Source organism: Parendozoicomonas haliclonae (assembly GCF_900174585.1).
Taxonomy (GTDB): Bacteria; Pseudomonadota; Gammaproteobacteria; order Pseudomonadales; family Endozoicomonadaceae; genus Sansalvadorimonas; species Sansalvadorimonas haliclonae.
Genome location: NZ_FWPT01000007.1, coordinates 288,358 through 346,028, shown reverse-complemented (window position 1 = coordinate 346,028; position 57,671 = coordinate 288,358). Strand labels below are relative to the sequence as shown.

Sequence of the window (57,671 nt, the reverse complement as noted above, 5' to 3'; positions counted from 1 at the left end):
CCCGACAGCCGGACTTTCGCCCCGTCTTCACGCAACAGGCAGAGCAAAACCGACCTGTTGTCTATCTTGTCGGTGAGCATGATCAGAAATTCAGATTGCTGGCTGAACAACTGTCAGCGGATGGACTGGTCAGAACCGGGCTTGTGCCCGCGGCCGGCCATAATGCTCACCGTGACAATCCGTCCGGATTTGCCCAGGCACTGCTTGCCGGTGCTCAGGCAAACCGGTTTCTATGATGTTTCAATACTGATTTGACCGATCATGAACAACTCTCCTATTCGTGACGCCTTGAACTGGCAGTGTTTCTCTGAAGGCTATGAGGACATCCTGTACCACAAGGCGGAAGGTATTGCCCGTATCTCCATCAATCGTCCACGCGTGCACAACGCGTTCCGCCCGCTGACCGTGATGGAAATGCAAAAGGCGATGGACGACGCGCGTCGTGACAGCGAAGTCGGCGTTATTATTCTGTGTGGCACCGGTGGTCGTGCTTTCTGTTCCGGTGGTGACCAGAAGGTTCGTGGTGACTCCGGTTACAAGGATGACACCGGTGTACATCACCTGAACGTGTTGGATCTGCAGCGTCAGATTCGTACCTGTCCTAAGCCGGTCGTAGCTATGGTCGCCGGTTACGCCATCGGTGGCGGCCATGTTCTGCATATGATCTGTGACCTGTCTATCGCTGCTGAGAACGCCGTATTCGGCCAGACCGGACCAAAGGTTGGTTCTTTTGATGGCGGCTTTGGTGCCAGCTATATGGCACGTTTGGTTGGCCAGAAGAAGGCTCGGGAAATCTGGTTCCTGTGCCGTCAGTACAATGCCCAGCAGGCGCTGGACATGGGATTGGTGAACACTGTTGTGCCTCTGGAAGAGCTGGAAGAAGTGACTGTGGAGTGGTGTCGTGAGATGCTGCGCAACTCTCCTCTGGCGCTGCGCTGCCTGAAAGCGGCTTTGAATGCTGACTGTGATGGTCAGGTGGGTCTGCAGGAGCTGGCGGGTAATGCGACCATGCTGTTCTACATGACAGAAGAAGGCCAGGAAGGACGCAACGCGTTTGTTGAGAAGCGTGATCCGGACTTCAGCCGTTTCGGCCGCAACCCTTGATAGGCAGTGTTGGCTATGGCGTTTGAAATCGTCCGCTGGTCATTGCCGATTCAAATCAGCCTTCCCGGATGCCCGGAGCATTGCCGGGAAGGTTTGCTGGTTCGCTTTCACACCTCAGACGATGTGGTGGGTTTTGGTGACTGTTGCCCGTTACCGGGCTTCAGCACAGAAACGCTGGCTGAAGCACAGCAGGCATTAATGAGTGCCTGTCGTCGTTTAGCCTCTGATCAGCATTTGGTTGATCGCTGTCGTGAACATGGCGTGGTTGCGACATTGGGCCAGTACCCGTCCTCTGTCTGTTTTGCTCTGGAAAGCGCACTGACACTGAACAGGTCGGTTTCTTCGGTCTCCTTACCTGAATGCCGGTTACTGACGGGTTCGACAGATAGCATTATCCAGCAGGCTCAAAGGCTCGGGTCCCGGGTTTCCGCAGTAAAATTGAAAGTTGGTCGCTGTGCAGCTAATGATGAGCTTGCACTGATTCATACTCTGGATAGTATTCTTGGCCAAGCCGTAAAGCTCAGATTGGATGGTAATCGAGGCTGGAACTTGTCGGAGGCCATCGAATTCACGAAGCAGCTTCCTCTGCATCGTATCGCTTTTCTTGAAGAGCCTTTACGTAACCCTGCAGAGTTGCCGACTTTGTTTGAACACACTGGCTGTCCTGTGGCTTTGGATGAAAGTTTGCAGGCTCGCTTTGGGGGGCATCAACACCTGCCACAGGTTTTTCCCGGTCTGGCGGCACTGGTCGTTAAGCCGACGCTATCTGGCGGCATTCATCGTAGCCGTGAGCTGGCCTGGTTTGCTCACAGTCATGGTCTGGAATTGGTATTGAGTTCCTCTTACGAAAGCAATATCGGCATCGAGACTTTAAGACTCCTGGCGGAAGAGCTGGCACCGGCAACGGCTCCCGGGCTGGACACTCTTTCCGCTTTCTCTGGCTACCTGCTTAAACAGCCTGAAGGTATGCCTTCTCATGCTGTATCCAGCTGGGCTGAACTGACACCTGTCTGGTCTTCATCTGACAGCACCCTGTAACTCATCGATACAACAGCATGACTATCTCTGAATCAATCCAGCCTGAGCATTCAAATTCGGCCTGTTTTCCGCTATCGGATATGGCTGAACGTCACCCTGAAGCTGTTGCGCTGTCATCAGATGAACAGCAATGGACGTTTTTGGAGTTGCAGCAGCGGGTCAATTTCGCTGTTGCAGAGATGGATAAGGCGGGTCTGGAGGTCGGTGATATTGTTATGGCTTGTGGCCGAAACAGTGTCGAGCTGGTGGTGTTGATTCTGGCATGTCTGCGCAGTGGGCGCATTGTGTTGCCGGTGAATCCGGCCTTTCCGGACGATAAGTTGTCCGAGATTGTCGAGCGTATTGGCATTAAGGCTATCTGGTGCGCGGAAGAACAACGGTTACCGCATTATCTGCAGCTAGGCCGAGAGATTGTATCTGGCCAGTGTAGTCAGCTTTCAAAGCAGAGTCCTGTCTGGGATGATGAGCGTATCTGTAATCTGGTGCTGACGTCTGGCAGCAGTGGTGTTCCCAAAGCGGCAGCGCATTGTTTCCGCAATCATCGCGCCAGTGCAGAAGGTTCAGCACACAATATTCCTTTGAATATCGGTGATGGCTGGTTGTTGTCTCTGCCGCTCTTTCATATTGGCGGGCTGGCGACACTGTTTCGCTGTCTGTTATCCGGCGCAACAGTGGTCTTGCCAGATAACCGCTCTGATCTGGCCTCAGCTTTGTACGGACATTCGGTTACTCATCTCTCACTGGTGAACACCCAACTGTATCGTTTGCTCAATACTCCTGAGTTCCACTTTCATAAAACCAGTGTGCGCACGGTTTTGATGGGGGGAGGTTATGTGGCTGCTGATCTGGTTGCAGCCTGCCAGCAGCAGGGAGTCAGAGTGCTGACGTCCTATGGTATGACCGAGATGAGTTCACAGATCTGTACCGGAGAGCCGGTGTTTACCGAGGATGGCGGGGTCAGTTCCGGACAGTGCCTGCCGGGTGCTGAGGTACTGTTGGATGACGATGGTCATGTAATGGTTCGTGGTCGTATGCTCTTCAAGGGTTACTGGCAGGGTGGTTGCCCGGTTTTGCCCTTGAATGCTGATGGCTGGTTCTTCACCGGCGATAAAGGTCGTTGGCTGGAAGAGTTGCCGCCTATGCTGCAGATAGTCGGTCGCGCTGATTTTCAGTTTATTTCCGGAGGGGAGAATATTCAGCCGGAAACCATTGAAAAAGTCATTCTGTCACTGCCCGATATTCAGCAGGCAGTGGTTGTCCCGGTCGACAATGAAGAGTATGGTCAGCGACCCTTGGCATTTGTAGACAGCAGAGGGGATTTTCTCCCGGAACTGTGGCAGCATACGCTGCGCGGCAAGCTGCCTGGCTTTATGATTCCAGATTATTTTCTGGCCTGGCCGGACCCACAGAACGATGCCCAGAACCAGGAGGCACTGTCTAAAGCCGGGATAAAAGCTGGTGAAAGCCTGAAAGTTGATCGCAGGGCTTTTAGCAGACTGGCTACCCGGCTGATATCCGGCCATACGTAATATCCTGGCACCGCTCCCACACGCGGGAGTGCATTTTGTGTCGGCAGTAGGATGAGATATGAGTAATAACATGAACAATAAGAGCGCGGAACTGACCCGAGCCTTTATTGCCTATATGTTGCCATTAGATCTGGCGGCAACAATTTATAAAAAGGTCCGGCGCTTTGATTCTGTGCGTGATGACAGTGATGCTCGCTGGGTGCCTCCCCAGAATTATCATCTGACTTTGCGCTTTTTGGGCCTGTGTTCTGAAACCCAGCTGGAAACCGTCGCAGAACAGCTTGAACAACAGATGACTGATTTTGAGTCATTTGTCTGCATGAGCGGTGGTCTGGAGTTCTTCCCTAATTATAACCATCCGAAAGTGATGTCCCTCAAGATTCACTCCGGTCGTCGTATGGATGATCTGCATCGCGTGTGTGAGCAAATTGCCGTTAACAGTGGTTGTGCTGAAGACAAGCGCCTGTTTCGCCCTCATGTGACCCTGGCCCGTGCCCGGCATTTTGAAATGAGTGAACTGAAAGAGCCGTCCCGCCCTAATATCGTGCCGGTATTTGACCGTCTTCCGGGCTATCGTCTGCAGGTGGGAGAGATTGCGCTGGTTGCCAGTGAGCTAACCTCGGAAGGCTCCCGTTACAAGGTCTTGCGCTCAATACCTTTGCAGCCGATGCGCTAAGGGTAATGTAGTAAATTCGTTTCGGTATTCTCTTGTTTGATTGCGGTCAACAACTCACCTCTGTGGTGTTGGTACAGTTTCGCTCTTGTGATGATCTGTACTGGAGTCAACCATGGAGTTGGTTTGTCCCGCCGGGAGCCTGCCCGCCCTGAAGGCAGCAGTTGATAATGGGGCCGATGCGGTTTATATCGGGTTTCGTGATGATACCAATGCCCGTCACTTCGCTGGTCTGAATTTCAACGAGAAGAAAGCCCACTCCGCGTTGGATTATGCGCGAAGGCACGGTGTGAAAGTGCTGGTGGCAATCAATACCTACCCCCGCCCGGATGGCTGGCAGAGGTGGCAGGCGGCTGTGGATATGGCCGCCGGTCTTGATGCCCATGCAGTTATCGCTGCCGATCCCGGGGTGCTGGCTTACATTCGTGATTCCCACCCTCAGGTTCGGAGGCACTTGTCTGTGCAGGCCTCCGCCACCAATCTGGATGCTCTCAAATTTTACCATGAACGATTTGGCGTAAGCCGGGTGGTGATTCCCCGCGTTCTGTCCATGGCTCAGGTTGCCGCTCTGGCGGAACACAGCCCGGTTGAGCTGGAAGTGTTTGCCTTTGGCAGCCTATGCATCATGGCGGAAGGTCGTTGCTGGCTGTCGTCTTATCTGACCTCGGAATCTCCCAACACTGTCGGAGCCTGCTCTCCGGCCAAATATGTTCGCTGGGAGGAGCATGCGGGCCATCGTGATACGCGCTTGAATGGCGTACTGATCGATCGCTTCCGGGAAGGCGAGAATGCGGGTTATCCCACCTTGTGCAAGGGGCGTTATCAGGTCGGCAACAATACCTTCCATGCCTTGGAAGAGCCAACCAGTCTGAATACACTCAGCATGATTCCCGAGCTGGTCAAAGCTGGTGTGTCGGCCGTTAAGATCGAAGGCCGGCAACGCAGCCCCGCGTATACCGCTGAGGTCACCCGAGTCTGGCGAGAGGCACTGGATCGCTACTCCCGTGATCCTGAAGGTTTTGCTGCGCAGGATAACTGGAATCAGGCCCTTGCGGGTCTTTCAGAAGGGTGCCAGACAACACTGGGCGCCTATCACAGATCCTGGCAGTAAGGGAGCAGACCATGACTTTACAAGAATCAGCCTCCCCGTCTGCTGCTCTGGAAGTAACGCTGGGCCCTTTATTGTACTTCTGGCCGAAAGAGACGGTTCAGAGCTTCTATCGCAAGGTTTGCGACTGGCCGGTTGATCGAGTCTATCTTGGCGAAACGGTGTGCAGTAAAAGGCGTCAAATGTCGCTTGAGGACTGGATGGCCATCGCAGAATCATTGTCTGCGGCGGGTAAAACTGTGGTTCTCTCCACACTGACATTGTTGGAAGCTGCTTCTGATCGATCCATGCTGCGCAAAATATGCAGCCATGGTCAGTATGAAGTGGAAGCTAATGATATGGCCGCAGTGCAGGCCCTGTCTGAGCTGGGCGTGAACTTCACCACCGGCCCGCAGGTCAATATCTATAACGCCCATACGCTTAAGGAGCTGGTGGATGCCGGGCTGAGCCGCTGGGTGCTGCCGCTGGAGTTGGGCGAGGATGATTTCTCTGCGATTCTGGCACAGGCCCGTGAGTTAAATATTGCCGATCGGATCACTACGGAAGTGTTTGTGTGGGGATTGATGCCGCTGGCGGCTTCGGCTCGTTGTTTTACCGCCAGGGCCCATGATCTGCCCAAGGATCAGTGCCGGTTTGTTTGCCTCGATTATCCGGAAGGGCTCCCGGTTTACAGCCAGGAGCAGGATCGGGTTTTTACTCTGAACGGTATTCAAACCCTCTCCGGTCGCTGTCTGGATCTGACGGCGCAGGTAGAGCGTATGGTCGAGCTTGGTATTAAAGCGGTCCGAGTGTCTCCGCAGCCGGAAGGTACTCTTGAGGTGCTGGAAGCGATTCAGGCCCGGCTCAACCATCAGCCTGCTGGTGCTCTCGAACATCCGGCCGGACGTTGCCAAGGCTACTGGTATGGAATGGCCGGTATGATACCGCTGGCGACAGTTTAAAACCTATCACGCGAACCGGCTTACACGCTGTTTCCTATTGATACTTAAAGACCGGGAACCGCTCCTGACACTGTTGTTCTAAGGCATGACATAAGTCCACGAACAAACAGTGGAGTGGTTACCCGATATGCGCACTCTTCCCCGAAATCTTCCAAGACAGCTTGCACTTTCTTTGCTTTCACTGGCCTGCCTGCAGGGCGTGGCGGCTGATGAAGGCTTGCGTGATGATGACTGGTTTGCCAGTCAGCATGGTCCGCTGGTGTCCTGTTCCTCTATTGAAGCCCGTAGCGACGGCACCTTTGTGCTCGACCGGTTCCTGTATGTGCACCCGGATACCCAGCAGGTTGTGCCTGGTGGCAAGAAAGAGCAGCGGGAGCACACCGGCCTGACCGGGCAGATGATCAAAACCGATCGGGATTATCAGTCTCTAACGCCTTTCTTCCATGAGCGTTACCAGCTTGATGGCGGGTATCAGATTCAGGACGGGTTTACCCTGCGTGGTGTGATTCCATGGCAGGCAGATTACAGCGACTGGCAGGCCGGACATTGTGATGGGCTGGCAGGGCTGGCTTTTCAGGCAGAAACCGATTACCTCAATAGAAAACAGTTTGAAGGTGGTAAAGAGTCCTGGTCGTTGAGCGAGCTGAAGAACAGCGAAGCGGAAGTGACTGAGGGTAGCGAAGGTGTGCTGATGGTGCCTGATACCACGCCACTGTTGCTTTTGGCACGACAGCTGCCAGGTAACTACCGACAGGTATACGATCCTCTGTACCAGCGGGGTGCAGCTTCCTTGTTAAGCTATCGCGATTATCGTCCGTACAGCAATGATCATATCCGACCATTGAAGTATACCCTTGGCGGCTCAGCACTGGCGGTGGGAGCCTCTGGAGCGGGGCTGGTGTTGATGGGAGCCGTGTTTAGCCCGATGGTGCTGCCCTGCACCTTGACGGCAGGTTTGATCGGGGTGGCGGCCAGTCTCTGGTATATGTCTGATGGTTTGCAGACTGCCCATTACCGGGCTGGCCTCAAGCATGCGGGCCTGAAGAAAACGGCTGATGAGATGGAGCAGAAACTGGCCAGTTTGCGTGGTAACGAAGACAGCTATCGCATGGCGTTGCGGGATGATTTTGGCTGGGACAGCAAAGAGCATGATCTGAAAATGATCATGCATACCTATCAGGCCAAGCGTCGTCAGCATGAGCAGACTATGAAGTTCCAGGAAGAGCGCCTGTCAGGCTTAAAAGCCGGGTTGGCGGAGCGACAGGCCAAACTGAAACACCGTACGGAGCTGGATCAACAATTCCGTGACCAGGAGCTTGATTTAAGCCAGCAAAGAAAGCTGCTGACTAGTCTGGAGAGCCAGTTGTATCGGAATATAAACCATAAGGCACCGAAAAAAGCTCATGGTTCCGATGAAAAGCCGGTGAGTGCCGATGAGCTGATGCAGAAGTGGGAGACCACCAATTCAACGGTGAATCAGCTGACGCAGGCCCATGACACGCTGCAGAAAGAGCGGGATCAGCTGGATACCTGGCGGCATCTGGATGCAGAGGTGGCTGACCATAATGAGCTGGTGATTGAGGCTGAGAAGGCGCAGCGCAGCCGTCAGCAGACATTTGATCGTGATTATGGGAGACCGCTGGAGCTGCTGGAGAAGCTGCATGCCGTGGCTGATGATATTGAGGAACTCGATCGGCAGGTGAGGAAGCAGGATAAGGCTGTCGAAAAAACGGCTGTTCATGCCCGGTTGATGGCTTTGGTCACTGCCTATGAGTCCTATCAGCGAGCGCCGCGTTATCGCTTTAGCGAAGAGGAAGAGTGATGAAGGGATCGTCAGGCCAAGCGCCTGACGATCGCTTCATTCTGAATTACTGCTGGTTCAGTTTCTGACTGGCCTGATCAAGCTTTTGGATGGCCCACTGTACGACTCCGGGCAGCTGCTCGAAGTCCAGCCCATCCAGCATATTTTTCACCGTCAGTCCCAGTTCAGTGTCGCCTTCAATGGTAATACGACGGTTGAAGAACAGTGTGTCCGGGTCTTCCCGGCGGGCTGCCATGGAAAGGAAATCGGCCGCATTGCCGCCAATGGTGACACCACAGGGGCGAGGGCGCTCAAAGCGGAAGCTTTCATTCTCGACGGTCAGATAGAAATCAAGCTTCATGTCTTTGATATGAAGATGCAGCCACTGACCTTCCATCGCTTCAAAATCACCTTCCTTTAACGGCTCAGCAAAGGCCCGGTTTACGGCAGCAGCCATGGGCTTGTTGCGGGCCATCCAGGGCAGGGTGCGAACCGGTAGCAACAGGCTTGCCAATGGCGGGTGTGGCAGCTGAGTGAGTTTTGCGGCAAGTCCCATAGAGCCTCCTTGTTCAGGTTAACTTCAGGTAGCGGGCCAGTGTTTCCGGCTTAAGGTTGTAGAGTTCGTCCAAAATATTCAGCTGCAGCGTACCCGGGCCACGAGCACTGGTGCTGGCCAGCTCTCCGGCGATTGCCAGAGAGGCCAGACCGGCGGTGGCCGCAATCAGAGCATCGTCCTGCACACCCAGATAAGCACCGGTCAGGGCGGTGGCCGTGCAACCGGTGCCGGTAACGCGCGCCATCATCGGGTGGCCGTTATCAATACGCACCAGACGTTCACCATCGGTGATGATATCGGTTGCCCCGGTGATCGCGATCACGGTGTTATGCTGGCGGGCGGCTTCTTTGGCAAAGTCAGCAACGTCTTCTGTTGCCAGCAGGCTGTCGACGCCACGGGTGGTATTGTCGTTGGCGCCCTGGCTGGAGAATATGGCCTGAATCTCTGCGGCATTACCGCGGACGACGGTCGGCTTGTATTCCAGTAGTAGACGGGAAGTGTCCAGGCGGAAGCGGGTGGCACCGGCACCGACCGGATCCAGTACCCAGGGGCGACCGGTCTGGCAGGCGTGACTGGCAGCACACTTCATGGCCATAACTGTGCGACTGGTCAGGGTACCAATATTGATAACCAGACTGCTGGCGATATCAATCAAGGTGGATGTTTCTTCGGTGGCATCAGACATCAGCGGGGATGCGCCAATCGCCAGCAGGGCGTTGGCTGTGTTGTTCATCACGACCGCATTAGTGATATTGAGTACCAGTGGCGTGGTGTTCTGCAGTCTCAGTAGGCTGTCTTTTAAGGATTCAGTCTGGATCATTGTTGTAAGTCCATTAAGGCCGTTCGGATTGTAGCAGGCTTTTACGGCGGGCATTTGATGTACGTCAGTAGTAGTCGGGATGGTATCTCTTATTGGAACAGGTAAGGAAATGTGTGTTTTTGTTGTGGAAAAAAATGCTGGTAAATGGGTTTTTAGCCAGTGAAATATCTGTGCTCTGCGTGCTTTCCGGCGACAGTTATCGTATTTGCTTAAGGCTGTAAAAATAACGACTGTCTGTATTGTTTGGGTTGAATTTTGCCGTTAAATTAGCGCTGTCGCTGATCTGTGGTCCTGTCCAGGACGTTCTTGAAACGGTCAGTTTCTCTTTGTCCCAGTTTTATTTTCAGAAAAGTTTCGTTTCTGGTGGTTGTCTGCACGCGTTCGAGCCGTGCTGATTCGTAGTTGGTCCTGTTTGTTCGGGGTGGTCAAAATGTCTGCTTCACGTCGCCTAATTGTCGCGGATATGTTTTCTCTGGTTATCTTTTCCTTTTTTGTGAATGGATCCATCGAGTTGTTAAGTGGTCTGACCTTTGCCCAGATGCTGCAATCCCGTGTAACCGCTATTCCGGTGAATATGGTGATTGCCCGCCCTTATGGCCTGTTCCGGGATGCCATTATGCGTTTCGGTGGTGCCGAGAATGGTGGTTTTCTGCGCAAAACGGGCCTGGATATCACCTCCTACATCCTGTTTCAGGTTCCGGTGTATACCCTGATTCTGTTGTCTGCCGGTGTGGCCACAGATGCCATCATGACTGCTGTTGCCGGGCAGATGGTCGGCTTTGTTCTGGCTGCCCGCCCATATGGACTGTGGCTGCAATTCTGTCGCACCCGATTCACCAAAGTCGCTGTTGCTGCATAACGATTAGAGTCATCACAATGCCGATAGTTTTATCGGCATTGTTTCTCTTCCTCTCGTACCTCTTTCATTCCAGAAAAAATCCCGTCCATTGTTGTCTTTGTGAATGTCAGGGTTTTGTAAAGCTGATACAGCTATTTTTGTCTGAATAATAAACAAAGCTCTCTTTTCTCGAATATATATCCCGTATGTCGTATGAAAAACAGAGGAAAATCCTGATGTTGGTGGGTTTTTGTGTCTGTCGATGTTTTGTCGTGGTACTGTCGTAATAGTGCAAAGAATCTGTAAGTGGTTGACTTTCATCAATAAAAGTAGTTTTTTATTGTACAAGGAGAAGCCCCGTACACGATAAATTCTTCTAAAGGCCGCCTGATATGGGCATTACGGGTGGGCTTGATAAGGCCGGTATCCAAACAGCGGTATACAAACAAAAGTCAGGGCAGCAATAACACCAGAAGCTGTTCAGAAGACAACCAAGTACTGATAAAACCGGAATTCAGGGGGAGTGGAGCATGTCATTGCTCTCGGTTGATAAGTTACGCATAGAGTTTCCTTCACGGCACGGTACAGCGGTATCGGTCAAAGATGTTTCCTTTACCCTGGAAAAGGGTGAGATCCTCGGCCTTGTTGGCGAATCCGGTGCCGGTAAATCCACTATCGGTAATGGCATTATCAATCTGCTGAGCGCACCCGGCCGGGTGGCGGGCGGTAAAATTATTCTTGATGGCGAACCTATCCAGGGGCTGGAAGGGGAAGCCATGCGTCAGATTCGCGGAAGCCGGATCGGGTTTATTTTCCAGGATCCGATGACCTCCCTGAATCCACTTCTCACCATTGGCACCCAGCTGATGGAAACCGTAATCGCTACCCGCAATACCGATGAAAACACCGCTCGTGCCCGCGCACTGGAGCTGCTGGATGCTGTTGGTATTCCTGAACCTGAACTGCGTCTGGCTCAGTATCCGCATCAGTTTTCCGGTGGTATGCGTCAGCGGGTAGTTATCGCCATCGCCCTGGCCGGTGATCCGGAACTGATTATTGCTGACGAACCCACCACGGCTCTGGATGTATCGGTTCAGAATCAGGTGCTGGAACTGATCCGCAAGCTCTGCAAGGAGCGTGATGTTGGCTGTATTCTGGTGACCCACGATATGGGCGTGATTGCCAATACTACAGATCGCGTAGCTGTACTCTATCAGGGTGAAATGGTGGAGTGTGGTGACACCATGGATATTCTGGAGCGCCCACAACACCCTTATACCCGCAGTCTGATCAGTGCGGTTCCCCGCTCTGATATCAAACTGCATCGTTTCCCGCAGGTGGATTACATCGAGAAGGCAGACTGTAAGCCTATCGATATCAAGAACCACTGGCTGGGTGTGAAAGAAGACTTTGGTTCCTTTGACCATGACAAGCTGTTGCAGGTCGAGAACCTGAACCTGCGCTTTGTTACCCAGAATGCGTTTCTGGAAAAGAACCGTCGTTATGTTCAGGCCATTGATAATGTCTCTTTCCATGTGAAGGAAGGGGAGACCTTTGGTCTGGTAGGTGAGTCCGGTTCCGGTAAGTCCACCACTGCCCGGGTGATTGCAGGTCTGTATGCACCACAGTCTGGCAATGTGATCTTCGCCGGCCAGAATATGGGGCAGATGTCTGAGAAGCAGCGTCGTCCACTGCGTCGTGAAATCCAGATGGTTTTCCAGAACCCGTACTCCAGCCTGAATGCCCGGATGACGGTCGCGGATATTATTGCCGAGCCGATTCACTTCCACGATCTGGCCGACTCTGCCATGCAGACCCGCCAGATCGTTAATGATTTGCTGGATCATGTGGGCTTGGGTGCGGCTGCGGGCCGTCGTTATCCCCATGAATTCTCCGGTGGTCAGCGTCAGCGTATCTCTATCGCCCGTGCTCTGGCGACCCGTCCCCGTTTTCTGATTTGTGACGAACCGACTTCGGCACTGGACGTTTCTGTTCAGGCACAAATTTTGAACTTGCTCAAAGATCTGCAGGATGAACTGGGTCTGACCATGCTGTTTATCAGTCATGACTTGCCGGTGATTCGCCAGATGTGTGATCGTATTGCAGTCATGAAGCAGGGCGCGATCGTTGAAATCAACGACACAGATACGCTGTTTTCCAATCCTCAGGATCCGTATACCCAGAACCTGATCGATGTGATGCCACATCTGGATCATCTGTCGCGGGAAGGACTGGAGCTGGAAACTGTCGCCTGACATGCTGTAAAACCAACAAAAAGCAGTATCGCAAGACATAACAACGATAACCCATAGGGGACACTGTCAAATGAAAAACAAACTGACCAAGTTGTTTGCCGGCATGGTGCTGGCAGGCGCCATGACCGCGACCGCACAGGCCGCAACCCTGAAGATGGCTCTGGATGCCGACCCGGTTTCCCTGGATCCTCATGAGCAGCTGTCCGGCGGTACCCTGCAGATGTCCCACCTGGTCTTTGACCCGCTGGTACGCTGGAACAAGGATCTGAGCTTCGATGGTCGTCTGGCCGAGAAGTGGGAGCGTGTTGATGAAAACACCATGCGTTTCCACCTGCGCAAAGGCGTGAAGTTCCACTCCGGTAATGAAATGACCGCCGCTGATGTGAAGTGGACCTTCGACCGTCTGCTGACCAGCCCGGATTTCAAGGCTGTCTTCGAGCCATTCTCCGGTATGAACGTGGTTGATGAGTACACCATCGAGCTGGTGACCAAGCGTCCTTACCCTCTGGTGCTGAATGCTGCCAGCTACATCTTCCCGATGGATAGCAAGCACTACTCCGGTATGGACGACAAGGGTCAGGAAAAAGGTCTGCTGAAGAAGCACGCTGATACCTACGCTTCCCGCAATGCCTCCGGTACCGGTCCTTACACCGTTATCGAGCGTCAGCAGGGCGTGAAGATGGTCTATGACCGTTTTGACGGTTACTGGGATGCCAACTCCCCGGGTAACGTTGACCAGATCGTTCTGACTCCGATCAAAGAAGCTCCAACCCGTGTTGCTGCGCTGCTGGCCGGTGATGTGGACTTTATCGCTCCGGTTCCACCAACCGATCACAAGCGTCTGGAAAAGAGTGAAGGCACCGATCTGGTAACCATGTCCGGTACCCGTGTTATCACCTTCCAGCTGAACCAGAACCGTGTTGAGGCGTTCAAGGACAAGCGTGTTCGTCAGGCGATTGCCTATGCCGTTAACAACGAAGGTATCGTTAAGAAGATCATGAAAGGCTTCGCCACCGCAGCCGGTCAGCAGGGCCCGAAAGGCTACGCCGGTTATGTAGAAGATCTGAAGCCACGTTATGACCTGAAAAAGGCCAAGGCTCTGATGGCGGAAGCCGGTTATGAAGATGGTTTCACCATCACCATGATGGCGCCGAACAACCGCTATGTGAACGACGAGAAGATCGCTCAGGCAGTGTCGTCCATGCTGGCCAAGATCAATATCAAGGTTGATCTGAAGACCATGCCTAAGGCGCAGTACTGGCCGGAGTTCGACAAGCGTTCTGCTGACATGATGATGATTGGCTGGCACGCGGACACCGAAGATTCCGCCAACTTCACCGAGTACCTGCTGGCCTGTGCTGACGAAGCCACCGGCTGGGGTCAGTACAACTCCGGTAACTACTGCAACCCTGCCGTCGACAAGCTGGTGAAGGCTGCCGGTAGCGAAACCGATCCGGCCAAGCGTGCGGCCATGCTGCAGGAAGTGGAACAGACCCTGTACGACGATGCTGCCTACATCCCGCTGCACTGGCAGAACCTGGCGTGGGGCGCCAGCAAGAAAGCCGGTATTGAGGAAGTGGTTAACGTGATGGACTTCCCATACCTGGGTGACCTGGTCGTTAAGGAATAACCGTCCGCGGTTGTACGACCTTTTGAATAGTTAAGAGCTGTTGTCCATGGGTCACTGTTTCAGCAGTGGCTCATGGCTTGAAACTGCCAATCTGCATAGCGAAGTCTCTCATGCTTGGATTTTTAGCACGGCGTCTCTTTCAGGCGTTGATAGTGATGTTTGTGATCAGCCTGATCAGCTTTTCCATCCAGGATAATCTGGGGGATCCACTGCGGGAGATGGTCGGCCAATCGGTATCCGAAGCCGAACGTGAACGCCTGCGTGATGAGCTGGGTCTGAATGATCCGTTTTTAACCCAATATGGCCGCTTTATTACCAAAGCCGTACAAGGCGATCTTGGCCAATCCTATTTCTTTAAAGAACCGGCGCTGGACGTGATTATGGCCAAGCTGCCGGCGACGCTGGAGCTGGTGTTTGGTGCCACCTTGCTGATTATCGTGATCTCGATTCCGGCCGGTGTTTACGCAGCGATTCGTCCGAACAGCGTGTTAACCAAAGTGATTCTCGGCTTCAGTATCCTTGGTATCTCGGTGCCGGTGTTCCTGACCGCGATCTTCTGTATCTATCTGTTCTCGATTGAACTGGGCTGGCTGCCGTCCTACGGACGTGGTGATCTGGTGCCGGTATTTGGAGCCTGGGAAAGTGGTTATCTGACCAAAGACGGCCTGTTGCATCTGGTGCTGCCGTGTATCTCTCTGGCCAGTATTATGCTGCCGTTGTTTATCCGCCTGGTTCGTTCCGAGATGGTTGAGGCTTTGAGTACGGAATATGTCCGCTTTGCCAAGGCCAAGGGCCTGAAGAAAGTGCGCATCTACTTCCTGCATGCCCTGAAGAACACCATGCTGCCGGTGATTACCGTTGGCGGTGTCCAGATCGGTACCATGGTTGCCTACACCATTCTGACCGAGACCGTGTTCCAGTGGCCGGGTATGGGCTTCCTGTTCCTGGAAGCTGTGAACCGCGTGGATACCCCATTGATCGTCGCCTACCTGATTGTTGTTGGTGCCATTTTTGTGATTGTGAATACGCTGGTGGATCTGATCTACGGCCTGATTAACCCGACTGTACGTCTGGCAGGAGGTGAAAAATGAGTTCTAACACTCTCGCCCAAGCCGCAGAAACCACGAAGATGCAAAAGTTCTTCAAGTCCAACTTCTGGTACAGCTTCACCCGTGACAAGGTAGCGATTGTCTCGTTCACCATCTTTGTAATACTGGCCGGAGCAGCGCTGCTGGCTCCGGTGATTGCGCCAACCAATCCCTATGATATGGCTGCGATCGATATCATGGACTCCGAACTGCCACCGAGCTGGTCGGAAGAGGGGGACGAACGTTTCCTGTTGGGAACAGACGACCAGGGCCGTGATCTGCTGAGTACCATTCTCTATGGTATGCGTACGTCACTGACCATTGGTCTGTGTGCGGTGATGCTGCAGATGTTCCTCGGTGTGGTGATTGGTCTGAGTTCCGGTTACTTCGGTGGCCGGATGGATAGCTTCCTGATGCGTATGGCAGATATCCAGCTCTCCTTCTCCACCATGATGGTTGCGATTATTGTACTGGCGGTGTTCCAGGCCTCGTTTGGTTCGGAACTCTATAGCAAGCTGGCCATGTTAATGCTGATACTGGTGATCGGTATTGCCGAGTGGCCTCAGTATGCGCGAACCATTCGTGCTTCGGTGCTGGCGGAAAAGAAGAAGGAATACGTTGAAGCTGCGCGGGTAATGGGCTTTGGCAGTGGACGGATTATGTTCCGTCATATTCTGCCGAACTGTCTGTCGCCGATTCTGGTTATCTCCACGGTGCAGATTGCCAACGCCATTATCAGTGAAGCGGCGCTGTCGTTCCTTGGTCTGGGGATGCCGGTGTCACAACCGTCTCTGGGCGCGCTGATCTCCAGTGGCTTTGAATATATCTTCTCCGGCAGCTGGTGGATTACTGTAATCCCGGGCATTGTGCTGGTGGTGCTGGTACTGGTAATGAACCTGCTGGGCGACTGGCTGCGGGATGTGATGAATCCAAAGCTTTATAAAGGCTAAGTTCCTTCATCATTCACCGAAAAGGGAGCCGCAATGGCTCCCTTTTCGTATCTATGTTTTTCTGTGAGTGTCAGAACTGTTTGACCATCTTCACTTCATCAAGCCCCTTGCCAAAACCATCGGGGATGGTTTCATAAGCCTTAAAGCCAAACCGTGAGAACAGGCTCACCATCAACTGGGTGGTATTAATATAAACATCGAACCGCTGCCCATGAGCCAGCATCCGCTTCTCCATCTCACCATAAAACCACTGCGCTACTTTCAATAGACGTCTCGGGCCGATTGAACCGTGCTGAAACATTGCCCAGGCAATGGCATGTTTGTCGCCCTTGGTATAGTGACCGCCACAACCGATGACTTCACCATCCTCCAGTGCCACCAGATAGTTTTCATCGGTGTAGTTATCAAGAAAGTCGATCAGGCCGGGTTCTTCACTCGCATCAAAATATTTGGGGCAGTTGCTGTGAAAGATCCTCAGGATGGCCGCTTTATCATTGTTGGTATAGGGACGTACTTCCATTTCACACTGTTTCTGAATTGACTTTTTTACATTTTAAAGAGCAGGTGTGATCAGGAACAAGGCATCTGTCGCAGAAAGTAACGTCTCTGGTTTGATGTCTTTCAAGTTAGCCAAACTAACCAAATTCCTGCCCCTGCCGTGTGCACACTTCTCCGGGTTGTCCTATCTGAAAGTCATTTGATCAGGGGGATATATGGCCCAGCCTTGCCTACAGAAATCCGGCTCAACATCCAACCTAATTGAAGAGTTGGGTTTTGAGGATGTGGAGACTCAGGATAAGGAATATGTCGAGGTCCACCTCAAGGCCGACAAGCATATTCAGGCTTACTTTCAGGGCCGGACATCCTGGCGGGTTGAACCAAGGCGAGCGTTAAATTTGAAGGAACGTACTCAGCCACCAGGGGGCCAATCTACTCGCCTTATTCATAAACTGACCCGCGCCCTGTCCCGGGATATCAGACATTATCAGGTCTGGCCGTTGCCCGCAGGAACAAGCAGCCCGCTTAAGGATGATAAGGCTGGAAATCTACCGTTAGTGATCACCGATGAGGCGCTGGCTGAAGACTGGAAGGGAGAATTATTGTATAGCCCACGGGATTATGTACTGTTTCGCGAGAGTGGGCCGTCCTCCGCGGATGTGGCCCAGAATATCGAACGAAAGAGCTGTTTTTTGCTCTCCGCTGCGGCCAGCTCTGCGGCTTCTCCGGCTGGCCGGCTGCGATTACAGAGCCTGATGAGTAAGGTTGAAGAGCAGGATCTGGTGGAAGTCACCCTTTACGATGTGATCACAGAATCTCTGGTAAGAGTACAGGTAACCCCTTGGCGTATTCTGACCAGTAATAAATGTGATGTGTTCTCCTGCTCTGGGGATAAGGCACCTTTGTGGCCCATGATTCTGGAGAAAGCCTATTACGGTTTGATGCTCGATCGCCGTCGCCTGCTGACCACCTGTATTGATTCTGCTCATAAGCGCGGTCAGTCCGGTTTGGCCGCACAGCTGCAGGTGCGCCTTGCCATGCTGCCGGGTACCCAGAGTGTGGGACGTAATGGCGGCAATCTGATGAAGGGGGTGGAAGCACTCTCGATTTTCCAGCCTCTGCAGCCCGCGTGGTCTTTGCCGGGTGAGCCTCCCAGAGGCGTACAGTATCTTCTACTCAATGAGCTGGAAGAGAGTGATATGTCGGGGTTTGAATGCGCCCTGCAGCAAAATATCTTCAAGGGGATTCCGGTTGTGCTGGGACGTACCGATACGTTTACAGAAAAACTGAGCATGCTGAAATCCGGCCATCTGACCAATCATGCCTACTCGGTGGTTGGTCTGGGGCACGATCGTGTTACCGGGCAACGGGGCGTGTTCGTGATGGATCCCTATGGATCAAACCGGGACGGTGAAGATAATGGCGTGGTCAGTCAAATTGAGTTTAAAGGTCAGCAGCCCCAGAGCTCATCAGAGGGTAACCATACCGAACAAAGTGTTGGGCTGTCCAAATCCGGAAACAGTGTGTTCTTTGTCCCGCTGGACGAGCTGTCCCAACAGTTTACCCGTCTGGCCGTTGGTGCAGGAGGTATCGATATTCTGAACCGTGGCTGTCATGGCACCGGGGAAACCATCATGGTGTCCTGGGAAAGGCCTGAAGGGAGTACTGGTAAAGGGAGCACTGGTAAAGGGGGCACCGGTAAGAAGGAGGGTTCTCCGCTGTTGCAGTCTCTTGGTGAAGCGTCTTTTGTGGTGGGTAACCCGCAGGCGGTAGAACCGGAGAGCACTTCACCCGATGTGGGTAGAGAGAGCGGGATAACCAATAAAAGCCTGCTGTTTAGCAATACTATGTCATATCCAATGGTGGATATGACATCAGTGGAGACTCACACCCTTAACTCATAAGCGACCCGGAGGTGGGTTTCCCTGGCTCGCTATATGCTGTCAGCTGTTACTGCTCAGGTGGCGATACATGATTTTCTTTTTAGGAGATAGCAGCTCGGCTGCCTGTTGGCTGACATCTTCGGCATGCGCTTTACACAGGTACTTGTTCTGTAAGTCCTTGTCGGATTCCAGCAGTTCATAGGCCAGAAAGAACAGGTCACCGGGAATAAAGTCGCCGTCAGGATCCATAGCCGGTTTTAAGTACACAGTTTTGACTATGTCATAGACGGCTTGGCTGTTCAGTCGCCAGCCCCATTTTCTGGCCGTATCCAGCTTTCTCTGTTCGATGGCCTGCATGGTGATGTCATTCATCGCCTGCGCTTCATCCATGGGTTCTTCCAGTTCTGACTCTGACTCATCGTCGGAATCCGACTCTGATTCACTATCCCGTCGCGGACGTTTAGTGGCCCGACGGGATGGTTCGGGCGCCGGCTCTGGTGAGCGGGTGCCCTGATCCTCAGAAGTGGTATCCATGCCACTGTCATGATCAGTCAGCGGGCTGAAGAAGTCAGTCAGTGTGATCGCATCATTAAAACGGGCCAGGTGGTACTGCATTAAAGTCTGCAGATGAGGATGATTACCTGTGGCCATATTCTTCATCCAGTTAAACAGTACGGTGTCTTCTTCCAGCATCAGACGCAGGAAGTGGTTGAGCGACATTGTCGTTCTACCCTGACTTTGGTACTGGCTGATCATCTGAGTGATCAGGCTATCGAGCTCAACCGCACGGACACGGTCACCCTCAGTATCCAGGAAGATAGGGCGCAGATTGGGCAGGTTTTTACCCAGCTCCCGCAAATCCTGTTTCTTCTTGAGTGTTGGGACAAAGAGCAACTCTTTTGCCTGTTGCTGGGGGGAGGCTTTTGCTGTGGCTTCCAGACGATTCTGCCGAATAAAACTGTCCAGTACACTGTTGGCGCTGGCTTTGCAGTGTTTCTGGGCAAACTCCCGGAAGGCTTTGGAAACCTCGTGATCCCTGGAGTCATCCTTCAGGTTCAGCTTTGAACGAGAAACCTTGGCCGAAATAGGGGTAGGACGGGATGAAGCCAGGCTGCTCACATCAGCTTCTTCCTGATCACTGTCTTCATCATCACTGATTCTTAGAGGCCGTTTTCGAGCCGTGACAGGTTGTGATCGGGTGCGATGGGTCACGATCAGAGGCTTCGTATCTGGCAAATCGACGTCCAGCCCGTTCGCCAGATTGAGCGAGTGTATGCAGTGGTCACGCAGTGCCGCATCAGCAATGGCCAGTGCATAACTGATATAACCGTATTCCGTCTGCCCAAAGCTGACCTGATGGTAAACCCGGTTGCACCAGGCTGCCAGCTCCGGATCATCGCTTTGCAGCTTGTCGGAGAAATATCTATGAGCGGGGATATAGAACCCCTGTTGCCGGCCATCGTCGACCTGGAACTGGTAAACATCGAGCAGGAATGCGTTATAGCGGCAGATCATCTGCCAGTCATACTCACTAATGTGCTTCGAGACATAGCCATCATAGGTTTTTGCCATCAGTGAACCATCTTTCATTTTTTCCTCGTCTGCCAAAGAGACGATGCTCATATAACTGAGAGCAGGGTATTCATCCCGAATAATATCTGCGGCCACCAGGCCTTGTAACTGTCGGTTAGAGGGTGAGCCAATGGGTGATGCCGGGATTTGCTTTCTGGCTGTTGTGGGTTTGATCTGACGCTTGCTGTACCGGCTCTCCCAGACCTTGGCTCGTTCTCTTACGAGCTCGACTCCCGGAAGGCGTCTGGGTTCTATCGGTGTCTGGGTTACCTGGGGAGGATAATTGCTGGCCATAACTGCCCCTGTTGAGTCCGTTTCTATCTCCGTGAGACAACAGCCGTCCGGTAAAATGCCTGACAGTGTGGTCAGGCATGCTAAGCCGGCCTGGTTACTGTTTAGCTAAGGCTGTGGTCAGGTCCGGTAACTGTTTTAACTGCCGTGCCAGACGGCGGCCTTCCGGTTGCAGAATATCTTTCCGTTTCTCGTTGGTGAGATCGAAAAGGTCATCGGGAATATGCTGTTCATGACGATGGAGCTTTTTCCCGAAACTCTTCACCGATTTGATATCACAGGTCACCAGAGCCAAAAGATCACGGGCCATGGTTGGCCATTGGGGGTTGTGGTAATCGGGTTGCATGATTTCCAGCACCCCATGCAGCGTCTCCTGGTTGGCCTGTTGATAGACTTCCTGACAATCAATGGCACCAACCCGATGAATATACTGGAACAGTAGAGCGGCCCGATTACAGGGCTGATCTTCCGGGTAGTTGGCACCGGGCACAGGCACAAACCGTATGCCATCCGTCGTACGGCAGGTTTTACTGGCCCGAGCCATGGACTGGAAGTTACAGGCCTTGCTGCGGCAGGTTTTCAAAAACAGAGTGCTGTATGTGTCACTTTCCCCTTTGAGGGCAGCCTGATCCAACTGAAACCAGATGCTGGTGCCTTTGTTACCCAGCGATTCAACCACCTGCCATCCATGCTTTCGCAAATAGGCGTGTAGTTGTGGGACATTCCATTGCGAGGGTTCACTCTCACCTTCACTTTCAGATGAGCTGCTGTTGAGCAGGGACGAGGGCACGGCTATCCGGTTATTCCGCAGGGCGGTCAACATCCGGGATTTCATCTCTGTGCCCCGGGGCTGGCTGAAATCAATGGTCTGTGCATGCTCTGCACTGACCGGCAGACCACGGACAATATATTGAAGCAGCAGCTCGTCATACATCGGATCGGATGGGTCCAGACCATGGATAGTCAGCATCAGTCGGCTGCCTTCAAAATCACATTCCCGCTGCCCGGCGGTGGCAAACAGAATACGCAGGTTCGCGGTGGTCCAGCTATCGGTTTGAAAAACACCATTGCGGGGAACGGGTATTGGCGTGATGGGATGGCCGTCCTTATGGTCTCGATTCCATTCAGAAACCATCTCCTTCTCACTCATCGTCAATCGGCTACCGTAGCCGGCAACGGCCAGAAAATACCAGTCGCTGGCCGGGTTGAGCAGGTCCAGAACATGACGCTGCAGAATGACTGCACTCATGATGCCAGCCCGAAACAGGCCATACCTGATCAGTGATTCGTGCCAGTGAGTATGGGGCGTTTTTAACTCTGGCCAGGCCGGAACCGGGGTTCGAGCCAGTGCCTGTTCCAGCGGTTGCCAGTTATCGGTAAAGCGGCACCAGTGTACCTGCTGAGTGATCCAGCTGGCATTGGTCTGCTGCCCTTCAAGTAGTCGGGCATACGCTTCGGGCGCGTCATCCTTGAAGCGCAGCCACTGACGATCAGGGTATTTCAGAAAGCACTCTTCCCCGGCAGGAATGGTCTGGGTGGCCCGCACCAGCAGATCATGCTCATTCTCCAGCGGCGGATTGTGCTCCACTTCCATAGGCACCAGCTCGGTGTTGGGAGGGCAGAACACACTGATGCCGTCGTTCATAAAACTGCCGCCGCCCACCCGATCTGTGCCGGGCACATTCGGGCTTTTAATACCGTCTATGACCAGCCAGTTTTTAACCACCGTCGCCCGATGTCCCCAGACTGTGGGATTGCGCTCATCTTTAAAGCGGCTGACCTTGTCGGTAGACCCCAGTAGAATCCGCTCGCCATGGTACCAGGTGATAAATTCGCCCTTGCGGAAGGCTCGGGTGGTGAAAAGCCCATTGCCAGCATTGGGCAGGGTGCTGGGGCCGACCTTAATGCCGTCCCCCAAAGCCCGGGCTTCTTTACGGGCACGCTGGCGCAGTAGCCTGAGAGTGCTGGTGTTCTGAGGAGATGAACGACGTTTGCTGAACGCCTGGGGATGGCTTTTGCTCTGGGTGGTTTTCGGACGTTTAACCAACTTCTTCTTTTTTCTGGCCGGTGGTGGCTCGGGGGATGTTTCTAAATCACTCTCTTCGCTGTCGGAAGAGAGAAGCCGACGACAAGCCGCAGACCGTTTGCGTGAAATAATTGGGCCTTCATCCTCACTCATGCTGTCAACCGGAGTGCAGCTTCGCTGATACAGCGATCTTGTGCTGTCACTGTCGCTGCTGAATGTGGCTGTGCTCAATGAATAGGTGTCCGGAGACGGCTGCCAGAGGGACTGCTGGCTTTTGGCCAGCATTTGCAGGGCCAGACGGTTACTGCCGACATAGTCGGAGCGTTGAAAACCCTTATGAATCCCGGTGTTATTAACAGCCATCGCCTGTCCCTGCTGGTGGAAAAGCTATTTTGGAGAAGCAGGGAGTTATAGCCTGATTTGTATGGTCAGGCTCTAACGGAGTTGTCAGCCAAACTGACCAAGAACCTGTGCCTGTACCTTCTGATAAGGCCACTGTTCCAGTGCTGCCCAGCCTGGCAGGCTGCGGGCACGGTTTTTACCCAGCAGTGGGGTAGGCAGGCCACACAGAAAGCGCACGCGGGTTTCGGTATTGGCCGGGTGGCCGAGCCGTTCTTCCAGAGGCGCCAGCAAAGCCGGGATATTAATCTGCTCTGGCGCCGGGTGCAGAGGCCGGCGGGGAAAGGCGACAGAGGTACCACGGCAGGCGGAACAGTGTCCGCAATGCAACGGTGCATTATGATCGCCAAACCATTCGGCCAGCTGGTGGCTGAGGCACTCTTCACTTTCAAACAGGGCGATCATATCGTGGATGCGCTGAATCTCGGCCTGTTCCTTTTGAACAAACAGTTGATGCAAACGAGCCGCCAGATCATTAAGAATGAAGTGGTTATTCAGCACACCATACACCTCGGTCATCTGTTTGCTTTCCAGCACGATCCAGCCTTGTTCCTGAAAGTAATCCAGCGCTCGTATAACCCGGCTGCGGTCCGCGCCCTGATACCGGCGGCAGAAGTCGTCAATATCCAGAGTGCCCCAGGTGCGGGCCATACGCACACTGCGCAGCAATGCGCGCACAAACTGCTGTCGTTCCCCGGAGAATTGCTGTTCCAGTTCTGCTGGTTGTAAGCGGTATTGCAGCCGGTATTCGGCAAAGTAGCTGTACAGCGGTTTGATAATGCCTTCCAGCTCCAGATAGACCAGAAGGGTTTTGAGAGGTAACTGACGTATATCCGTGGTGTTGGACAGCGGCGTCAGCAGGATTTCCCAGTGGTTGCCCGCTTCCCGAACGGCCTGCAGAACCAGACGAATACTGTCCAGTGAGGGCGTATCGCCATAAACAAAGTTCTCCAGCACATGGATATTGTCGCGGTTGCCCAATACCAGACACTGGGACGGCTGGCCATCCCGGCCGGCACGGCCAATCTCCTGACTGTAGTTCTCTACCGACTTGGGGAGGTCGTAGTGCACAACAGAGCGGATATCGCTTTTGTCGATGCCCATGCCGAAGGCGATGGTCGCGACAATGCAGCGATGCTGGCCGGACATAAACGATCGCTGGATAGCATCCCGCTCTTCTGAATTCATACCGGCATGGTAAGCCACGGCATTAATGCCATTATCCCGCAGGGTATTGGCCAGTGTTTCTGCCGTTTTCTGCTGGGTGACATAAACGACCGAAGACTGATAACGGCGGGGCGCCAGCCACTGGATCAACTCCCGGTCCCGCTCCTCAGGCATAATGGACAGTACCGACAGATCAAGATTGTTGCGGTAAAAGCCGGTGCAGATCACATCCCGGTCTTCAATACCAAATCGAGACTGCATATCAGAGATGACTTTCGGCGTGGCTGTCGCTGTCAGCAGCAGCACCTGGGGAATGGCAAACTCGCGGGCATAGGCGGGCAGCTTCAGGTAGTCCGGACGGAAGTTATGACCCCATTCGGAAATACAGTGGGCTTCATCAATCACCAGTAGGGACAGATTGACGTTACCAAGGAACTGGCGGAAGCGTTCATTCTTTAAACGTTCGACCGAGACCATCAGGATCTTCAGCCGGCCTTCCCGGGCATCCTGCATAGTCTGACGAATATCATCGGCCGAGCGTCCGGAATCAATGGCGGCAGCCGGGATATTGCGACTGTGCAGATAGTCCAGCTGATCCTGCATCAGCGCCAGCAGTGGCGAGACTACCAGAGTCAGGTGTGGCAGTTGCAAAGCGGCCATTTGGTAGCACAGGGACTTGCCGGAACCGGTGGGGAAAATCGCAGCGGCTGAGCGCCCTTCCGTCAAAGCCCGAATCACTGGTTCCTGACCGGGTCGGAATTGGCTAAAGCCAAACCAGGCCTGCAGATTCTGATGTAGCGGGTCGGAGGAGGGCGTAGAGACAGATGCGACTTCAGGTGGCATAGAATCGGGTTTCCAGACTCGGTCGGTTGGTGAAGTTACCGCTTATTCTATGTGAGACTGCGCGGATTGTAAGTCCGGATCATCAGATGGTTTTTCCGGGGCATCTACAGGATTGGTCACTTTCTTCTTTTTCTTTCTTTTCTTCGGTTTTGCTGCCGGATCGGGCTTGCAGAAACTGGTCTCATTTTCTTCCGCAGATGTTTGTTGAGGGGCACTAAAGTGGAGCCGTTCCATCATCAGGCTATCGTGGCAGTGTTGAACGGTTTGCAGTTCAGCATCGATGCCTGGAATCGGGGCACAGAGATCGGTGTTGTGAAGTTGCGCATAGTGCAGGGCATTGATCACCATCATCTGATGACGCAACTCCGGCAGCACATTATGAAATTCTATAAACCAGGAAAGATCTTCTTCGGGGTCATAAAAGCAGAACTTCTTGCGCAGGTTGTGGATGTAATCGTTCAGCTCCGCGTGCCCCATAAATACCAGTAGCTGTGTCCAGGAATCATCGCGCTGGAACCATTGACGGAATTTGATAAACAGCGGTCTGGTCGGTTTCTCCATATAGGTCAGATAAGGCAGGGCTCTCAGGGACTTTGCCTTGTACTGGGCACTGGCCCTGCAAGTGAGCTTTTGCATTTCAAACCAGATCAGAGAGTCCGGCTGTTTTTTTAGAACCGACCGCAGGGAAAGGTCAAGATGAACATCCAGTTGATTCAGCAGCGAATGACTCAGCTGATCATGTTCCAGATAGCTAAATTGGTCGAAGCGCATCGGGCAATCGCCAATCAGGGCGGCATAGCTGCGCAGCAGTAATACCTGAGCTCGGCACTTTGGTGTCTTCAGTGCCTGGAACAGTCGGTCGAGCTCAGGCAGCAGTCGGGTCTTGATAAATTGCGGCAGTGGAAGTCTGGCAGGATCATCCGGGGTGTTGCTCAGGCAGAGTCGGTCCAGACAATTGATAATCTGGGTTTCTTCGGCACCAGCTTCCATCACACCGGGCATTTCAAAACGCAGTTCGTGCTGGCGCGGGCGCTGATACTGAATCAGCAGCAGCATCATTAACCGCTCAAGAGAGATAGACGAGTTTTCTTCGGTAAAAGTCCGCCGCATCAGATGGCGATGGGCATCCTGGCAGCCCTGGGTTGCCGCATCCAGAAATCTTAAGGCGATACAGGCGCTCTTGAAATCCAGATCCTCTGAGACGGGTATCACCTCCATAGCCAAAGCCTGGATCAACACATCGTAGGGATGGTACAGGATGGTATTTAACTCACCGGCCTTGCGCTGGGAATGAAATTTTTCATCATTCCATACCAGAGGCTTTAGTAGGATTTTTTTATTGTTGCTGGCATCCAGTGATGGTTCCATTTGCTGGAGCAGGCGGGAGAACATGTCATTCTGCGGGTACTCTCCACTCACCACCTGCAGCCTGATCAGATTATCCATTAACTTCAGCAGAGAAGCTGTCTCCTCCAGATGCTCCGACACCTGTGGCAGGGTGAAAACGGCTCGCCCACTTTGCAGGCAAATATGCCTGAGCCAGCAATGAGTGGTCAGGCCATCACTGGCCGCTCCTCCTTTGGAAGCTGCGGATAGTTTTTGTGATTGTTTTTGCGATTGTGTTAGAGAGTGCCTGGTCAACTCAGCCTCATTGGCATTTAACAGATGGCCCAACAGAGCGCTCATCTGATCTACACCGGGTATATCTGCGGCAGTGCGATGCTTGCGTTCGTTCCCCTTTTTGCGGGCAGCAGTGATCCCGCTGATGGAAGAGGGCAGCTGGCACAGGAGAAACGGAAGGTAAGGTTTAAGAACCTGTCCGGGCAAAGGCTCGTTTTTTTCAGCGGCCTTCAAAAGCTGTTTTCCTGCCGGGTCAAAGATATTCTCAAGATGGCTGGTGGCCAGCTTCTTATGTTCTTTGGCCAGTTCCGGCAGGGAAAGAACCAGACTGACCTGCAGTTCTTCCGGAATACTGAGGTTGTAATCACCCTTATCAAAGATGGCCCGGAAGGTGGTCTTCACCGGCTTTCCAAGCATTCCAAACAGGGTCATGGCAATCCAGCTGTATCGGAAGTTCTGTAGCCCCATGGCCTGCTCTGGAATCTGTCGCTGCAGGGTATACAGAATTTTTTCCAGTTTCTTGTGATGCAGGATCTTGATGGAATCTGCCGAAACCAGCTGTCCGCGATAACGAAGGATATCAAGAACCTCTGATTGCCCCTCATCAGTATTAAATCGCAAGGCGTGATGGGCGATCATATAGGGTCTGTTCAGCAGCAGTTTGAGTGTTGGCATGATCAGGCTGTCTGCCAGCCCATCGAGAGTATCAATAAAGAGCTCTTCGATGGCGCCTTCTACCCCCATAACGGCGGCGAAGTAGAGTGGAGCCAGATAATGGTTTTTCCAGTTTTCCTGCCCCTGGTAATCGTTACGGCTATAGAGCAGGGCAGCCCGATGGAGCTTGGCGTAGAGCCAGGCGGCATAAGGGTTGGAGGCCTGAGCTATCGCTTTTTGCAGATCGCCGGATACCTTATCAATCATGTGTGGCGTTTGCGGAAGCGTGATGACGAACGTTTCCTCATTCTTGCCAATCCGGGCATTCATGTCTTGCAGAGCCGAAGCTGTCAGGCGAATTCCGGTATTGATACACGAGTCATCCAAAGCTTCTACCAGCATCTGCCTGACTTTGCCGGATAAACTCGGGTCCATCTGTTTAGTGTCATTAATAACCCGCAGGGAGCGGATAACATCACTGCTTTTGTACTCCGCTTCAAAGCCGGGTGTTTCGATCAAATCCAGAGGAGGCAGAGATTGATAAGGGACGATCCCCGCTGTGGGTTGCTGATCACCGAAGGATGCACGATCTGGCGTCAGATACTGTTTCAGTTTCTGGGCCAGTTCTGAGTTGTCCAGCGTTGTGGTGTCGTCCATTTGCACACAGAGTGGAAGCCAGATGTAAAACGCACAGTGTCCGGAAGGATCTGCATCAGATGCAGCCTTCAGCATGTCGGAGGTATTGAATGCCTTCACACTCTGGCACAAGCGGTATTCGGGTGCAGCCTGCGCATAAGTTTCCAGAGTGGGAGTATTCAGCAGGCAGTGCCAGTCAAAGGCCAAAGCCGGATTGTGGCTGCACAGATTATTGCCATCGGCTTTCCGGTAGCAGCGAAGAACCTGTTCGGGCTGTCCGGCGGCATCAAACAGTACAGCAGCAAGCAGCAAAACCGGTTCCCGGGCTGATGCTTCAAGGGAGAAGCTGCACTCCAGAAGCAACTCGCCCCAGGCTGTCGCCTGATGGGTATTATAAAGCCCCTGTTGTAACAGTGCAGAGACCTGAGCCATGGCCTCCCGGTGAGACGGTATGACCAGCGTTGGATGGTGAACGCTCAGGAGTATGGGGTAGCGATCACGCTGTCTGGCGCATTGAATAACCAATCGTGCCGCAGCGATGGCGGGATAGTTTGGAGCATGGCTTTTTTCGAGGCTTTGTTCACCGCAACGTGCGTGGTGCGGGTTAAACAGTGTCCGATTCAGTAGAACCAGTGCAGCACCGGTCACACCGGCTTTGGCGGCATGGGTCAGCAATTTATCAATTTCGATATGTCGTTTAATGGCCTGTTCTGGTTTGCCAGGGGAGCGCTGCTTGTTTATCTCAATTAACAGTTGGGCATGAATATAAGCGGCACTGGGACATTGGTGGATATTGATCTTCCTGACCAACTCGAGGCCTTTGCACAGCGTTTTTAGATCGTTGGTTAACAGATACGTGTGCTGATCCTCTCTCTGTTGAGGATGCCGCTGCGGACGGGCGACCAGCTGCAAAAGCTGATGCAGCCTGATCAGCTGGCGGAGTGCGCGTTTTTGCGAGCGACGTTGGCTGCCATGGGTAGTCAGACTGTCATCCACCAGTTCCGGCGGCATGGCCAGAATACTGGCCTGGTATTGCGGCGGGCAGCGTGGGGACTTTTTCTCCGGTGCCAGATAGCTTTTGAGAGCCTGCCCCATTTGTTTAAGGGTTTTGAGGTTCTGCTCCGCTCCGCTGTCGTCTGTAGATCGAGCGTTCTCAGTGTCCGAGTAGGTGTCGATATCCTCAGAGTCGGAGTCCGCTTCCCGTTCAGTTGCTGAGGAATCCTGCAGATCTTCTGAATCCTGAGAGGGCGTCGTGGCATCGTCAGGTTGTTCCCGTCGTTTTCTGTCAGTCTCGGTAATGGGCAGTGGTAACTCAGACTGACTTTCACCCTTGCCGGAGAGTGCCTCGGAATAGGTTTTGGGGGCCGGTGGTAAGGCCTGCCGTAATGTTTCAGCATTTGTTGGGTTATGAGTTTTCAGCAATTCCAGCAACTGGTTCAGCGCATCAGGAATATAGGTGTGGCAAAGTGTCAGCAGTTGTTGGGCAAAGGGGTCAGGCTGCCAGTTCGGTAATGCCATTTTGCGGGTAGCCTCAAGATACAGCAGCAGAGGCAGCACATTATTAAGCACCTTGGCGCGGGCAACGGCGTCGTAGGGATTCTCAAAACCTCCTGGTTTGACCTTGTGTAACAGCGGTAATTCCAGAAGGTTCAGATATTCCAGGTCGGTTAGTGCCGGCGCCAGAGTGGGGGCTCCCTCATACTCTCCCATGGAGAAAACCTGAGCCTGACGAATGGTGCTTTGGAACAGGGCACGCTTCTTTCCGGCTTCCGTCAGGCGGTGCTTTCCAGGGTTCTTGGGATCCTCTTCTTCAAACGGCATATCGTCCATTGGCGAGGAAAGATCGATCTTGCCATCAAAGCAGTTGGACAAATTTGTTGTCGGCGTTGTTTCGGTGGCTGGTGGATGCTCTTCTTTCGGAGCGTCTTTGAGAAACAAGCGCATGGGGGCAAGACACAACCAGCTGTCGAAGTAATAGGCCGGGGCACCCTTGATCATATACTCCTTATCAAAGGCGAGACAAAGTCGCGTGGAGAGTGCATGCAGGCTGTTTTTACTGCTCAGCCAGACATCAATATCCTCAACCGGGTAGAGTTCTCTGTCCGGCTTCTCTGACTGGTTATAACGTTTCCCGATAATCCGCTGGAGTACCCGGGAGCCGGTAATGCAAAGATCATTCTCCTCTCCCTTATTCAAACGTTCCTGATGGTATTGACTAATGCTTTGGATCAGCCGTTCACTGAGACTGTGATCCGGCAAAATTGTGCGGCTGAATTGCGGACACAGGGATTTCGCCCACACGTGCTGCTTATGCTCGGGATCAGTAAAGGTGATCTGTCGGTGCTCCGGCGGCGAGGGTGGTTGGCCCTCGGTCACGCTTGCTCGGGCTGCGGTCCAGGAATCAGTGATCATGTTGTCAGCTCTGTTAACCCGGAACTTGGAGGCTCGCCAGCGGGAAAACACTCCCGGCTGATGACCGGTCAGTCAGTGATATTGCAGCACAGCCCGAGGGCCGGAACGTGGTAACATCGTTGATAGACAGGTAAAAACAGATCCGATATTTGTGACAGCCATTGAGCACGGGTTTCTGCTGACCCGGGACAGCCATGACCATAGCCGGCATACGGAAATCATTCTGTGGGTGACCACGCCGCAGGGCCCGGCACGTCTGGTGATTGAGGGGGAGCAACCGGTCTTTCTGCTGCGTCAGGATCAGGCGGAGCGGGCTGAACAGGCTCTGGACGAAGCCGGGATTACCACCCGCAGTCGCCCTCTGGATATGCACACCTTCGCCCATCAGCCGGTGGTGGCGTTCTATTTTCTTACTCTCGATCGCGCCCGAAAGGCTCGTCGTCTATTGAAAGAACGGGGTCTGACCCTCTATGAAGCGGATATCCGGCTGCAGGATCACTATCTAACCGAACGCTTTGTTTACGGCAGTCTGGAGTTTACCGGCCAGCCCCGGGATTGCGGCAGTTATACCGAGTACCGTCGGGTTCGGGTGCGTCCCGGACAGTATCAGCCCAGCTTTCGGGTGGTCTCTCTCGATATTGAATGCTCAGCCAAAGGGGAGCTCTACTCTGTCGGGCTGAGTGGCCAGAGCGACCGGCAGGACAATGATGGGCTGGTCATTATGATTGGCCCGCAGCCGGCCAGGCTCGAAGGTGATACGGCCATCCACTGGGTTGAGAATGAAGCCGGGCTGCTGACTGCGCTGGTGGAGATTCTGGGGCGATGGGACCCTGACATTATTATTGGCTGGAATGTTATCAATTTTGACTTTCGGCTGCTGCTCAAACGGGCCGAGCGGCACAATATTACCCTGTTGCTGGGGCGTGGTGAGCAGGACTGGCAGAAGCGTGTGCACTGGCGGGAACGGGCTGGTGAGAATGAGCAGGGCTTTATCACCATTCCCGGGCGGGTGGTGATTGATGGTATCGAGAGCCTGCGGGCTGCTACCTGGCACTTTGATAGTTTCAGCCTTGAATTTGTAGCTCGCACTCTGTTGGGGAAGGGCAAGGATACCGAAGATGTTGATAACCGGATGGCGATCATCACCCATGATTTCCACCACAACAAAGAAAAACTGGCCCGCTATAACCTGGAAGACTGTCGTCTGGTTCAGGAGGTGTTTGATCATACTCGCCTGCTGGATTATCTGCGGTTGCGCAGTCAGCTGACCGGGCTGGAGCTGGATAGGCTGGGTGGCTCGGTCGCGGCCTTCACCAATCTCTATCTGCCGAAACTGCATCGGGCTGGCTATATTGCGCCGAATCTGCCGGAAGGTGGTGGACTGGCAAGTCCCGGCGGTTATGTTATGGACTCCCTGCCCGGGTTGTACGACAACGTGCTCGTGCTTGATTTTAAAAGTCTGTATCCGTCGATTATCCGAACCTTTCTGGTCGATCCCCTTGGGCTGGTGGAAGGTCTTAAAGAACCGGAAGAGGCAGTGCCCGGTTTTCGGGGCGCACTGTTCTCCCGGGAGAAGCATTTCCTGCCGGAGATTATCCGTTCTCTCTGGGCTCAGCGGGATGAAGCCAAACGGGAAAAGGATGCGGCCCGCTCCCAGGCTTTGAAAATTATTATGAACTCCTTCTATGGCGTGTTGGGTTCTGGCGGTTGTCGCTTCTACGACACTCGTCTGGCCAGTTCGATCACTATGCGCGGACATGCCATTATGCAGCAGACCGCCCGCTGGATTGAGGAGCAGGGCTATCAGGTTATCTATGGCGATACTGACTCCACCTTTGTTCATCTTGGCGCTGAGTTGAGCGAAGAGCAGGCTGATAATGTGGGTCGCGAGCTGGAACAGATGATCAATACTCGCTGGCGACAGACTATTACCGAAGAGTTTCAGCTGGAGAGTTATCTGGAGCTGGAATTTGAAACGCTCTATACCCGTTTTCTGATGCCCACTATCCGAGGTATGGTAACCGGCAGCAAGAAACGTTACGCCGGATTAAAGAAAAATAAAGACGGCACCGAGCTGGTGTTTAAAGGTCTGGAAACCGTTCGCTCGGATTGGACGGATCTAGCCAAGACTTTCCAGATCGCTTTGTTTGAAAAGGTCTTTGCTGGTGAATCCCCGGAGCAACTGGTGCAAGATGCGGTGGCAGAGACTCTGGCCGGAAAACACGACGATCAGCTGATTTATCGAAAACGATTGCGCCGGCGGTTGGATGAGTATGTGAAAAATGTTCCGCCCCATGTGCGAGCCGCACGGCGGGCTGATGAACTGAACCGTCAGCATGGCAAACCGGAACGCTATCAGCATAAGGGCTGGATCAGTTATGTAATAACGGTGGCGGGGCCAGAGGCAGTCGAGTGGCAGCAAAGTCCGGTAGATTATCAGCACTATATCGATAAACAACTGCAGCCGGTGGCGGACGGGGTATTACCGTTTGTTGGGCTGGATTTTCTGGCGCTGGTGGATAATCAACAAGGGCTGTTTTAAACAGCCCTTGTTGTCTAACGCTTACATAACAAAACTTAGCTTTGCTTGGTCAGAGTTTTGGTAAAGGTCTTGGTGGCTTCGCCAGTATCGGGGTTAACGACAAACGCTTCTCCGGTCAGCGTCTCCTGATTCAGCGTGATCACAAAGAAACCCAGCACATCACCGGCCTGATACCAGGCTTCATTACGGTGCGGATTGGTCAGGCCTCGGGTTTTGGCACCGGCGCCGGAAACAATAAATGAGGTCTTGTCACAACCACTCTTGGGCGCCAGCCATTGCAGATCATGATCATGGCCGGTAATCAGCAGATCAATTTTTCCGCACAGTTTATCTTCGGTCAGCTTCTTCCAGGTTTTGCCCTGACCGGCCAGACCATCATAGATACCGGCGTTGCCATGGCGACCATTGGAAACATAAGGGTGATGGGAGAAAGCTATCTTCCATTGGCCTTTTGAGGCTTTCAGGGTGTCGCGAATCCAACGACGGTGCTCTTTTGTATAGCGGCTGCGCCAGAACTTGTAATCCCAGTCCAGACCGCCAGCAATCGGGTTGGAGTCCAGAGCCAGAAAGTCTGCCAGCGGCTGCTCGCTGTTTTCCGGCATGGCAAAGTGATAGTAGCGGGCAGGCATCTTCCACTTGTCGCTGATGCGGTCATCACGGTAGTGATAGTCCACCTGAAAATCACCCTTGAAATTATTCAAGCCATCGCCGGTATCAAAGTGAGAGTTATCGTGGTTACCGAGGGCCATATAGAAGGGAAAGTCCAAGTCTATATACGGCATTTCAAACTTGTCGATAAACTCGCTGTCATCACTGGACTCGGCGCCATTCTCGTAAATATTGTCGCCCAGCCCGATAGCAAACTGGCAATCACGACTGGCGCAAACTGAAGCAATGGCTTCCGCAACCCGATATTGTCCGGACTTTCCGGTACCGGTATCTCCAACAGCAATAAAGGTGAGAGACTCTGCACGAACGGTTTGGGAAATTATCAGGGACAGGCAGGAAAACAGCAGGGGAATAAGTGTTTTCATGGTTATGTTCTTCTTATCAGTTATGTTGTTTTTAATCACGGCATCAGGGCAAATACATCTCCACAGCGTTTGCAATTATCGTCTGTCATTGTTTCATAAATGTTGTAGTTATTGTTTGCTGTATGGACGTTCGATTTGTTGAAGATGGGTCAGTGATCAGAATGGAGGTGATTGATCTTTTTTCCGTGTTTGTGCGTATGATGGGTAATAAATGGTGCTCGTAGAAAATGCTATGAAACGCGGTTCAGGATAGGTTTGTAGGCTTATGGGGTTAAGAACAGCAGATATTACCTTCCCGGTCACACTGTTTTACGACGGTAACTGCCCGGTCTGTATGAAAGAGATTCGCTGGCTGCGTGAGAAAGATCAGCATCAGCGGCTGATCTTGGAGAATATTCAGCTGCCCGGTTTCTCAGAGCGTTTTCCTTTTCTTGATCCGGTAGAGCTGGATCGTCTCCTCCATGCCCGTTTGGGGGATGGAAAGATTGTAACTGGCGTTGATGCAACACTGGCAGCCTGGGCTGCGGTGGATAAAGGGTTTTGGATTGCGCCTCTGCGCTGGCCGATTTTAGGCTGGTTGGCTGATTTAGGATATAGAGTCTTTGCTCGGAATCGACATGGTATTGCCCGACGTTTTGCCTGGTACTTTGGCCAGCCGGGCTGTGATGGGGAGAGTTGTTCTATTGATAATCGGACAAAATAAATAGCGATATATCTTTTGTCAGGAGTTCTGCATTGGATCAAAAGATATATTGTTTAATCCAGCATCTATAAATATTTAAATATCAACTCTATAACAACATCAATGTATTCATGTATAACCAAAACTACGAGGTAGAATGAGCACCCATACCAGTATAATAAGTTTTTAGTTAATAGTGATTTGACACCTAAATACTTTTTGTCCAAGTACTTCCTTACCTCAATAACGTGCTCGTCTTTTGTCTCTTTTTCCAATATTTTTATTTCCCTTAGTGTTGGTGGGAAATGGTTTCGTGCTTGTAAGAGAATTCCAAGCACAATAGGAAAACAGAGCAATGCAGCTTTTTGCGGGTCATTAAAGCTAAGGCATGTTAAAGCTAATGTGAAAGAAATGAGTCCAACACCCGTGTTGAGGAAGTCATTATGCTTTTTGGCTTCCTGCTTAATATCTTCTTCATCAAATAGCTTTGATTCCATTTTTTATGTCCAATTTTATATAGGAGTTATTAGTTGATCGTGGATTATTGTTTGAATAATTAGAACATAAAAAACCGGAGACAAGCTCCGGTTTTATTCAGGTCGTTAAGATTTACGCAGCCGCGTTATCTTCCACCTTGCGGGTCCGACGCTTCTTCTGAGGTGCAACCTTTTTATCCTGGTTTTCAGAAACCGGGCCAAAGTGCTCCAGCGGGAAGTCATCGACATTGACCATATCCAGCACATCCTTCTCAAAGGCCAGCATAAAGTCGCCTTCTTCCTGAGTCAGTACACCCAGAGCAACGCCTTCAGTGATACGGCCTTCGATAGTCAGTTCCGCTTCATTGTACTTGCCGTCTTTCAGTGCCTGACTGATCTTCTTGTAGATCGGGTCAGCACGTTCCACACGATCCAGCAGTGTGTCGTAAACAGCCAGCGGATTGCGGGTTGCCGCCTTGCGGGTATCGGCACGGTAGATATTACCGATCAGACGCTCGCGGGTGGCAGACTTGCTGGACACCAGATCAACAATACGGTTGATCAGAGTATCACCCGGCTTTTTCATGCGACGACCCAGTGGCAGGGTCAGACCGCGCAGCGCCCAGGCAACCGGACGATTTGGCAAGTTGCTGAGTACACCGTCGAGAGCTTCTTCAAACTCGGCAAACAGCTTCTGGCAGGAGTAATCCACCAGCGGCAGGTCTTCACGATGACGACCCTGATCCTGCCAGTGCTTCAGCACACAGGAGGCCAGGTAAAGCTTGGACAACATATCGGCAAGGCGACCGGAGATCATTTCCTTGAACTTCAGCTGACCACCCAGAGAGAACATGCACATATCTACCGTCAGGGAGAAAGCTGCCACATAACGGTTGATCTGCTTGTAGTGAGGGCCGGTAGCATCGCTGACCGGTGAGCCAGAAAACGCTGAGTTGGTCAGCCCCAACACCAGAGAACGGGCGGCGTTAGAGGCGATAAAGCCAAAGTGGCCGAACAGTGCCTTATCAAAGGCCGGCAGATCATTTTCCTTGGCTGCGTGCATTTCCGGCAGCACATAAGGGTGGCAGCGGATAGCGCCCTGACCAAAGGTAATCATGGAGCGGGTCAGGATGTTGGCCCCTTCCACGGTAATGGCAACAGGTACAGACGCATAACCGGAGGAGAGGTAGTTGCCCGGACCGGTAATGATCGCCTTGCCGCCATGGATATCCATACTGTCGAGGGCAATCTGACGGGCCATCTCGGTCAGGTTGTACTTGAGAATGGCAGAAGGGACAGCAGGTTTTTCACCCTGGTCGATCGCAATCGCAGTTACCCGTGCACCAGCAGCAGCGGTGTAGGTGTTACCGGCGATACGAGCCAGCGCATCCTGAACCCCTTCCAGCTTGGCAATGGGGACATTGAACTGGCGACGAATGCGGGAATAGGCACCACCGGCCGCAATGGCATAGCGGCCACCACCTGCGCCGGAGGACGGCAGGGTGATGCAGCGACCAACAGACAGACATTCCACCAGCATCTTCCAGCCATGGCCGCGCATATCCGGGCCACCGATAATAAATTCCAGCGGGATAAAGACATCATGACCATGGATCGGACCGTTCATAAACGGTGTACCCAGTGGCTTATGACGATTACCAATCTCCATGCCTTTCAGACCGCGAGGCAGAAGGGCAACGGTAATACCGATATCGTTTTTGTCGCCCAGCAGTCCGTCCGGGTCAAACATACGGAAGGCCATACCAACAACGGTCGCAACCGGCGCCAGGGTGATATAGCGCTTGGAGAAATTCATCCGGATGCCAACCACTTCCTTACCTTCGTACTCGCCCTTGCAGACGATACCGGTATCCGGCAGAGAGGTAGCATCGGAACCGGCACGCGGTCCGGTCAGAGCGAAGCAGGGAATTTCACGACCATCAGCCAGGCGGGGCAGGTAGTGATTCTTCTGGTCTTCGGTACCGTACTTGAGCAGCAGTTCACCGGGGCCGAGGGAGTTGGGAACACCGACGGTGGTAAAGGCCGCACCGGAGAGGCCTGCCAGTTTTTGCAGCACCGCAGACTGAGCCTGGGCAGAGAAACCAAGACCGCCGTACTCTTTGGGGATGATCATGGCGAAGAAGCGTTCCTTCTTCATATAGTCCCAGACTTCCGGAGGCATATCGCCATCCTGCTCGATCGTCCACTCATCAATCATGGAAGCCAGGGTTTCCACCTGATTATCGAGGAAGGCCTGCTCTTCTTCGCTCATGGTTGGGTTCGGGTGATTGGTCAGCTTGTCCCAATCGGGCTTGCCGGCAAACATTTGTCCGTCCCACCAGACAGTACCGGCATCCAGCGCGGTCTGCTCGGTTTCAGACATTTCCGGAAGCAGCTTCTTATAGATTTTGAAGATCGGGTTGGTCAGTGTGTTGGCGCGGAATTTGGTCTGGGCGAGCACCGCGAAAACGGCAGTAAGAACCAGAGCGGAAAACGCAGCGACGCCACCGGGGCCAATCAGCCAGATGGCCAGAGTGATCACCCCGAAGGTAATCGCAGATGTCATCAGGTCGGCCCGTTTATAGGCCAGGGCAACAAGCGCCGCAATCTGCAGCAAAATCCATGCAAGCATAAAAGCCTCTCAGACATAAATGAACCCGGCCATGGAACCACAACCCTTGGCGGCATTGACTGGCTGCTTTATGGTCGTATCAGGGCATAATAGCCAAAGTGACAGAGAGCACTTAAAAAAATGCCCGGCGAACCGGGCAATAGTGGGGAGAGACGGTGCTCGCACGCTGTTGGGCGCGTGGCGAGGTAAGAGGGTTTAGGCGGTAAACTCCTGAGTTAACCGGGCCAGCCATTGGCTCTGGTGTTGTTCAATATCTGTTAATCTTTCAGCCTGGCTGTCCCGAGCCGTTGTCAGCTGTTGCAGTTGCTGTTCATAGCCACTGGTGTCCTGATGATCTGCTTTCAGTCGGCTGATCTGGTTTTCAATCGTATCAATACGGCCAGACAGTTGTTCATGGTGCTCTCTGCGCAGAGCGTTTTGGGTCTCCACTGCCTGTCGGATCAGAGCCAGACGCGGCTGAGGATCTTTGGCTTCTGCCAGACTGGCGGCCAGCTCATCACACAGGCTGCCAATCATGTTGCTCAGGCCTTCCTCCCGCTCCATATGGGCGTTTTCCAGCTTGCTCATCTGGATATTTGCATCCATCAGTTGCTGCTTCAGCTCATCAATTCGATCTTCCAACTCATCCATATATTGTTCAGGGTTGAGGGTTTCCGAGTTTATGCTGTCCGTCGTACTCCCAGCTGAATCCTGACGCAGAAGATTGTTGTTATCCGGCTGAACCAGTGTGCAGCTACGACTGAACAGGCTGGTCGGAATCAGTGCTGCAAAAGTATTAGTGAGCCATTGCGTCAGATCATGCCAGGCTTCGACAAACCGGTGACCGATGCGACCACTGTTCTTTGAACTGGCAGCTTGACCGTTTATATAACCGCTGGTCTGCGTAGCACTCTCGCTCGACCTCAAGCCTGAACCTAAGCCGGTACATAGTGTTGATCTGAACGCCATAACTCACCCCAGAAGATTTGTTTTTTGCTGTTACTTTCAAGACTAAGCCCGGCAGCGATTTTGCGTTATTAGACTTAGGTTGGCTTTTAAGAGTGAGCAGGCTGAACGCTACGACCTTGGTCTGAGAGTGTGGTGGACAGAGTATTTGGCGTGGAGTTTACGGGCGTTTATCTCGCTTTTGGTGGGTGTATGCCTTTTTGTCTGGCATTTTGTTGATTTTGTACACGGATTGTACGAAATAGTTCTGTCTATCGGCTTCACATACACTGCCCGCCACTGGATTTCTCCCTAAACGATTGTTGACAGGTCTTACCCATGAAGAAGTTAATCGCTCTGGTTCTGATGAGCATGGTCAGCGTTGGCGCTTTCGCCGATGACTGGAAAAAGCTCGGTGAGCGCAAAGTCTCTTTCAAGAGCGAGAAGGATGTTATCCACGTCAGCGGCTTTAAGGGCAAGTACAAGAAGATCTCCCTGAAGGTGGAAGATGCGCCGATCTACCTGAAGCGTATCACTGTGTTCTTTGGCAATGGTGAAAAGCAGCAGTTCTTCACCAACAAGCGCATTGAGCGTAACCAGCGCACTCCGGTGTACAAGCTGCTGGGCGGCGAGCGTGTGATCAACAAGGTTGAGATGAGCTACCGCACTGCGTTGGGTAGTAACTACAAGTACGCAGAAGTAAAGCTGTACGGTCTGCGTGACTAATTGATTGCTAAATAAAAAGGGAGCTTCGGCTCCTTTTTATTTGAGCTGGACAGGGCTTATTAGAATACCCAGGTCGCCGTCGTGGTGATCTCTTGGGCTCGACTGTGCGAAGAACTATTCAGGGTATAACCCACAGTCCCGCTGGTTGGCAGATAGGATCGGGTGGTACCGTTTAACGTCAGCCCCAGATGGTATTGCCAGGTATGTTTATCTAGTGCCGGGGATGTTAACCGGACCGGCTGTTGAGACCCCGAATAGGCGAGCAGGGTATTCTTCATGGCGCGGCTCCCCCAAACGGTGGAATAGCCGAGAGAGATATCTGTCTGCCAGGTGCATGATGTGGTTCCGACCCGCCATTGTGGCCCCGTCAGAGAAACGGCCGGTGTCGCCTGCCAGTAACGTTGGCTGTTACCACTGATGTGCAGTTGCAGGCCTTGAGCCTGAGCCAGATAACTGCCTTGATGAATCCCCCACCAAGCCAGTTGCAGCTGTGGCTGAATTCCCCACTCTCCCAGCATCATGGGCGCAGAGATGCCTGTCTGAGCGACAGTCAGATGGCTGTTGCTATGTGTAAACATACGTTCGGATGGCAGCTGTTGTTTCTGATGGTGCTTCCCCTGCTGATAGAGAATCTGACTGCTGATCCTGAATCTGTGGATGCCTGTTTCACCCGAGATAAAATAACTACGATAATCGGCATGTCCCTTGACCTGTTCCGGCAGCTTGTGGGTCTGACTATTGCTCTCACCCGCCGCATATCCTGCACTTAATTGTCCATCGGTCAGTTGCCGTTGTAGCCGAAAGCCCAAGCCTTTGAAATCAGCCAGCCATTGTTGGTGGAACCCATACAGTCGGTATCCATGCCCTTTCTGTGAACTTATAAATGGGAGCATTTGAAACTGCAGTGCTGGTGGGGGCATGTCATCGCCGCTGTTAATACCCATCCAGGGCTGTTGGTGGATTGTCGTGTCAGTGTTTTTTGGCTGGAATGATTGCAGAAGTTGGCCGGCAAACTGCTGATCCATCATGGTAATGGGAAGGGCTTGGTGAGGCAGATAATTTAAGGGGGCTGGTATGGAAGTCATAGGTGGTGTCGGGACAGGTTGAGATGGCTGTGGAGGTGGGGATGGTTCAGAAGGCTGAGGTGGTTCTGGAGGTTCGGGGGGATCAACAAGTTCTGGTATTGTACGGGCCACAGTACCAAGCAGGTAGTTATCATGATTTTCAGATTCGGACTGATCAAATGTTAGAAGGTAGCCCTCTGAATCTGTGACGGGGGTCAGGTTATTAAGGGCGTAGTGAAGGATATCTGTGTTGGAACCTTCAGTTTTTAGCAGCACATAGGTTTTGGACTCTCCAGGCATTAACGGATCATTAATCAGCCCCTGCAGTGTGCCTTGACCAGAAAGCAAGAGCTGACCACCTTCTTCTACGGTCAAGGGAATCACGGATGCTGTGCCACTGTTCTGGTATTCCGCAATAAGCGGTATCTGCCAGACTCCCTGTTCAGTAAATGACAGAGATAATGTCGCGCCGGAACCAATGGTGGAACCTGCCTGTGGGGAAAACCGGGTATCTGCGTTCTGAAAGAATAATTTCATATGTCCGGCTGTTAATGCCAGCTTGCTGTTAATCTGTGATCCCGCATCAAGATCAAGAAATAAAAGGGCCGCAGGTTTCTGGAGCTGAATCGGTCCATTCAATTGAATGGTCTGAGGATTCACTGGCTGGCTTTCACTGGTCCGGGTGCCGATCTGGCTGATAGTCACACTGGGCTGGGCATTGATAACGATTGCCATATCGGCTTTGGCATTCACCGTAAGCGGGGCGTTGATATGGACAGTTCCTCCGGCGTTATAAATGGCCTCTCCGCCTCCGGATATATTGATTGTGGTGGATCCATCAAGATAGATATTGGAATCTCCCAAAGGAAGGGTGAAAAGCCCTATGGCGTATTGCCCTCCGGTTGATATAAAGAGCCCCCCACGAAATGTTGTATTACCTGAACGGTGTTCAACCGGGTTGTCGAAATCACCGTGCATGGTGATTGTCACTGGATCCTGAAAGTTGAGTGTGCTGTTTCCTCCAGACAACCTCAGACCGTAATTGTCGGATAGTCCCTCCGCCGCTGTTATAGTGATCGGGCCAACGAGCTGGGTTGTACTTGTGTTCAGGGATTCTATGGCTGTCTGGTAGTTCGCCTGTAATAGAATATTGAGCCTTTCGACGTTGCCTGAGAGTGATGAGTTATCAACGGTAATAATCGTGGAGGGATCCTGATCGGAACCTGTAAAACTTACATCGCCAGATAGGAATACGGGACTGCCTTGTGAGGCCTTGATGGGGGTGGTGTAGTGCCCAGAGCCAATATATTGCTCGTCTGCTGTTGCTGTGGTTACAGTGACAAGACCCATAAGCAGCGTTGGCCAAATGAATGTAACGGCACCAAAAGTATTATTCGACAACGGTTAACCCAGCCCTGAATCTTGATCCGTGAATACTATAGAAGAGCAATGCGGCTGGTTGTGCAGGAAGAGGGAAGCAGGGCATCCTGATGGATGCCCGGATAGGAAGGTGTTGCCTGTTAGCGACGCATGTTCAACCAGGCAAAGCCGGTCTGGAAGGCGGCGTCCTGGAACTTCTTCAGGCCGGCTTCCACTGCACTTACTGGTGGTGGCGTGTGCTTCAGTTGTTCCTTGATGGCCTGAGGGGCGATCAGTTCAACCTTCAGGTTATCGATCAGCTGGATGGCGGTCTCAATCTTGAAACCATCTGCGCCGCCGGCAAACTTACCTTTCTTTGGACGCTCACGGATCACAACGTGAGTGACTTTGTAATCTTCCATCAGCTTTTTAAAGGTGCTCTGGAAGTGACGCATCTTCTCGGTATCGCCACCCTGCAGGGCCAGTCGGGCGGCACGACAGTCGTGGGTGGTCATCAGACCACTGTCCATGGACATAAGGCAGAACAGAGCTTCACTGCCCTGGATTTCAACACTGCACAGTTTGATGCTTGGCTTGGATGCGCTGAGTTCAGACATGATTCAGGAAATACGATAGAGACAAAACCGGCATTATAACCTGTTGCGCACTGTTAATACCCTCCGTGACTGTATTTCTTTTCATCACCCTCTATAGTCTTTGCGCTGAATAGGGGAGTTGGTCGGGTGAATAACGATAACCAAAAGGAGGCTGGCAGCAGCACGGCCACGCTTTCATCGTCCAAGGTCGTGGCGATTGTGGCACTGGGCGGTTTTCTGGAAGTCTACGACTTTATTATTTATGCCATGCTGGCCGGGTATCTGGCCGATCACTTCTTTCCTGCCGCCGAACCTGTTGTTGCCCTGCTGCTGACTTTTTCCACCTTCTCCATTGGTTATCTGGCCCGGCCGCTGGGTGGGTTGGTGTTTGGTCATATCGGTGATCTGTTCGGCCGTAAGCGAACCTTTGCTGTCAGTGTGCTGCTGATGGCAGCCAGTACATTTGGTATTGCCGTGCTGCCTGGTTATGACGTACTGGGGTTGGCGGCTCCTGTTCTGCTGACTTTGCTGCGGTTGATGCAAGGTTTTTCGATTGGCGGCGAAGTGCCAGGAGCGATCACCTACCTGCGGGAAACTCAGCGTTATCCCGGTTTGGCGACTGGCGCACTGACCTTTGCCTTTATTCTGGGTGTGGCCGGTTCTGCCGGTGTCCATGCATCTCTACTCAATGTCCTTGGCCCTGAAGTGGTGGCTGATTGGGGCTGGCGGCTGGCTTTTGCCCTGGGCGGCAGTCTGGGGGTAGTGAGCTTTTATATCCGCCGCCGTTTTCAGGAATCTCCGGCTTTTATTGCATTGCAGAAGGTGGGAGAGGATAGAGATATTCCAGCACGCACATTGGTCACCCAGCATGGTTGTACGCTAACTGGTGGGGTGATGGTGATGGCTATGGCAGGAGCAGCGGCCACGGTGTTGCTGGTGTTCGGGCCCAGCTATTACATTCGGGTTTTGGGTTATGACGCTCAGGTTGTCAGCCATGCCATTGCCGTATCGTCCGTTGCTATGTCACCTCTGTGCGTCTTTGGCGGCTGGCTGAGTGATCGGCTGTCTGGTGTGCGACTACCAGTCTCAATGGGTTTGTTGCTGGTACTGACGATGGTGCCGTTGTATGGCTGGTGGCAGGGTATAGAAGAGTTCTGGCTGATCAGCCTGCCGGCCGCTGCAGGGGCTGCGTTGCTGACTGGAACCATTCCGGCTTATCTGGGCAGGTTGTTTCCGGTGGCTGTCCGCTACAGCGGTGTCGGGCTGACCTATAATCTGGGTATTTCTGTGTTTGGCGGATTGGCGCCACCGCTCATTATGTGGCTGATTGCAATCACCGGACAGATGACCATGCCGGGCTATTATATGGCCGCTATGGGATTGCTTGGGCTAGCCGGAGCCTATTTGCTCCGGCAAAGCCCGATCTGGATTCGTTAAGAATTAACGCTGAGTCGCTTCCAGGCTGTGAATAAAGGCCGGGATGGAGTCTGCCAGTTTACGGTGAGGATTCTGGCCAACCCGTTCTGCCCACACTTCACCACTTTCATTGATGACCGAAATAATAATTTCATCATCGTCAGTCACTGCGATAAAGAAGGTTTCCGGCTGGCGGCGTTTGCGTTTCATCATGGCATGGCCGATCAGGTTTTCCTGCAATCGGTTAAAGTCTTCCTGATTCCAGACCTGTAACAGTTCCAGATCACCGTCTTCACTGCGAGCCGACAGGTGATAGCTATAAAAGCTGGCGTAATAGCTTTTCAGATCGGGATGCAGGGCCAGATTCAGAGCATGCTCCATACCGGCAAAGTCCAGTTCCTGATTTGTAGTTTTTGGCTGCCAGAACACTTCACCATGACCAGCCGCACCCTGTTCACAGGGAGAAGGCCACTCTTCATCCTGCTCAATAGTCGGCAGCTGACCGCTGGCCTGACGGATGTTATCCAGATAACGCTGATGGAACTGGCTTAAAGCATCGATCACTTCATTCGACATGCAGGTTTCTCAATCGGATTCGGGTTTGGCCTGTGCAGACACTTTACTGAGAGTCTGATAACCGCCATAGATACGGGTGGCCGTGGTAATCAGGCAGAGTATGCCAAAAATTGTGGCCAGAGTGGGAAACGCCTGAGGCCAGATGCAGATGGCCACATAAAACAGGAGTGTTTCGGTGCCCTCGGTCAGACCGCCCAGATAATGCAGGGATTTATTATCAAACTGCACCCGTTCCAGCTGATGCTTTTCGGCCATAATGGCAAAAGCCAGAAAGCTGCTGCCGGTGCCAATAAAGCAAAAAATCAAAAATGCAGCGGCAAGAGCATTCTGTGCTGGGTTGGCGAGGGCAAAGCCGAGAATAACCAGCGAATAGAACAGAAAGTCGAGGGTGATATCAAGAAAGCCACCGGCATCGGTAGGTTGACCCATCCGCGCCAGAGTTCCATCGAGGCCATCCATAATTCGGCTCAGCAGAATCACCACCAAAGCCGGGATATACCATTCCAGTAACAGCAGTGGCAGCGATAAGGCGCCTATGCCAAAACCCAGCAGCGTTAGCTGGTCGGGTGTGATTCGTCCGTGCAGCTGCTTTGCCAGACTTTTTAAAGGTGCCTGTATCCATGCATGGGTCCAGCGATCAATCATTCTTTACACTCACAGTGTCGTTGGTTTCCAGGGTGATTATACGCTCCGGACAGTCCTGACGATCATGGGTAACCAGCAGGGCAGGGATGTTGCGCTGTTGAATCGTGGTAAAAACAAACTCTCTGACCTGCCCTCGCAGATGCGCATCCAGTTTGGAGAATGGCTCATCCAGCAGCAGAGCTTTCGGTTCTGCCAGCAGGGTGCGCATCAGGCTGATGCGTGCCCGCTGTCCACCGGAAAGCTGGCTGGGTGCATGCTTGTCATAACCCTCCAGCTGAGCTGCACGTAAAGCGTTCTGAATCCGATGTTGGCGTTCACTTCGGGACAGCCCGGCCGGCAGCCCAAAAGCCAGATTATTCTCCACGTTCATATGAGGGAATAGCAGGTCATCCTGAAAAAGCAGGCCAATCCCCCGTTGCTCCATCGGCCGATCTGAAATCCTTTCTCCGGCCAGCATTACGGTGCCGGAACCGGTGATACCCTCCGGCAATGCACCGCAAAGCCAGGCCAGTAGCGTGGACTTGCCACAACCGCTGGGTCCCATAATGGAAGCAATTTCCCCTGGCGCAACCGACAGGGATAGTTTATCGATAAGTAAACGCTTACTGGCACGAAGGCTGACATCTGAAATTTCAAGGCTCACGATGGCACCTCGCTATGGGGAAGTGATTGGGAGGTGCGTCGTTGCTGCAGCTTTTGCAGTAATCTTGGTAGAAGAAGCGCCAGACTAAAGAACACCAATGGCACCACCATCTGTAAAACAGCATACAAAGAGAGCAGACGACGATTGCCGCCGGAAGACAGTGCTACGGCTTCAGTGGTCAGTGTTTCATAACGGCCGGCTCCAGCCATCAGGGTCGGCAGATAGAGAGCCGTACTGACCGCAATGCCGAGGGCGAAGGCGGTTAGCAGTGGCGAAAGCAGCATTGGTAGCTTGACCCGCACAAAGGTTCGTACCGGAGAGCCCGACAACAGCAGACCCGCCTGGGTATAGCGTTGATCATACTTTTGCCAGGGATCGGCCAGACTCAGGTAACAGTAGGGAAACACATAGATCAGATGGTAGAAGACAACGGTAGTCCATTGCCCATCCAGATGCAGAGCCACCAAGGGGGTCTGCAAACCCAGCAGGAGAGACATCTGCGGCAGCAGTAATGGCAGGTAGAAAAATGCCAGATGCAGTCTGTTGAACCGACTTTGGTTTGCAGTGCGAAACTCCAGACATACCAAAGAAAGCAGAAGGCTTAGCACAGTGCTGGCCAGGGCAATGGTGAGGGTTGAGAACAGTGGTTCATAAACACCGTCGAAATAACGACTCCAAACCCGCAAGGACAAGTCAGCAGGTAGAAGGTCTGGGAAGCGCCAGCGCCAGCTGAACGACCAGATAACAATAATCAGCAGACTCAGGAAAGCCAGCAACAGGCTTAAACTGGGAAGTAAACGACTACTGACTTGGATGAAGGGGCGGCTTTTGCCCCGGTAGCCATTCACCAGCCAGGTGCTGCTCAAACGGACCATGACTTTCTCGATGGATAACCAGAGCAGCAACGATAAACCGGTCAGTACCATCAGAGTCAGAGCCCCGGCAGCAGCTGGTAGCGCCATCAGAAGGTCAGGGTCCTGCTGCCAGTGCAGAATCTGAACCGGGAAAAGGGGGGGCAGGGTTGGCCCGATAATCAGCGAAACATCTACCACCGACAGGGAGAAGGCCAGCACAATTAAAACGGACAGGCGGATTTTTGGGTACAGCACGGGCCAGACCAGCTTTAGCCAGCACTGCCAGGCACTGTAGCCCAGAGATTGGCCGGTCAGCAGCAGGCGCTGGACGGGAGTCTGGCTCACTGCGGCAATCAGCATTAGGCAAAGAAAAGGGGCTTCCTTTAATACCAGCGCCAGGATCAAACTAAAACCGTAGGGATCATTCACGGTGAGTAGATCAGGAGGGTGTTGCCAGCCCATCGGCCCTGCCAGCAGACGGCTCAATAGTCCGCTGGGTGATAACAGAAACACGACACCAATAGTGAGAGCCGAATGGGGAATGGCCAGTAAAGGCGACAGCAGTCTTTCGGTCAGCGTCCAGAACCGGGTTTTCCAGCAGGTTGCCAGAAACAAAAAGCTCAGCAGTAAAGAGAGGATGGTTGCCGCGAAGCCGGTAAACAGTGTGGTGAACACCATCTGCCCGAGCGCTGGGGTCTCCCACAAAATCTGCCAGGGTTCCAGGGAGAAACTCTCTTTGCCCAGTGCAGGTAGCCAGCCGAAAGAAGGTAACAGAATACCACTCAGGCCAATCAGGGTGAGCAGGGGAAACAGCCAGGGAATAAGGCCGGCCAGCGAGTGGACGAGCCGGCGCTGTGGGCGACCGGCTGCAAAAGGGGATGCGGACATTAACGGTAACGCTTCAACCAGGCCTGTTCCAGGGCATTCATCCAGCTGGCATCAGGCTCTTGCAGGGCGGTTCCCAGCTGCTCCTGACTTAGTGTGGCAATGCCATCTTCCTGGTCACGGAACTGCTGCTGTTGCTGCAGTGGCAGTTTGCTCAGAGACAAAACGGTTGGATCGCCCCAAATCTTTGGGTTGGCTTTACGCAGTTGGGCTTCCGGCGACATCAGGAAGTTAATGGTCACTTCAGCGGCCGCTTTGGCAGAGGCATTGTAGGGAATGGCCAGGAAGTGGCTGTTACCAATCGTGCCGGCTTTATGAACATAGGTGCGAACGGTTTCGGGCAGCAAACCATCATGAATAGCTGTGGTAGCGGTGCTGGGGTTAAACGTCTGGGCGAAGGCAATCTCACCATCATCCAGCAGTGGCAACATCGCGGAAGAGCTGGCCGGGAAGGTAGCACCCTTGCGCCAGAGTGTGGGATGCAGCGCGTCGAGGAATGCCCACAGTGGCTGGGTGACCTGTTCAAAATCATCACCGACAGGCTGCTTGAGACGTTTGGCATCCGGTGCCAGTTCAATCAGAGCCTGCTTTAAAAAGGTGGTGCCGATAAAGTCCGGTGGAGCCGGGTAGGTAAACAGCCCCGGGTTCTTTTGAGAGAAGGCCAGAAGCTCCTGCATGGAGGTTGGTTTCTGACTAACCCGGTCGGTGTCCACCATAAATACCAGCTGAGCCATACCCCAGGGGGCTTCCAGCCCATCAACGGAATGACCAAAGTCTTCTATCGTGGTGGGCTTTTCAACAGGATCAATAAATTGCCAGTTCGGCAGGTTCTCGACAAAAGGACCATGCAGAAGCTTGTTGTCTTTCATGGCCCGAAAGTTTTCGCCGTTGATCCACATAATATCAACGCTGCCACCACTTTCCCGTCCGGCAGACTTCTCGGCCACGATTCGGCTTACTACGCTGGCGATGTCGTCCACTTTGACATGCTTCAGAGTTATGCCGTAACGCTCGTTTAACTCTTCCCCGGCCCAGTCCAGATAACTGTTGATATTCTCACTGCCGCCCCAGGCATTCATATAAACCGTCTTGCCTTTCGCCTGTTCCAGTGTTTGTGGCCAGGTCTCTGCCCGGGTGAAAGAACTCAGTACCAGCAGTGCCAGTATGATGAGATGGGTCAGCAGTGTTTTTCTTGGCATAAGCCTGTCCATGGGTTCCGTCGCGTACCGGCAAAATTATGCCAGTCGTATTCAGCAAATAACAATAACCGCTTCTGTTCTGCCCATCGGAAGAATAGAAGACAATAGCAGGTGAACCATAGGATACGCAGGCAACGGTGTTTGGATTCACAGTTGCCAGAAATAAAACCCTAGTCGTCGAGACGAACACCCAGGCGGGAAGACAACCAGCTTCTGCGCCGGCCTTTTAATCGGGAGCGGATCATGGTCGCGATATAGCGATCCAGCAGATTGGACAGTATTGGGATATGAACACTGTCTACCGACATCAGCCACTGAATGTAACTCTCGGGTAATTGGTTCTCCCGGGCACCGGCAATAATTTTGTGGAGATAGCGGCGAGAGGGGGAGAGCCCCTGCACTGGATCCCGGGTGATATAGGTAAAGCAGGTCAGGGGACCATGGTCTGGGGTTTCAACCGTGACAGGAACGACTTGATAACCGGAACCTTCCGTTGCGTGCAGGCGTTCCTGATCTTTCTCACTGAGCTGATAAACCATACCGTGAACCTGACTGTCGGGATGACTGTCCAGTGAGGCAAATGCCGGTTCCAGAAACCCCAGGCCTTTGTGATTGAAAGTCAGCTGGTAGTGATTCAGAACACCGTTTGTCGACCATAAGGGTTGCAGGCCACGGCGTACCTCTCTCACCTCATGGTTCAGATTGGAGCCATAGGCAAAATAGTAGGCAGTGGATGAGGATGGCGTTTCAGACATACAGCTAATGATACAGCATTAGGAGACAGGCTTCGGTAGTTGTCAGAAAATCACGCAGGAAGGTGCTGCCCATAGCCTTATCCACTGCCTGTGATTTGCGAAGAGGTTAGACCATGGCACTCAGCGCAGAACGCCTCGGGAATGGTTTTTGTAACAGGCTGGTCAGTGGTCTGAACGGGAGCAGAGAACGTTTATCACCGTGGCTACTCCATAGGCTCATGCCCTCGGGCACAAGATGGTTGGGAGGAGAGCCGCTGAATGGACGTGACAGGTACAGCTACAGCTGTTGTGCAGGCCTCTGGTGAGCCAATGGAGACAGGGAGCAGGGTGGTTTCTCAGCAATCTCATCGTTTTATGGGATTGCCGCTGGAGATCATCACTCATATTGCCCGCTTTCTTCCCCAGCGGGATATCCTGACTTTTTCACTTCTGGATAAAACCTGCTTTGCGTTGGTGCGGGATGCCCGGCTGCAAGAGCGCGCCTTTGCCAGGCGTAATGGAGGGACGCGTTTACCTCGCTGCTTTCAGGTCGACAGTTATGGGCATGCCATGAAGCCCTGGTTCCAGCGGATGGATCCGGAAGCGACGGCTGAGATGGATGGGGCAATGAATACGTCTCACTTTCCCTTTCTGGTGAATTACGGCGTTGCCCGTGCCCTTGCCAATACCCAGCACTTGCAACTGCGCTCGGTGTTGTCCACCCCGCACTCTGGTCGGCTGAGAACGCCATTTCTGTGTCTGTCTCCGGATGGACAACATCTGGCTGTGTACCGGGCAAACCCTGCTCCCACTCCGTCAGAGGTGGTATTGTTGGCGATTGGAGGTACCCGTAAACCAAGTGAGGTTGGGTGTCTTACCCATCATGTCACTCTCGGTGGCTGTCGATTTTCTGAAGACGGTAAAACCTTTGCCACGTTGGCCCTGGATGATGATATGCACTGTCTTCATCAGCAGGACACAGGGCGCTGGGGTGGGCAGGAGAGATTGGTGACCGGAAAATTCAACCATGGGCAGCCTTGCCATGTGGAGTCTAATCACATTCTGACCATGGCTGCGGTAGAAAACCGGGGGATGGGTACAGGTATTTTTTGTTGGCAAAGGGATAACAATCTTGTCTGGCAATCCACCATGCTTCCGATGGATAAGCAACAGCGGGTGACTCCGCAGATCAGTGCCGACAGCCAAATGCTGTTAAGTTACAGGAATGAGTCGGGCAACGAGCCGTTTCATCCAAACACCACGGCCGTGCTTTGGCAGAAGCAGGCATCCGGTAGCTATAGGATGAGTGATACGCATTCACTGCAGGATAATTTGCAGGCGGCTACTTTTGTTGGGAATAAAGCCTTGCTGCTGCAAACCCGCAGTGAGATTTTTTTGTTACGGATTGGAGAGCAAGGTGAGCTGATCGAACGGGCCAGGCTACCTGTTCCTATGCGAGCCAGTGGCACCCGGCGATGTCGCATCACTTTCAATGCCGTGAAGTGCGGCTTCTTTGTTCATGATGATGACCAGCATACGGTCCGATATGTCGGGATTAGTGAGCAGGGTGATGTGCAGGAAGGACAGGCGTTAGCTTCTTTGCCGGTGATGGCACTGTACAACACCCGCTGTATCGTCAGCTCAGATGGTAAACATCTGGTGATCGAGAATGGTCAACAGGTGCAGGTGATCTCAGAAAATGAACAGAAACAGTGGCAACAGAGCCTTGGCCCTTTTCCGTCACCGTCCCGCAATATTGTATTCAGCCCCGATCAGCAGCATATGGTGTTACGTCACTGGGCACATCGGCCGCATACCGGAAATCGTTTGTTGCCCCCGCCTCAGGGGCAAATGGATCAGTCACACCTTTATAAAGAGGCGCAGGTCTATACGTTTCAGAGAACTCGCTGCCAATGGCTGGTCTCAGGTATATTGAAGGGGGCAGGCAGTCTTTTTCATGTCGCTTTTAGTCCGAATGCCGAGATGCTGGCCACAGCCTGCGGAGACCGCTATGCCAGAATTTATGGAAAAGATCAAAATCGGCAGTGGTTTGAGAAAGCACGCATGGTATTTCGTTATCCGGTGATTAATACCACGTTTACCCTCGATAATATTCATCTGGTCGCCACTACAATAGATGATCGACTTCACTATATTGCGATCAGCAAGGCACGAACGATGCCACCTTTCACTATGGAAACCCGGCAACAAGCCGCCAAACGCAAGCTGGGGGACAACGCACAATCGGGCCGTGGGAGCAGGCAAAAAAGGAGGTCTGTTTCCCACGAAGTGTGATGGCACATATCTATGAAACGACACTTTCTGCCTGTTGGTAATAGATAAGTGCAGAGATTTTGATGTATTCAATAGTAGTGGTATTCCGCTGCTTAATTCTGTACTTTTCCCGCGAAATGAATACTTTATAGTGTTGATGCCGATTCGGTGCCGGCTTTGGAGGGCCGCACTTATGTCACAAGCGATGCACCATCCTGACTCTTCCCCTGACCAGCCTTCCCGGGAGCCCACATTTAACCAGGCCTTAATCACTTTTTCTGCCATTGTCGCCATCATTGGTATCGGTCTGTTTTACCTGTCGACCAGCCTGCACAGCCTGATGCTGGGCTGCCTGATTGTTGCGGGCAGCAGTGTTTTGTATCTGGGCTATGACTATAAAGCTGTGCGCGAAGCGATGAATGAAGGCATACGTGGTGCCCTGACTGCGATTTATATCTTTATCATGATCGGGGTGCTGATTGCTGCCCTGATTGAGAGCGGAACACTAGCCTCATTAATTTATCTGGGCGTGCAGTTTATCGAGCCGGCCATATTCCTGCCGGCCGGATTGGTGCTGTGTAGCCTGATGTCTGTGGCGACAGGTACCAGTTGGGGCACAGTTGGAACTGCCGGGGTGATCCTGATGGGGATTGGCTCGGCGATGAACTTTCCTCCGGAGCTGGTGGCCGGGATGGTGATTTCTGGTGCCTGTTTTGGGGATAAGATGTCTCCGGTATCGGACACCACCAACCTTGCAGCTATGTCGTCCGGAACGCCTTTGTACCAGCATATGCGCAGTATGTGTTACACAACGGTTCCCGTTTATATTCTGGTTCTGGTGTTGTTTACCTGGCTGGGGCTGGATTACAGCAATGAGCCTATGCCGGCCTCCGAGCTGGCGGTGCTGAATACCGCTCTGACCGAAACCTTTAATATCAGCTGGCTGGCGATTATTCCGCTGCTGGTTATGTTGATGCTTAGTGCTTTTCGAGCACCGGCTGAGGTGGCGATGATGGCTTCTGCCGCCAGCTGTATTCTGCTGGCAGTAACCCTGCAGGAACGTGCGTTTGGTGCGGTACTTAACAGCCTGTTCAGCGGCAGTGATATCCGCTCCGGTGTGGAAGTGCTGGATGGTTTATTAGGGCGAGGCGGGATTTCCTCCATGATGTGGACCCTGTCGCTGGCACTGATGGCGCTGGCATTGGGCGGTATCTTGAATCATTTTGGGTTTCTGCGGGTTCTTATCTCCGGTATTTTGAAACGGGTAAAGCGTAGTGCCAGCCTGGTAGCCACCACCATTGTCAGTTGTTTTGTCGGTAACGGCAGTATGGGCGAAGCTTATATGACTCTGATTCTGGGCGGCCAGCTGTTTGGGGATGCCTATGATAAGCAGGGGCTGGATCGTTCCGTTTTGAGCCGGTCTCTGGAAGAGGGCGCAACCCTGACCGTGGCATTGATTCCCTGGACCACCGGTGGCGCTTTCTTCGCTTCAACCTTGGGTGTTCCGGTACTGGAATACGCGCCCTGGGCGCTGTTGAACTGGTTGAACCCGCTGGTGGCTATTGCGTTTGCCTATCTGGGAATTGGGCTGTTTAAGGCTGGTGTGGCCGCTGAACAACCTGCTTTGGATAGAGCCCGCAAAGCGGCTTGAGTGGGAATTGAATAGGGCCGCTGAGCGGCCCTTGATGTTTTCAGGAAGTCTAATCGATCAGCACTTCAGGAGTAGTGAGCCAGTCGCTCAACCATCCAGTCGACAAATGCTTCCCGCTGCATATCTGTAACCACTGTCGTATTGGCTGGCTTGCCGGTGAGCTGGTAGTAGTCCACAACCGTCATGCCCTGAGTGTATTCACCCTTGGTTTCGACACCAACCCAGCATTCACGGCTGGTAAACATCTCAGGCTTCACCAGCCAGGCGATGGTGCAAGGGTCATGCAGCGGTGCGCCTTCAAAGCCCCACTTCGGATCCCGGTGGTAAATCATAAAGAAGTCGAGCAGTTCTGCCGTGAGCTGTGAAGCCGGGTTGCCCAGAACACGAATGCGTTCAATATCCTCTTCCATAATCTGCGCCTGATGGGTGACGTCCAGACCGCACATCACTACCGGGATGCCTGATTTAAACACCATATCAGCCGCTTCCGGATCAACGAAAATATTGAACTCGGCCGCCGGCGTCCAGTTACCCAAGGCTGCTGCACCGCCCATAATCACGATGCGTTCAATCTTGCTGTGCAGCTCTGGATAGCCAGCCAGTAACAGTGCGACATTGGTCTGCGGCCCGGTAGCAACCAGAGTGACCGGTTGGTTGGCTTCGCGCAGGGTTTTCGCCATCAGTTCGACTGCTGTTATAGCTTGTGGAGCGAAGGCCGGTTCGGGAAGCTGTGGGCCATCCAGGCCGGATTCGCCATGCACATTATCGGCAATGATCAGTTCGCGGTTCAGTGGCTTAACCGCGCCGCCAGCAACAGGAATATCTCTTCTGTCCAGATAGGTCAGCAAACGCAGCGCGTTGCGCAGGGTTTTATCCGGGGTCTGGTTACCGGCACTGGTGGTGACAGCCAGCAGTTCCAGTGCCGGGCAGGCAAGAGCAAGAATCAAGGCGATGGCATCATCATGGCCAGGATCACAATCAAGAATAATCGGGCGAGGCATGGTGGCTCCGAGAGGGGGATAAAAGCGGCTAAGTGAATCGGATAATGACAGCCGAATTTAAGCAGAAGCTGGGGACTCTCGGCTCAACAACCGCAGGCGCAGTGTTGAGCCGAGCAAATGGCCTCAGCGTAACAGCTGTTCCAGCTGATAAGGCACGTGGTTAAGGCCTTCCGGTGTATGAGGGATAGTTAAAGAAGCATAGCTGTCTCCCCGGAAGGAACGGTCCAGCTCGATCAGCACATGGGTTTGCCCGGCTTCTGGAATAAAAGACAGTTCTACTTCTTTCACCCCAAAGAGTGAGACGGAGCGGGGGCGGAATTCGATTTCCTGATAGATGCCGGAATGGGAACTGAAGTTGCCGCCCTTCAGATGACCTTTTTCTACATCCGCTTTGGCCATGAAATACCCGGCATTTTCCATCGCCGCCATGCAGCTCTTCATAGCATCGTTCGGGTAAATATAGAGTGGGTCCCGGTCTGAGGCATCCAGAGCCATATCGATATTTAAGCCGGTTGCCAGCCAGACTTCACACTGATTGTTGGTAACAGGCAGCTCTGTGACTGGGGTTTCATTGTGAAGCTTGCCGGTAAAGGGCAGGCGAATCACCTCTTCGGCCTTCAGGGTAATCTGGTCAGAGAGTCGCCACTGTTGAATCACATGGCTGACAAAGCGTTCGCCGTCGTCTGTTTCGGTTTTGGCGCGGGTCATTAAAGCCAGATCCAGACCGGACAGATCCTGATCGACATTGCCACCGGTAATCACAATCTCTGCCTGAAAGGTTTGTCCCGGCAGAAGGTGCTCGGTATGAAGGATGGTATCCACCTTGGCGGCGCCAATGCCGACAGAAGCCAGAAGTTTCTTGAACATAACGATTCCTTGTACAACTTATAAAGAAAGCATGGTTACTGGACTGCCGGGCATTCGCTCCCGGTTTGATTAACGCGAATCAGGGCCTTGCTATCAAAACCCAGCGACTCAGCTTTGTCGAGAAAACGTTGGTAGCTTTGCTCGCTGACCTTGGGTGTTCGGGATAAAAACCAGAGGTAGTCTTTGTTCGGGCCAGAAACGTAGGCGTATTGGTAGTCTTTTTTGTCCAGATCAAAGACGACATAAGAACCATAAAACGGGCCAAAGAAAGACACCTTCAAATGACCGATACCAGGTGAGCCGATAAAATAGGCTTTGCCCTGAGCCTCTTTCCATTCGTTATTCTCAGAGGAATACCCGCAGTTGAGCACATCAATACCGCCATCCTTACGCAGGGTGTATTGCGCAGAGATATTCGACAGCCCACGTTCAAATGAGTGATCAAGACGGGCGATTTCATACCAGCGGCCGAGGTAGCGATCAGCTTCAAACCCGGAAACTGGGGTAACATCTTCCGGCAAACCGGTACAGCCCGCCAAGGTGAGGGCGATAAGGGAGGCAAGAATAAGCTGTTTCATTTTATTGATTCTCACAGCGGAGTCTTTTACAGGATTTTAATCAGTCCGATGCCGAACTGCACTCGCTGTAGAGCAGATATGAGTGCAGAAAGCGCATATTAATGCCTCTGTTTACTGATCTAGGTCATGGGTGTAGTGGTTTTGCGCAGTCGTTGTGTTGCATTACGTATGAGTGACGGAAGATAATTAAGCCGTGATAAAAGTACGACTCCGTCCTCCCAGTTTTGGGGTGATCGTGATTCAAGTAGTAACAATTACGATTGTGTAAGCGATAAGGCTTTCCGGTCTGTTCGTAAGGCTGGGACTGGTAAAGAACCAGAAACCAGTTAAAGCTCCCCGAATAGTCCGCTGACTCTCCTGTTATTCCGCATTTATTCTGTCAGCCACATTGAAAGGTGGTTGTACACGGTATTTGTGTGCGAAAAATAAACAGATGGTCATGCCCGTTCGCCCAGGTCGTATTCTGGGGGAGTTCCATGTGAACGACAACAACGGTGGTATTCAACGCCCTGACGGTAAGGTTAAGGCGATTGATACGGATTATCAGGTTGGGCAGGATAATATTGCCCTGAAAGTTGGCCCGCTGGGGCTGGATATTCATAACCGGGTCTTTGCGATTTCCGGTCTTTTAATTGTTCTGTTCGTTGTGCTGACGCTGACTTTCCAGAACAGCATCGAACCTTTCTTTACCGGTCTGCGGAATTGGCTGACGTCCAGCATGGACTGGTTCTTTATTGCATCATCCAACTTCTTTGCTCTGGTCTGCCTGGGGTTGATCTTCACTCCGCTGGGTCGGGTGCGTATCGGTGGTACCGAAGCTAAACCGGATTACGGTTATGCTGGCTGGATGGCGATGCTGTTTGCTGCCGGTATGGGTATTGGTCTGCTGTTCTTCGGTGTGTCCGAGCCGATGTCCCACTTCAGCTCAGCGCTGGGTGGCGTCAGCATGGAGAACGGTGTACGTACCGACTGGGCTCCGCTTGGCGGTGCTGAAGGTGATGCCGCAGCCGCACAGGCTTTGGGCATGGCGGCCACTATTTACCACTGGGCTCTGCACCCTTGGTGTATCTATGCCCTGTTGGCTTTGGGATTGGCGATCTTCTCCTTTAATAAGGGATTGCCTCTGACCATGCGCTCCATCTTCTATCCGCTGTTTGGCGAGAGAATCTGGGGTTGGACTGGCCACGTGATTGATATTCTCGCGATCATTGCCACCATTTTTGGTCTGGCAGCGTCCCTTGGATATGGTGCTTCTCAGGCGGCTTCCGGCTTGAATTTCCTGTTTGATGTTCCTTTTACGGACAACACCCAGGTTCTGCTGATTTTGGGCATTACCGCGCTGGCACTGATCTCTGTGGCGAAAGGTCTTGATGGTGGTGTGAAGCGTCTCTCCGAGATCAATATGGGGCTGGCGGCATTACTGCTGGTGTTTATTATTGTGGCGGGGCCAACGGCTGCACTGATCAAAGGCTTCTTTAACAATATCGTGACTTACCTGGAATATATTCCGGCGCTGTCTGTGCCGTTTGGCCGTGAAGATGCCAACTACTCTCAGGGCTGGACCGCATTTTATCTGGCCTGGTGGGTATCCTGGTCACCATTCGTCGGTATGTTTATTGCTCGTATCTCCCGTGGCCGTACCGTACGTGAGTTTGTGGTCTGTGTGATTCTGATTCCGTCCACCGTATGTGTGCTCTGGATGACTGCATTTGGTGGTACCGCCATGCATCAATATATCCACGACGGTTATCAGGCAGTCTTTAATGCCGAGCTGCCACTGAAACTGTTTGCCATGCTGGATGTGATGCCAATGGCTGAGATCACTTCTGTGGTGGGTATTGTGCTGGTGGTGGTGTTCTTTATTACCTCTGCGGATTCCGGTTCTCTGGTTATCGACACCATTGCGGCCGGCGGCAAGGTGAATGCACCAACCGTACAGCGGGTTTTCTGGTGTAGCTTTACCGGTCTGGTGGCGATTGCT

43 protein-coding genes (2 of these 43 only partly in view) are annotated in these 57,671 nt (G+C 52.8%); 21 read left to right on the top strand and 22 right to left on the bottom strand.

The window, feature by feature from the left end; all coding sequences use genetic code 11:
- From menH to EHSB41UT_RS16395, 8 genes are all read left to right on the top strand, one after another.
- Positions 1-236, top strand: the final stretch of a protein-coding gene (gene menH, locus EHSB41UT_RS16430) for a 2-succinyl-6-hydroxy-2,4-cyclohexadiene-1-carboxylate synthase (protein WP_207626668.1). Its footprint begins 601 nt before the window's first position; 236 of the gene's 837 nt are visible here — the last part of the coding sequence; its start codon lies off the left edge, out of view; its stop codon occupies positions 234-236.
- Positions 237-261: 25 nt separating this feature from the next.
- Positions 262-1,104, top strand: a complete 843-nt coding sequence (menB, locus tag EHSB41UT_RS16425; protein WP_087111770.1) for a 1,4-dihydroxy-2-naphthoyl-CoA synthase — start codon at positions 262-264, stop codon at positions 1,102-1,104.
- Between the two features lie 15 nt (positions 1,105-1,119).
- Positions 1,120-2,142 (top strand): o-succinylbenzoate synthase, encoded by a 1,023-nt coding sequence (gene menC / locus EHSB41UT_RS16420; RefSeq protein WP_133060547.1) that lies wholly within the window; start codon positions 1,120-1,122, stop codon positions 2,140-2,142.
- 80 nt (positions 2,143-2,222) lie between these two features.
- A complete protein-coding gene (gene menE, locus EHSB41UT_RS16415; RefSeq protein WP_165767295.1) occupies positions 2,223-3,671 on the top strand; it encodes an o-succinylbenzoate--CoA ligase in 1,449 nt (482 codons plus the stop codon).
- A 58-nt stretch (positions 3,672-3,729) separates the two neighbouring features.
- The gene (gene thpR, locus EHSB41UT_RS16410; protein ID WP_087111764.1) at positions 3,730-4,347 is read left to right on the top strand and encodes an RNA 2',3'-cyclic phosphodiesterase; all 618 of its coding nucleotides are present in this window, start codon (positions 3,730-3,732) and stop codon (positions 4,345-4,347) included.
- Between the two features lie 112 nt (positions 4,348-4,459).
- Complete coding sequence (ubiU, locus tag EHSB41UT_RS16405; protein WP_087111762.1) at positions 4,460-5,455, top strand: ubiquinone anaerobic biosynthesis protein UbiU; 996 nt, start codon at positions 4,460-4,462, stop codon at positions 5,453-5,455.
- A gap of 11 nt (positions 5,456-5,466) precedes the next feature.
- The gene (locus EHSB41UT_RS16400) at positions 5,467-6,393 is read left to right on the top strand and encodes a U32 family peptidase (RefSeq protein WP_087111760.1); all 927 of its coding nucleotides are present in this window, start codon (positions 5,467-5,469) and stop codon (positions 6,391-6,393) included.
- Between the two features lie 127 nt (positions 6,394-6,520).
- Positions 6,521-8,215, top strand: coding sequence for a coiled-coil domain-containing protein (locus EHSB41UT_RS16395; RefSeq protein WP_133060546.1), 1,695 nt, complete (start codon positions 6,521-6,523; stop codon positions 8,213-8,215).
- A 46-nt stretch (positions 8,216-8,261) separates the two neighbouring features.
- Here the strand turns inward: EHSB41UT_RS16395 and ubiT are convergent, their stop codons facing one another.
- Together ubiT and thiM are read right to left on the bottom strand one after the other, a co-directional pair.
- A complete protein-coding gene (gene ubiT / locus EHSB41UT_RS16390; protein ID WP_087111756.1) occupies positions 8,262-8,750 on the bottom strand; it encodes a ubiquinone anaerobic biosynthesis accessory factor UbiT in 489 nt (162 codons plus the stop codon).
- Between the two features lie 13 nt (positions 8,751-8,763).
- Complete coding sequence (gene thiM / locus EHSB41UT_RS16385) at positions 8,764-9,570, bottom strand: hydroxyethylthiazole kinase (protein ID WP_087111754.1); 807 nt, start codon at positions 9,568-9,570, stop codon at positions 8,764-8,766.
- Between the two features lie 430 nt (positions 9,571-10,000).
- On the opposite strand from thiM, the gene alaE reads away from it, so the two are divergent.
- The 5 genes from alaE (at position 10,001) to EHSB41UT_RS16360 (ending at position 16,331) form a co-directional block, all read left to right on the top strand.
- Complete coding sequence (gene alaE / locus EHSB41UT_RS16380) at positions 10,001-10,429, top strand: L-alanine exporter AlaE (protein WP_087111752.1); 429 nt, start codon at positions 10,001-10,003, stop codon at positions 10,427-10,429.
- Positions 10,430-10,938: 509 nt separating this feature from the next.
- Positions 10,939-12,663 carry an ABC transporter ATP-binding protein gene (locus tag EHSB41UT_RS16375; protein WP_087111750.1) on the top strand — a complete coding sequence of 575 codons (1,725 nt, stop codon included), beginning with the start codon at positions 10,939-10,941 and terminating at the stop codon, positions 12,661-12,663.
- A 70-nt stretch (positions 12,664-12,733) separates the two neighbouring features.
- Positions 12,734-14,293: an ABC transporter substrate-binding protein gene (locus EHSB41UT_RS16370; RefSeq protein WP_087111748.1), complete on the top strand. Its 1,560-nt coding sequence runs from the start codon at positions 12,734-12,736 to the stop codon at positions 14,291-14,293.
- Between the two features lie 110 nt (positions 14,294-14,403).
- A complete protein-coding gene (locus EHSB41UT_RS16365; RefSeq protein WP_087111746.1) occupies positions 14,404-15,384 on the top strand; it encodes an ABC transporter permease in 981 nt (326 codons plus the stop codon).
- Between the two features lie 38 nt (positions 15,385-15,422).
- A complete protein-coding gene (locus tag EHSB41UT_RS16360) occupies positions 15,423-16,331 on the top strand; it encodes an ABC transporter permease (RefSeq protein ID WP_415837439.1) in 909 nt (302 codons plus the stop codon).
- Positions 16,332-16,401: 70 nt separating this feature from the next.
- Here EHSB41UT_RS16360 and EHSB41UT_RS16355 read toward each other — a convergent pair whose 3' ends face one another.
- Positions 16,402-16,851, bottom strand: a complete 450-nt coding sequence (locus tag EHSB41UT_RS16355; RefSeq protein WP_087111742.1) for a GNAT family N-acetyltransferase — start codon at positions 16,849-16,851, stop codon at positions 16,402-16,404.
- 193 nt (positions 16,852-17,044) lie between these two features.
- Here EHSB41UT_RS16355 and EHSB41UT_RS16350 point away from each other — a divergent pair, with 193 nt between their 5' ends.
- The gene (locus EHSB41UT_RS16350) at positions 17,045-18,733 is read left to right on the top strand and encodes a calpain family cysteine peptidase (RefSeq protein ID WP_087111740.1); all 1,689 of its coding nucleotides are present in this window, start codon (positions 17,045-17,047) and stop codon (positions 18,731-18,733) included.
- A 39-nt stretch (positions 18,734-18,772) separates the two neighbouring features.
- Here EHSB41UT_RS16350 and EHSB41UT_RS16345 read toward each other — a convergent pair whose 3' ends face one another.
- The 4 genes from EHSB41UT_RS16345 to EHSB41UT_RS16330 all read right to left on the bottom strand — a co-directional run bounded on the left by EHSB41UT_RS16345 (position 18,773) and on the right by EHSB41UT_RS16330 (position 30,332).
- Positions 18,773-20,578, bottom strand: a complete 1,806-nt coding sequence (locus EHSB41UT_RS16345; RefSeq protein WP_087111738.1) for a hypothetical protein — start codon at positions 20,576-20,578, stop codon at positions 18,773-18,775.
- Positions 20,579-20,672: 94 nt separating this feature from the next.
- Positions 20,673-22,964 (bottom strand): SET domain-containing protein, encoded by a 2,292-nt coding sequence (locus tag EHSB41UT_RS16340; protein ID WP_087111736.1) that lies wholly within the window; start codon positions 22,962-22,964, stop codon positions 20,673-20,675.
- 84 nt (positions 22,965-23,048) lie between these two features.
- Positions 23,049-25,010, bottom strand: coding sequence for a RecQ family ATP-dependent DNA helicase (locus EHSB41UT_RS16335; protein WP_087111733.1), 1,962 nt, complete (start codon positions 25,008-25,010; stop codon positions 23,049-23,051).
- A gap of 42 nt (positions 25,011-25,052) precedes the next feature.
- Positions 25,053-30,332, bottom strand: a complete 5,280-nt coding sequence (locus EHSB41UT_RS16330; RefSeq protein ID WP_087111731.1) for a hypothetical protein — start codon at positions 30,330-30,332, stop codon at positions 25,053-25,055.
- 151 nt (positions 30,333-30,483) lie between these two features.
- On the opposite strand from EHSB41UT_RS16330, the gene EHSB41UT_RS16325 reads away from it, so the two are divergent.
- Entirely contained in the window at positions 30,484-32,874 is a 2,391-nt protein-coding gene (locus tag EHSB41UT_RS16325; protein WP_087111729.1) for a DNA polymerase II, read from the top strand.
- A 35-nt stretch (positions 32,875-32,909) separates the two neighbouring features.
- Here the strand turns inward: EHSB41UT_RS16325 and EHSB41UT_RS16320 are convergent, their stop codons facing one another.
- Positions 32,910-33,908, bottom strand: coding sequence for a metallophosphoesterase (locus EHSB41UT_RS16320; RefSeq protein WP_087111727.1), 999 nt, complete (start codon positions 33,906-33,908; stop codon positions 32,910-32,912).
- Between the two features lie 265 nt (positions 33,909-34,173).
- Here EHSB41UT_RS16320 and EHSB41UT_RS16315 point away from each other — a divergent pair, with 265 nt between their 5' ends.
- Positions 34,174-34,611: a thiol-disulfide oxidoreductase DCC family protein gene (locus EHSB41UT_RS16315; RefSeq protein ID WP_087111725.1), complete on the top strand. Its 438-nt coding sequence runs from the start codon at positions 34,174-34,176 to the stop codon at positions 34,609-34,611.
- A 65-nt stretch (positions 34,612-34,676) separates the two neighbouring features.
- On the opposite strand, the gene EHSB41UT_RS16310 is transcribed toward EHSB41UT_RS16315, so the two are convergent.
- The 3 genes from EHSB41UT_RS16310 to EHSB41UT_RS16300 all read right to left on the bottom strand — a co-directional run bounded on the left by EHSB41UT_RS16310 (position 34,677) and on the right by EHSB41UT_RS16300 (position 38,646).
- Entirely contained in the window at positions 34,677-35,087 is a 411-nt protein-coding gene (locus EHSB41UT_RS16310) for a hypothetical protein (protein WP_087111723.1), read from the bottom strand.
- A 112-nt stretch (positions 35,088-35,199) separates the two neighbouring features.
- Entirely contained in the window at positions 35,200-37,698 is a 2,499-nt protein-coding gene (locus tag EHSB41UT_RS16305; RefSeq protein WP_087111721.1) for an acyl-CoA dehydrogenase, read from the bottom strand.
- Between the two features lie 195 nt (positions 37,699-37,893).
- On the bottom strand, positions 37,894-38,646 hold the full coding sequence (locus tag EHSB41UT_RS16300) for a hypothetical protein (RefSeq protein WP_133060545.1): 753 nt from the start codon (positions 38,644-38,646) through the stop codon (positions 37,894-37,896).
- 315 nt (positions 38,647-38,961) lie between these two features.
- Between EHSB41UT_RS16300 and EHSB41UT_RS16295 the strand changes: the two genes are divergently transcribed.
- Positions 38,962-39,348, top strand: a complete 387-nt coding sequence (locus EHSB41UT_RS16295; protein ID WP_087111717.1) for a DUF2541 family protein — start codon at positions 38,962-38,964, stop codon at positions 39,346-39,348.
- Between the two features lie 59 nt (positions 39,349-39,407).
- Here the strand turns inward: EHSB41UT_RS16295 and EHSB41UT_RS16290 are convergent, their stop codons facing one another.
- Together EHSB41UT_RS16290 and EHSB41UT_RS16285 are read right to left on the bottom strand one after the other, a co-directional pair.
- A complete protein-coding gene (locus EHSB41UT_RS16290; protein WP_133060544.1) occupies positions 39,408-41,762 on the bottom strand; it encodes an autotransporter domain-containing protein in 2,355 nt (784 codons plus the stop codon).
- A gap of 170 nt (positions 41,763-41,932) precedes the next feature.
- The gene (locus EHSB41UT_RS16285) at positions 41,933-42,388 is read right to left on the bottom strand and encodes a DUF3010 family protein (protein ID WP_242667341.1); all 456 of its coding nucleotides are present in this window, start codon (positions 42,386-42,388) and stop codon (positions 41,933-41,935) included.
- A gap of 126 nt (positions 42,389-42,514) precedes the next feature.
- Here EHSB41UT_RS16285 and EHSB41UT_RS16280 point away from each other — a divergent pair, with 126 nt between their 5' ends.
- On the top strand, positions 42,515-43,804 hold the full coding sequence (locus EHSB41UT_RS16280) for an MFS transporter (RefSeq protein WP_165767294.1): 1,290 nt from the start codon (positions 42,515-42,517) through the stop codon (positions 43,802-43,804).
- Between the two features lie 3 nt (positions 43,805-43,807).
- Here the strand turns inward: EHSB41UT_RS16280 and syd are convergent, their stop codons facing one another.
- From syd to EHSB41UT_RS16250, 6 genes are all read right to left on the bottom strand, one after another.
- Positions 43,808-44,359: a SecY-interacting protein gene (gene syd / locus EHSB41UT_RS16275; RefSeq protein WP_087111711.1), complete on the bottom strand. Its 552-nt coding sequence runs from the start codon at positions 44,357-44,359 to the stop codon at positions 43,808-43,810.
- A 9-nt stretch (positions 44,360-44,368) separates the two neighbouring features.
- Positions 44,369-45,004, bottom strand: a complete 636-nt coding sequence (locus EHSB41UT_RS16270; protein ID WP_087111709.1) for a CDP-alcohol phosphatidyltransferase family protein — start codon at positions 45,002-45,004, stop codon at positions 44,369-44,371.
- Entirely contained in the window at positions 44,997-45,647 is a 651-nt protein-coding gene (locus EHSB41UT_RS16265; protein ID WP_087111707.1) for an ATP-binding cassette domain-containing protein, read from the bottom strand. Before EHSB41UT_RS16265 ends, EHSB41UT_RS16270 begins: the two co-directional genes overlap by 8 nt.
- On the bottom strand, positions 45,644-47,389 hold the full coding sequence (locus EHSB41UT_RS16260) for an ABC transporter permease (RefSeq protein ID WP_087111705.1): 1,746 nt from the start codon (positions 47,387-47,389) through the stop codon (positions 45,644-45,646). Before EHSB41UT_RS16260 ends, EHSB41UT_RS16265 begins: the two co-directional genes overlap by 4 nt.
- Positions 47,389-48,585 carry an ABC transporter substrate-binding protein gene (locus EHSB41UT_RS16255; protein WP_165767293.1) on the bottom strand — a complete coding sequence of 399 codons (1,197 nt, stop codon included), beginning with the start codon at positions 48,583-48,585 and terminating at the stop codon, positions 47,389-47,391. Before EHSB41UT_RS16255 ends, EHSB41UT_RS16260 begins: the two co-directional genes overlap by 1 nt.
- A 170-nt stretch (positions 48,586-48,755) precedes the next feature.
- A complete protein-coding gene (locus EHSB41UT_RS16250) occupies positions 48,756-49,340 on the bottom strand; it encodes a gamma-glutamylcyclotransferase family protein (protein WP_087111703.1) in 585 nt (194 codons plus the stop codon).
- Positions 49,341-49,598: 258 nt separating this feature from the next.
- Between EHSB41UT_RS16250 and EHSB41UT_RS16245 the strand changes: the two genes are divergently transcribed.
- Together EHSB41UT_RS16245 and nhaC are read left to right on the top strand one after the other, a co-directional pair.
- Positions 49,599-51,614, top strand: coding sequence for an F-box protein (locus EHSB41UT_RS16245; RefSeq protein WP_133060543.1), 2,016 nt, complete (start codon positions 49,599-49,601; stop codon positions 51,612-51,614).
- A gap of 172 nt (positions 51,615-51,786) precedes the next feature.
- Positions 51,787-53,244, top strand: coding sequence for a Na+/H+ antiporter NhaC (gene nhaC / locus EHSB41UT_RS16240; protein WP_242667340.1), 1,458 nt, complete (start codon positions 51,787-51,789; stop codon positions 53,242-53,244).
- A 65-nt stretch (positions 53,245-53,309) separates the two neighbouring features.
- Here nhaC and rihA read toward each other — a convergent pair whose 3' ends face one another.
- The 3 genes from rihA to EHSB41UT_RS16225 all read right to left on the bottom strand — a co-directional run bounded on the left by rihA (position 53,310) and on the right by EHSB41UT_RS16225 (position 55,690).
- Complete coding sequence (rihA, locus tag EHSB41UT_RS16235; protein ID WP_087111697.1) at positions 53,310-54,245, bottom strand: pyrimidine-specific ribonucleoside hydrolase RihA; 936 nt, start codon at positions 54,243-54,245, stop codon at positions 53,310-53,312.
- A gap of 123 nt (positions 54,246-54,368) precedes the next feature.
- Entirely contained in the window at positions 54,369-55,112 is a 744-nt protein-coding gene (locus EHSB41UT_RS16230; protein ID WP_087111695.1) for a sporulation protein, read from the bottom strand.
- A 35-nt stretch (positions 55,113-55,147) separates the two neighbouring features.
- Entirely contained in the window at positions 55,148-55,690 is a 543-nt protein-coding gene (locus EHSB41UT_RS16225; protein WP_087111694.1) for a lipocalin family protein, read from the bottom strand.
- Between the two features lie 439 nt (positions 55,691-56,129).
- On the opposite strand from EHSB41UT_RS16225, the gene EHSB41UT_RS16220 reads away from it, so the two are divergent.
- Positions 56,130-57,671, top strand: the 5' portion of a protein-coding gene (locus EHSB41UT_RS16220; protein WP_087111692.1) for a BCCT family transporter. It continues 180 nt past the right edge of the window; only the first 1,542 of its 1,722 coding nucleotides appear in the window; its start codon is at positions 56,130-56,132; its stop codon lies off the right edge, out of view.

What these genes read in the sequence shown, in the direction of transcription:
- menB (WP_087111770.1), top strand. Translation starts at nt 262, where the DNA reads ATGAACAACTCTCCTATTCGTGACGCCTTGAACTGGCAGTGTTTCTCT.
- menC (WP_133060547.1), top strand. Translation starts at nt 1,120, where the DNA reads ATGGCGTTTGAAATCGTCCGCTGGTCATTGCCGATTCAAATCAGCCTT.
- menE (WP_165767295.1), top strand. Translation starts at nt 2,223, where the DNA reads ATGGCTGAACGTCACCCTGAAGCTGTTGCGCTGTCATCAGATGAACAG.
- thpR (WP_087111764.1), top strand. Translation starts at nt 3,730, where the DNA reads ATGAGTAATAACATGAACAATAAGAGCGCGGAACTGACCCGAGCCTTT.
- ubiU (WP_087111762.1), top strand. Translation starts at nt 4,460, where the DNA reads ATGGAGTTGGTTTGTCCCGCCGGGAGCCTGCCCGCCCTGAAGGCAGCA.
- EHSB41UT_RS16400 (WP_087111760.1), top strand. Translation starts at nt 5,467, where the DNA reads ATGACTTTACAAGAATCAGCCTCCCCGTCTGCTGCTCTGGAAGTAACG.
- EHSB41UT_RS16395 (WP_133060546.1), top strand. Translation starts at nt 6,521, where the DNA reads ATGCGCACTCTTCCCCGAAATCTTCCAAGACAGCTTGCACTTTCTTTG.
- ubiT (WP_087111756.1), bottom strand. Translation starts at nt 8,750, where the DNA reads ATGGGACTTGCCGCAAAACTCACTCAGCTGCCACACCCGCCATTGGCA.
- thiM (WP_087111754.1), bottom strand. Translation starts at nt 9,570, where the DNA reads ATGATCCAGACTGAATCCTTAAAAGACAGCCTACTGAGACTGCAGAAC.
- alaE (WP_087111752.1), top strand. Translation starts at nt 10,001, where the DNA reads ATGTCTGCTTCACGTCGCCTAATTGTCGCGGATATGTTTTCTCTGGTT.
- EHSB41UT_RS16375 (WP_087111750.1), top strand. Translation starts at nt 10,939, where the DNA reads ATGTCATTGCTCTCGGTTGATAAGTTACGCATAGAGTTTCCTTCACGG.
- EHSB41UT_RS16370 (WP_087111748.1), top strand. Translation starts at nt 12,734, where the DNA reads ATGAAAAACAAACTGACCAAGTTGTTTGCCGGCATGGTGCTGGCAGGC.
- EHSB41UT_RS16365 (WP_087111746.1), top strand. Translation starts at nt 14,404, where the DNA reads ATGCTTGGATTTTTAGCACGGCGTCTCTTTCAGGCGTTGATAGTGATG.
- EHSB41UT_RS16360 (WP_415837439.1), top strand. Translation starts at nt 15,423, where the DNA reads ATGCAAAAGTTCTTCAAGTCCAACTTCTGGTACAGCTTCACCCGTGAC.
- EHSB41UT_RS16355 (WP_087111742.1), bottom strand. Translation starts at nt 16,851, where the DNA reads ATGGAAGTACGTCCCTATACCAACAATGATAAAGCGGCCATCCTGAGG.
- EHSB41UT_RS16350 (WP_087111740.1), top strand. Translation starts at nt 17,045, where the DNA reads ATGGCCCAGCCTTGCCTACAGAAATCCGGCTCAACATCCAACCTAATT.
- EHSB41UT_RS16345 (WP_087111738.1), bottom strand. Translation starts at nt 20,578, where the DNA reads ATGGCCAGCAATTATCCTCCCCAGGTAACCCAGACACCGATAGAACCC.
- EHSB41UT_RS16340 (WP_087111736.1), bottom strand. Translation starts at nt 22,964, where the DNA reads ATGGCTGTTAATAACACCGGGATTCATAAGGGTTTTCAACGCTCCGAC.
- EHSB41UT_RS16335 (WP_087111733.1), bottom strand. Translation starts at nt 25,010, where the DNA reads ATGCCACCTGAAGTCGCATCTGTCTCTACGCCCTCCTCCGACCCGCTA.
- EHSB41UT_RS16330 (WP_087111731.1), bottom strand. Translation starts at nt 30,332, where the DNA reads ATGATCACTGATTCCTGGACCGCAGCCCGAGCAAGCGTGACCGAGGGC.
- EHSB41UT_RS16320 (WP_087111727.1), bottom strand. Translation starts at nt 33,908, where the DNA reads ATGAAAACACTTATTCCCCTGCTGTTTTCCTGCCTGTCCCTGATAATT.
- EHSB41UT_RS16315 (WP_087111725.1), top strand. Translation starts at nt 34,174, where the DNA reads ATGGGGTTAAGAACAGCAGATATTACCTTCCCGGTCACACTGTTTTAC.
- EHSB41UT_RS16310 (WP_087111723.1), bottom strand. Translation starts at nt 35,087, where the DNA reads ATGGAATCAAAGCTATTTGATGAAGAAGATATTAAGCAGGAAGCCAAA.
- EHSB41UT_RS16305 (WP_087111721.1), bottom strand. Translation starts at nt 37,698, where the DNA reads ATGCTTGCATGGATTTTGCTGCAGATTGCGGCGCTTGTTGCCCTGGCC.
- EHSB41UT_RS16300 (WP_133060545.1), bottom strand. Translation starts at nt 38,646, where the DNA reads ATGGCGTTCAGATCAACACTATGTACCGGCTTAGGTTCAGGCTTGAGG.
- EHSB41UT_RS16295 (WP_087111717.1), top strand. Translation starts at nt 38,962, where the DNA reads ATGAAGAAGTTAATCGCTCTGGTTCTGATGAGCATGGTCAGCGTTGGC.
- EHSB41UT_RS16290 (WP_133060544.1), bottom strand. Translation starts at nt 41,762, where the DNA reads ATGGGTCTTGTCACTGTAACCACAGCAACAGCAGACGAGCAATATATT.
- EHSB41UT_RS16285 (WP_242667341.1), bottom strand. Translation starts at nt 42,388, where the DNA reads ATGTCTGAACTCAGCGCATCCAAGCCAAGCATCAAACTGTGCAGTGTT.
- syd (WP_087111711.1), bottom strand. Translation starts at nt 44,359, where the DNA reads ATGTCGAATGAAGTGATCGATGCTTTAAGCCAGTTCCATCAGCGTTAT.
- EHSB41UT_RS16270 (WP_087111709.1), bottom strand. Translation starts at nt 45,004, where the DNA reads ATGATTGATCGCTGGACCCATGCATGGATACAGGCACCTTTAAAAAGT.
- EHSB41UT_RS16260 (WP_087111705.1), bottom strand. Translation starts at nt 47,389, where the DNA reads ATGTCCGCATCCCCTTTTGCAGCCGGTCGCCCACAGCGCCGGCTCGTC.
- EHSB41UT_RS16255 (WP_165767293.1), bottom strand. Translation starts at nt 48,585, where the DNA reads ATGCCAAGAAAAACACTGCTGACCCATCTCATCATACTGGCACTGCTG.
- EHSB41UT_RS16250 (WP_087111703.1), bottom strand. Translation starts at nt 49,340, where the DNA reads ATGTCTGAAACGCCATCCTCATCCACTGCCTACTATTTTGCCTATGGC.
- EHSB41UT_RS16245 (WP_133060543.1), top strand. Translation starts at nt 49,599, where the DNA reads ATGGACGTGACAGGTACAGCTACAGCTGTTGTGCAGGCCTCTGGTGAG.
- nhaC (WP_242667340.1), top strand. Translation starts at nt 51,787, where the DNA reads ATGTCACAAGCGATGCACCATCCTGACTCTTCCCCTGACCAGCCTTCC.
- rihA (WP_087111697.1), bottom strand. Translation starts at nt 54,245, where the DNA reads ATGCCTCGCCCGATTATTCTTGATTGTGATCCTGGCCATGATGATGCC.
- EHSB41UT_RS16230 (WP_087111695.1), bottom strand. Translation starts at nt 55,112, where the DNA reads ATGTTCAAGAAACTTCTGGCTTCTGTCGGCATTGGCGCCGCCAAGGTG.
- EHSB41UT_RS16225 (WP_087111694.1), bottom strand. Translation starts at nt 55,690, where the DNA reads ATGAAACAGCTTATTCTTGCCTCCCTTATCGCCCTCACCTTGGCGGGC.